This is a genomic window from Micromonospora sp. 4G55, from assembly GCF_016803375.1.
This window is the reverse complement of sequence record NZ_JAEVHN010000007.1, coordinates 1-44,353: the sequence shown is the minus strand read 5'-3', so window position 1 is coordinate 44,353 and position 44,353 is coordinate 1. Positions and strand designations below refer to the sequence as shown.

Sequence of the window (44,353 nt, the reverse complement as noted above, 5' to 3'; positions counted from 1 at the left end):
GCGGGGGCGCTCCTCGTCGTACGACGGGTACCACTGCGTCTCGGACGGCCGGGCGCGCCCGGCGGCCCGGTCGGGACCGGGAACCGCGGCGCGTCCGGTGCTCCGGTGCAGGTACGGAAGCGGGACGCCGGCTGACGATGTGGCGGACATGCGATTCAGCGTACGTATGCCGGTCGAGCGTTGCCCGAAGGCGAACGCCGCGCCGCGCCCCGCGTGCCGGGCGGGAAGCTACCCTAGCCGCGCCCGGAAGTGGTCGATCGTGCGTCGCAGTCCGTCTTCGGGCGCCACGGTGGGTTCGTATCCCAGCAGCTCCCGGGCGAGGGTGAGATCAGGTCGCCGCATCTCCGGATCGTCGGCGCTGCGGGTGATGTACGTCACCTCGGAACTGCTTCCGCAGAGTGACACGATCGTCTCGGCGAGTTGCCGCATGCTCATCTCGTGCTCGGTGCCGCAGTTGATCGGCCCGGTCTCGGTCGAGTCGAGCAGCAGCAGGATGCCGCGCACCAGATCGTCGACGTAGCAGATCGAGCGGGTCTGGTTGCCGGTGCCGTGCACGGTGATCGGCTCGCCGCGCAGCGCCTGGGAGATGAAGGTGGGGATGGCCCGGCCGTCGTCGGGGCGCATCCGCGGACCGTACGTGTTGAAGATCCGGACGATCGCCGCGTCCAGCCCCTTGCTCCGGTGGTACGCCATGGTGGCCGCCTCGGAGAAGCGCTTCGCCTCGTCGTAGACGGCGCGCACCCCGATCGGGTTGACGTTGCCCCAGTACGTCTCGCGCTGCGGGTGCTCCTTCGGGTCCCCGTACGCCTCCGAGGTGGAGGCCATCAGGAACCGGGCGCCGTCGGCGAGCGCGCGCTCCAGCAGGTGCAGGGTGCCCGCCGAGCCGACCCGGAGGATCTCCACCGGCAGCTTCTCGAAGTCGGTCGGGCTGGCCGGGGAGGCCATGTGCAGGACGGCGTCGAACCGCTCGGCCAGCGCCGGGTGGGCCGGCAGCCCGTCGGAGATGTCCGCCTCGACCAGGGCGAAGGACGGGTTGTCCAGCAGGTGCGCGACGTTGTCCTTCGAGCCGGTGACGAAGTTGTCCAGCGCGACGACCTGGCACCCGCGCCCGACGAGGGAGTCGACCAGGTGGGACGGCACGAAACCGGCGCCGCCGGTGACCAGGACGCGATGACCGCTGCCGAAACGCTGGGCTACCTTCATGCCGGCCAGCCTACTAAGGGTGCCCCCCGGATGCGGCGCGGCATGCGGCAAGGGGCCCCGGCGCGGCACGCGCCGGGGCCCCTTGCGGTGGTGGACGACGTCAGTGCGCTCCCGCGCCGGTCAGCGCCCGCACCTCCAGTTCCGCGTACTTCTCCTCGTCGTGCTCCTTCGAGATCACCGTGCCGATCCAGCCGCAGAGGAAACCGAAGGGAATGGAGATGATGCCCGGGTTGGACAGCGGGAACCACTGCCAGTCCTGCTCGGGGAACATCGAGGTCGGCGCTCCGGAGACCACCGGCGAGAAGAACACCAGGAACACGGCGGAGATCAGGCCACCGTAGATGGCCCAGACCGCGCCCGAGGTGTTGAACCGCCTCCAGAACAGGCTGTAGAGAATCGCCGGCAGGTTGCCGGAGGCCGCGACCGCGAAGGCGAGCGCCACCAGGAAGGCCACGTTCAGGCTCTGCGCGAAGATCGACAGGACGATCGAGATCGCGCCGATGACGAGCGCGGAGATCCGGGCGACGTTCACCTCCTGCCGTTCCGAGGCCTGCCCGTTCTTGACCACGTTGGCGTAGAAGTCGTGCGCCAGGCTCGACGACGACGCCAGGGTCAGTCCCGCGACCACCGCCAGGATGGTGGCGAAGGCGACCGCCGCGATGATCGCCAGCAGGGTCGCCCCGCCCAGCTCGCCGCCGAGGAACTTGATGCCCAGCGCCTCGGCCAGTTGCGGCGCCGCGGTGTTCCCCGCCTTGTCCTGCGCCGTGATCGCCTTGCCGCCCACCATCGCCGCAGCGCCGAAGCCGAGCGCCAGGGTGAGCAGGTAGAACGTGCCGATGATGCCGATCGCCCAGAGCACGCTCTTGCGGGCCGTCTTCGCCGTCGGAACGGTGTAGAAGCGGATCAGAATGTGCGGCAGGCCGGCCGTGCCGAGCACCAGGGCGATGCCGAGCGAGAGCAGGTCCATCTTGTTGTAGAACGTCTGGGTCGCATTGCCGGCCACCTCCACGCCGTACCGCTGGCCCGGCCTGAGGAAGTTCTCTCCCTTGCCCGATGCCGCCGCCGCGTCGCCGAGCAGCGTGGAGAGGTTGAACTTGTAATGCGCCAGCACCAGCAGGGTCATCACGATCGCGCCGGTCATCAGCAGGAACGCCTTGACGATCTGGACGTACGTGGTGCCCTTCATGCCGCCCACGGTGACGTAGATGATCATCAGGGCGCCGACCATGATGATGGTGGCGATCTTCGCGGTGTCGGCGTCCATGCCGAGGAAGGTGGTGCCCGGCTTGATGCCGAGCAGCAGCGCGACCAGCGCGCCCGCGCCGACCATCTGGGCCAGCAGGTAGAAGATCGACACCGTGATGGTGGAGACCGCCGCGGCGGTCCGCACCGGGCGCTGGCGCATCCGGAAGGCCAGCACGTCGGCCATCGTGTACCGGCCCGAGTTGCGCAGCAGTTCGGCGACGAGCAGCAGCGCCACCAGCCAGGCGACCAGGAAGCCGATGGAGTACAGGAAGCCGTCGTAGCCGTAGAGGGCGATGATGCCGGCGATGCCGAGGAAGGACGCGGCCGACATGTAGTCGCCGCCGATCGCCATGCCGTTCTGGAAGCCGGAGAAGGAGCGGCCGCCGGCGTAGAAGTCGGTGGCGGTCTTGGTCTGCCGGCTGGCCCAGACGGTGATGGCCAGCGTGATCGCGACGAAGACCAGGAAGAGCGTGATGGTGAGGTTCCGGGCGGTGCTGCCGCCCGCCTCAGCCGCGAGGACCGTGTTCATGGGTCACCTCCCCGATCTCGGCGCGGATCCGGTCGGCGACCGGGTCGAGCTTGCGGTCGGCGTACCGGGAGTACAGCCAGGCGATCAGGAACGTGGAGACGAACTGGAGCAGGCCGAAGACGAGCGCGACGTTGATGTGGCTGCCGAAGAGCTTCGTGCCCATGAAGCCCCGCGCGTAGGCGGAGAGGATGACGTAGAGCGCGTACCACAGGAAGAATGCGACGGTCATCGGGAAGACGAAGCCGCGCAACGCGCGACGCAACCCGGCGAACTCGTCCGACCGTTGTACGGCGAGATACCGCTCCGCCGCCGACTCGGCGGGCGCGGACGCGGGTGTGTCCGTGGACATCTGTGGATCACCACCTTCACAGGCCTGGGGAGTTTCGCGCACCGTAGAGAGCGCGCTCCCATCCAGGGAAGGCTGAGATCGGGGCCGGTCGGCGGCTGCGCCGAACGGTCTGCGGGCTGCGCCGAGTGACCTAGGTCACTCCGACGAGCGGTAGGTCGGGTGGGCGCTCACCGGTCGCCACGAGCTGTTGCCGGGCCGCCACGAAATGTCGCCGGGCCGTCAGGTCAGCTCGTGGTACCGGCCCCGGTAGTGCAGCAGCGGCATGGTCTCCTCGGTCAGGTCGACCGCCTCGATGGTGGCCTCCACCAGCAGGCCCCAGCCGTACTCCCGGGCGTTGTCGAGCCGGCAGCCGGCCCACCCGCCGGCGTCGCTGGGGACCGGGCCGTAGGGGGTGTCGAGCCACGATCCGGTGGCGAAGAGCCCGCCCGGGGAGGGAAAGAGCCCGGCGAACCGGTCGGCGAGCTGCCGGTGCGGCGGCCCCAACGGCGCCACCGCGAACCGCCCGGCCTCCTCCACCGCCGCCCACAGGTCCGACTCCGCGTCGATCAGCCCGAGCAGCCGGTCCGGCTCACCCTCGGCGACCAGGGTGGACGAGACGGTCAGCCCGGCCGGGCCGGGCGCCGTCCAGAGGGTCACCGGCGCCGCCAGCCGACCCCGCAACCGGCGTACGGGCGAGCGCTGCCCGGCGGGCACCGCGAACGGATCGGTGTGGTGGATCTCGGCACCCGGCTCATGATTCACGTGAAACATTGTGCCGCCTCGGGCCCGCGCCCAGCCGAGGAAGCGCTCGTGCAGGTCGGTCGGGCGGGCCTGCGGGTGGAGTCGGGCGAGCTGATCGGCGGCCTCGGCCATCAGCCCGCCCAGGTACACCAGCAGTGCCGTCCGGTCGTGCCGGTACTCGACCAGCAGGCCGAGTCGGGCCGGCTGACACGGCCAGTGCGCGCCGCAGGCCCGGCACCGCCAGAGAGGCCGCATCGGCAGATGCGGCACCCGCCTGCTCACCGCCGGCCCCTGACGACCGTCCGCGGGTTGCGTTCCGGCGTGTCGGCGGCGGGAGACGAATGCCGCAACGAGCGATACGACTCTGAGGCATATTTATGACTCAGAGGCATCACGCTCAGGGTCGTGTCCGCCTTCCCGGCGCGACACGCCCGGGCGGTGGTCACCACCGACCGCCGTTCGCCCGCCAGGTCTGCGCCGGGGTCAGCCAGCCTGCGCGGCCCGGTCGCGGCAGGGCCACCGTCGGCGCGGTCGCCCACGCCGGCGGCTGGTTCGGCCGGCCCACCGACCCCTGCGGCGGGGTGGCGCCCGGCACGCCGGTCGCCGGTGCCACCTTCTTCCTCCGGTACGGCCACAGCGCGGCGTTCTGCCGCGGATGAACCCGAACATCGCTGACTTCCTCCCGGTCTCGGGGGTCGCCCCGGTCGGGGGATTGACCGGGGCGACCCGACGCAGGACCGGCCGCCGGGTCGACGCCTCCACCGGCCGGGCCGCGTGTCCTCCACCCTGGACGGCGGGCCGGTCGCAGGGGAGGTTGCCAGGGCTTACTACGCAGCGGGGTCACGTACTTACCGGAGAGGTAAGGATGAACGTCGAGATGTGGGTGAGGGCGTTGAAGGCCGCCCGAGCGGGTGCCGAGATGTCCCAGGAAGGGCTGGCGGCCCTGATCAAGTGGAGCCCGTCCACCGTGGCCGCGATAGAGACCGGCCGCCGTCGACCCACCATGGAATTCGCGGTCGCCGCCGACCAGGCCCTAGGCACCGGCGGCCTCCTCGCCGAACTACTCAAGGCGGCCGACCAGGAGCGGGGGCCGTCCTGGTTCGCGCCCTGGCGAGGCTACGAACAGCAGGCCACTCGACTGCGTGCTTTCGAAGCCTGCCTGGTGCCCGGCCTGCTCCAAACCGAGAAGTATGCGCACGCGGTCATCTCGGCCGGTGGGCTGCACGCGCCGGCGATGGTGGACGAGTTGGTGGCGGTGCGAATGGAGCGGCAGCAGCTGCTGCACCGCGACGAGCCACCGCACTGCGTCTTTTTGCTCGACGAGGCGGCGCTACGCCGCCCCGTTGGTGGGCCTGCCGTGCTCGACGAGCAACTGGTGCGGCTCTTGGAAGTGGCGGATCTGCCGTTCCTCCGGCTGCACGTCATTCCGCTGACTGTCGGCGAGCACGTCGGGCTGGGCGGTGGGTTCGTGCTCGCCGAGCTGCCAGACGGCGACAGGGCCCTCTACCTGGAGAATGCTGCTCGGGGACACGTCATGGACGACCCTGAAATGATCGGCTTGATCGATCGCAAGTGGGATAGCCTACTCGGCGAAGCACTGTCCACAGGCGCCTCGCTGGATCTGATCCGGAAGCTGAAGGTGACGCCATGACGATGATCAAGCCGCACTGGCGCACCTCCAGCCGATCGACGGACTCCGGCGGCAACTGCGTCGAGGTGGCGGACAACCTGCCCGTGGTGCTGGTGAGGGACAGCAAGGACCGCTCCGGCCCGACCCTCACCTTCGCCCCCGACGCTTGGCGCGCGTTCGTCGCGCACGCCCGCTCCGGTCGCGCCGACTGAAGCTGACCCGTCCGGTCCGGCGCTGACCGCATGATCCGTACCGCCTTGCGGCGTGTCGGGGTATCCACGGCGCGGGACACCGCGACACGCCGCAAACGGGAGTGGCGCACCCGAGGCGGGTGGCTCAGGGCGTACCCCCGTCGGCCGGATCGTCGACGGCCAGCGAGCGGCGGGCGGCGGCCAGCACCTCGGGGTCCGCGCAGCCGGCGGCGTAGCCGGCGATCCGGCGGCGGATGTCCCGGGTGAGCAGCCAGACGCCGACGCGGTCGGCGACCGGCCGCAGGAACGCCGGCCGGCAGCGGAAGCTGTACCGCCAGGTGGCGACGGTGTGGCCGGGCTCCGCGGCGGGTGCGAACCGCCAGCCGCCGGCGAACATCTCGAAGAACCACGGCCCGCGCACCATCTTCATGCCGACGTTCGTCGGCGGCGCGAACGAGACGTACTCGCTGACCATGACCAGGCCGTGCCGCGAGCGGGTGAAGGTACGCACCCCCTTGCCGGGGCGGGTCGCCCCGTCGGTGAAGTGCTGCTCCCGGACGAACGGGTCCCATCGGTAGCGCACCGGCGCGGTGGTCTGCGACACCGCGAAGGCCAGCTCGGGCGGGACCGGGACGGTCGCCACCGCCTCGACGACCGGCATCAGCGGCGCGGGGTGACGGTGGCCAGCAGCTCCGGCATCCGCCGGTCCAGCACATCCCCGGCCAGGTACGAGCCGAGCAGCGCCGCCCCCAGCCCGTACGCCGCGCCGAGTGGCAGGGCCAGCCAGAGCCAGGCGTCCCCGAGCAGCGCCGCGGCCACCACCATCGGTACCGCGGCGGCCGCCGAGGCGACCATGGACAGCAGGGTGAGGAAGCTCTTTGCCACCCCCGCCCCGGTGTTCATCGCGAACGGGTTGCTCGTCTCCGGCAGCGAGTACGCCCCGAGCACCGACACGAACCCGTTGATCGCCAACCCGGCCCCGTACGCGGCGAGCAGCGCGCCGCCGGCCACCCCGATCCAGCCGGGCTCGCCCACCACCAGCGCGATCACCACCGACACGACGCCCAGCATCGGCACCACGTACACCGAGAAGGCCGTCATCCGGGCGCGCAGCTCCAGCCGACCGGGCACCCCGGCCACCACGTTCGCCGCGTACGCGCTGCCGTCGAAGCCGAACTGGTTGGCCAGGGTGACCGAGGCGAGCACCCCGACGAAGAGCATCGACAGGCTGAGCAGGACCGGCGACGAGTTGCCGGCGGTGAGGTCCGGGCCGTCCTCGGCGGCGAACTGCGGGCCGCCGAGGTTCACCATCACCGGCACGAAGACCCCGACCACCGCGATGGTGATCAGGTTGGCCCGGCGCCGGGCGTCCCGCCACCAGTAGCGCGCCTCCCGGGCGACCAGCGCGCCGAACCGGTCCCGACGCGTCCAGGCCAGCGCCCGGGGGAAGAGTTGCGCGACGGCCCCGCCCGCCGGCCCGCGCCGGCCCTTGGCCGGAGCGGCGCTGGCCGCGCCGACCATCGCCGACTCCAGCGACCGCGACCACCACAGCAGCAGCAGGCCGATGGTCACCGCCGTGATCAGCAACTTCACCGGTACGGCCCAGGCCCGCCCCTCGGCCACGTCCACGCCGACCGTCCAGGGCGCGCCGAACGGGGTCCAGCCCACCGCCTCGGCCACCCCGGTTAGCCGGTCCCAGTCGGCCTCCCGCACCGCCGCCAGCACCGCGATCTGCAACGGCCCGAGCAGGGCGGCGACCACCGCGAGCAGCACGGCGGCCAGGTCGCGTACCCGGCGGGACCGCAGCATGGTGGCGAACGCGCTGGTCACCGCCCGGCTGGCGGCGACGCAGAGCAGCAGCCCCGCGACCACCCCGACGGCCGCGACCAGCCCGGCCGCCCACCCGCCCAGCGCGGCGGCGGTGACCACCAGCCCGGAGACGGCGAGCAGCACCGCGAGCACCGGGACGCTGACCAGGGCCGCGGCGAACAGCCCGGCGACCAGGGTGCGGCGGGGGCAGCGGCAGCAGCGCGAACCGGGCCGGGTCCAGGGTCTCGTCCACGCCGAAGAAGACCAGTGGCAGCAGCAGCCAGCCGAGCACCAGCAGGGCGCCGCCGAACGCGGCCGTCAGCAGCGCGTACCGCGGCTCGTCGGCGAAGCCCGGCGCGGCCAGCGCCAGGAAGGCGCCGACGGCGAACCAGAGGCCGACCAGGATGCCGACCACGAACATCGCGATCCGCCAACCCTGGCCCCGGAAGTTGTTGCCCATCACCCGCAGCTTGAGCCGGACGAAGTGCCGGGCGGAGACCCGTCGGACCGGTTCGGCCGGGACGGTCACCGCGACAGCCACGACAGTTCCTCACCGGTCGCGGTGCGGCCACCGACCACCTCGACGAAGACCTCCTCCAGGGACCGGTCCCGGCGCACCTCGTCCAGGGTGCCGACCCGCTTGATGGTGCCCTCGGCGAGGATCGCCACGTGCGAGCAGAGCCGCTCGACGACCTCCATGACGTGGCTGGAGAAGACCACCGTGCCGCCGCCGGAGACGTACCGCTGGAGGATGTCGCGGATCAGCGCGGCGGAGACCGGGTCGACCGCCTCGAACGGCTCGTCCAGCACCAGCAGCCGGGGGCCGTGCAGCAGCGCGCAGGCCAGGCCGATCTTCTTCTTCATGCCGGCCGAGTAGTCGACCACCAGGGTCCGGCCGGCGTCGGTGAGCGCCAGCACGTCCAGCAGTTCGGCGGCCCGCTGGTCGACCACCGCCGGGTCCATCCCACGCAACAGACCGTGGTACGCCAGCAGCTCCGCCCCGGTGAGCCGGTCGAAGAGCCGTACGCCGTCCGGCATCACGCCGAGCAGCCGCTTCGCGCCCACCGGGTCGGCCCACACGTCGTGCCCGAGCACCCAGGCCTGACCGTGGTCGGGGCGCAGCAGGCCGACCGCCATCGACAGCGTGGTGGTCTTGCCGGCGCCGTTCGGGCCGAGCAGCCCGTAGAAGGAGCCGGCCGGGACGGCCAGGTCGACGCCCGCCACCGCGACCTTGCCGTCGAACTGCTTCGCCAGGCCGCGCAGCGCGAGCGCGGGGTGCCCACCAGTCATGCGTCCGACCGTATCCGGGCCGGACCAGCCGACGCTCCGGCCGCAGGATGATCCCGCGTCCTCCCCGGGACGTACCCGCCCCTACCCCACCGACCGCCACGACGGGTCACAGCCGTAGCGCCTCGGGGGCGTGCAGCCGGAGCATGGTGGCTCCGACGTCGGCCGGGGCCCGCCGGCGGGTCGCCATCGAGACGGCGACCATCACGGTGAAGGCGAGCGGCACCGTCCACGCGGCCGGCTGCGCGATGAGGGTGGCCGGCCAGCCGGACAGCGGTGGCCCGAGCACGGTGACCAGCACCGCCGCCACGGCGCCCCGCCGCCGACCAGCACCCCGGCCGCCGCGCCCAGATCGGTCAGCCCACGCCACCAGATGCCGAGCACCAGCAGCGGGCAGAAGCTGGACGCGGCGACCGCGAAGGCCAGCCCGACCACCTGGGAGACGTCCAGCCCGGAGACGTTGAGCGCGAGCACCGCCGGCACCCCGCCGGCGATCACCGTGGCCAGCCGGAAGCCGCGTACCGACCCCCGCCCGAGCACGTCGGTGGAGATCACCCCGGCGACGCTGGTGACCAGCCCCGACGAGGTGGAGAGGAAGGCCGCGAACGCGCCCGCCGCGACCAGCGCGGCGAGCAGCCGGCCGGTGGTCCCGTCGCCGAGCGCGGCCCCGGGCAGCAGCACCACCACCGCGTCGGTCTGCCCGGTGACCAGCAGTTGCGGGGTGTAGATCCGGCCGAGCACGCCGTAGATGGTGGGCAGCAGGTAGAAGACGCCGACCAGGGCGAGCACCACCAGCGTGGTGCGCCGGGCGGCCGCGCCGTCGGGGTTGGTGTAGAAGCGGACCAGCACGTGCGGCAACCCCATGGTGCCGAGGAACGTGGCCAGGATCAGCGAGTACGTGGCGAAGAGGCCCCGGTCGTCGTCCCCGGCGGTGTCCGGCAGCAGCCAGTCGGCCGCGTCGGTGGCCACTCCGGACACCTCGGGCACCGGGTCGCCGGCGGCGAAGTCGAGGCGGTCGCCGGGGCGTACCTCCCGGATCGTGCCGTCGGCGAAGGTGAGCGCCGCGCGGTGCTCGACCACGACGGTGGTCGCGGTCCGGAACGCCGGCCCGTCGGGCGGGGTCACCGCGGGCCGGGCGTCGGCCTGCCACTGCAACGCCAGGAAGATCGCGGGTACGGCCAGCGCAGTCAGCTTCAACCAGTACTGGAAGGCCTGGACGAAGGTGATCGCCCGCATCCCGCCGAACGCCACGTTCGCGGTAACCACGACGGCGACCAGCAGCGCCCCCACCGGGTACGGCGAGCCGGCGACGGTGGCCAGGGTCAGCCCGGCGCCCTGCAACTGCGGCACCAGGTAGAGCCAGCCGATGAAGATCACGAACACGGTGGCCAGGGTGCGCAACCGGCGCGAGCCGAGCCGCAGCTCGCAGAAATCGGGCAGGGTGAACGCGCCGGAGCGGCGCAGCGGCGCGGCTACGAAGAGCAGCAGGGCGAGGTAGCCGGCGGCGAAGCCGACCGGGTACCAGAGCACGTCCACGCCGTACTTGAGGATCAGCCCGGCCACGCCGAGGAAGCTGGCGGCGGAGAGGTATTCCCCGCCGATCGCGGCGGCGTTCCAGGTCGGACTCACCGCGCGGGAGGCGACCAGGAAGTCGGAAGTGGTACGGGCCAGCCGCAGCCCGTAGAAGCCGATGCCGAGGGTGACCAGGGTGACCGCCACGATGGCCGGGACGACGTAGCCGTTGCCCATCTCAGCGCTCCGGCCGCTGGACCAGGTCGGTGAAGTCCTGCTCGTTGCGTTCGGCCAGCCGCACGTACGCCCAGCCCACCGCGATCAGGAACGGGAAGGAGGCGAGCCCGAGCAGCAGCCAGGGCAGGTTGACGCCGAAGACGGTGACCCGCCCGACGGCCGGCGCGATCGCGAACAGCCAGGGCAGGCCGCCGAGCCCGATCAGCACGACCAGGCTCATCCGCAGCGCGAGCGCCAGCTGCGCCCGGACCAGGCCCCGGACCAGCGCCTCGCCGACCCGGGTCTGCTGGGCGAGTTCGACGCGGGTGCGTTCGGCCCGGCTGTCCCGGCGGGACACCTCTGCCAGCACGATGCGCGCCCGCCCGGGTGGCTGTGGCGCCCGAGGGGCCGGTACCGGATCGTCGGCAGCGGTCACCTGGGCAGTCTCGCCTGCTCAGCGCGGATGTCAAGGGTGTCCACCGGAGTTGTGGACAACCTGTGGACAACGCTTCACCCCTGTGGACAACTCACGAGTTGAACATTAAGACAGCATTAAGTCCCCGCGCGTTCACCCCTTGTGTTGTGGCGGGGTATGTCCTTGCCGGTATCGACCCCGCCCCCTACGCTGGGGCAGCAATTCCCTGTTTCCTCTTCTTCCACGGGGTTTCTATGCGCAAATTCCGCACTCTGCTCGGCGCGACTCTCGCCGGGGCATGTGCACTGGCCGTGGTGCCGGGTACGGCACTCGCGGCTCCCGCCGCCGCGCCGCAGCAGGCGACGGCGGACCTCACCGACACCACCGGGGCCTACTACGAGGTCTCCCCGGCCCGTCTGATGGACACCCGCGAGGGCCTCGGCGCGCCGAAGGCGAAGATCGGCCCGCTGGCCAAGGTCGACCTCCAGGTCGCCGGCCGCGGTGGCGTACCGGCCGTCGGCGCCGGCGCCGTCGTGCTGAACGTGACCATCACCGGCCCGACGATGGACAGCTTCGTCACCGCCTACCCGGCGGGCGAGACCCGGCCCGACGCCTCGTCGGTCAACTTCGCCAAGGGCTGGCTGGGCTCCAACAACGTCACCGTGAAGCTCGGTGCGGGCGGCAAGGTCTCCGTCTACAACCGCAACGGCTACACCGACGTGGTGGTCGACGTGGTCGGCTACTACGCCAAGGACAACTCGATGACCAACCGCAACGGTGGTCAGTACGAGTGGTACGCGCCCGAGCGGGCGTTCGACACCCGCGAGGACCCGGAGGGCAAGCCGCCGGCGGGCACCACCCTGGAGTACGCGCTGGACTTCGGTCCGGACCGCAACCCGCACATGCGGACTTTGGTCACCAACCTCACCGCGGTGGCGCCGGCGAGCGCCGGCTTCCTCACCGCGTGGTCGGGTGCCACCGCCAAGCCGACCGCGTCCACGGTGAACTACGGCGCCGGCCGCAACGTGCCGAACACCGCGTTCATCCAGACCACCCCGTGCACCGGTGCCGAGCCGTTCCAGTGGTGCACCGTGGGCTCGCGGAAGTTCAAGATCTTCACCTCGGCCTCCGCGCACGTCCTGGTCGACGTGGTCGGCGCGGTCGACGACGGCTTCTCGGAGTGGGGCATGCGCTTCGCGCCGATGAGCCCGACCCGGATCGTGGACACCCGCACCAACCTGGGCATCGCCGGTGCCATCCCCGCCAACGCGACCCGTCGTGCCGTGGTTCCGGGCTACACCCCGGAGACCGGCGTGGCGGTCATGAACGTGACCGCGGTGAAGCCGACCAACAACACGGTCATCACCGTGTGGCCGGCCGACATCCCGGAGATCCCGAAGCCGGACACCAGCAACCTGAACCCGTACGCCAACCAGGTCGTCTCCAACGCCGTGCTGAGCATCGTGGAGCCGAACGGGGCGTACAAGGTGCACAACCTGAGCGGCAGCACGCACCTGGTGGCCGACATGGTGGGCACGTTCTACTACCTGCCCGCTCCGGCGGCCACGCTCTCCGGTGACGCCGGCAAGAGCCAGCCTCAGTTCGTGGGCGCCTCCCACCGCTGAGCACCCGCACCACGAAAGGGCGCCCCGGCCGACGGCCGGGGCGCCCTTTCCGCTCACGGCGGGCGGCAGGCCGTGCGCCGATACGCGTGCAATGCCCATCCTCGGATTCGCGCCGACATGTTGCCGTCGATTGATCGCCACTCCGCTGTGGGCCGACAATCCCTTTCCTTCTCTTTCACGGGGTGTCCATGCGCAAGCTCCGCATGCTCCTCGGCGCGGGTGTCGCCGGGGTATGTGCGTTGGCCGTACTGCCGGGGATGGCGCTCGCCGCGCCCACCGCGCCGTACACCGCACTCACCGTCGATCTCGGGGAGCACCGCGCCTTCCCGGTCACGAAATCCGCCGCGTACGACAAGAGCAACGCCTCGGTGAGCGTGGTGAACCAGGCCGACGGGCTCTTCCTCGTCAAGGCGGTCAGTCCCGCCGATCCCACCGAGGTCTACGCCGCCCTCGCCGCCGAGCCGCCCCCCGGGCAGGACTGGGCGCAGGGCCAGACGTATCCCGCCTCCCGCGTGGCCGACGCCGGCCACGCCAGACTGGACCTCACCTCGACCAACGGCAGCTGCCCGGAGAGCTCCGGCTCGATCATCGTGCAGGACGTACGGCGGGATCCGGCCACGCAGCTGCTGACCGCCTTCGCGGCCGCCTACCGGTTCACCTGTGCCGGCGAGACGAGCCCGATCACCGGCGAGGTCCGTTTCAACTCCTCCCTTGACTATGTGGCGGCCCTGTCGGACCCGTCCAGCGTCGACTTCGGCTCGGTGCACCTCGGGGAGCTGGCCTCCAAGCCGGTGTACGTGCGCTCCCTGGGCAGCGCCAGTGTCATCGTCGGGGCCGCGAGCCTCGGCGGCACCAATCCCGAGGCGTTCGTCATCAGCGCGGACTACTGCTCCGGGCGGACCATCCAGTCCGGCTCGAAGTGCCTGATCATGGTCAAGCCCAGGCTGACCCGGGCCGGTCAGCAGAGCGCGGTGCTCTACCTGCCCGACAACAGTCCGGCCGGCCGGCGGGCCGTGCCGCTGAAGGTCAACGCGGTCGACGGCGTGAAGGGCAGCTACTACCCGCTCGCCCCCGCCCGCCTGATGGACACCCGCACCGGGCTGGGCGGGCGTACCGTCAAGCTCGAACCCGACACGTCCGTCTCGCTCCAGGTGGCCGGGCGTGGCGGCGTCCCCGCCACCGGCGTCGGCGCCGTGGTGCTGAACGTGACCGTCACCGGGCCGACCGCCGACAGCTTCCTGACGGTGTACCCGGGGGGCTCCCGGCCGACGGGCTCGTCCATCAACTTCGCCAAGGGCTGGCTGGGATCCAACAACGTCACGGCGATGCTCGGTGCGGGTGGAAACGTCTACATCTACAACCGCAGCGGGTACACGCACGTGGTGGTCGACGTGGTCGGCTTCTACGCGAGCACCAGCAGTGAGCCTGTCGGGCTGGGCCGGGGCGGTCAGTACCAGTGGTACGAGCCGTACCGGCTCTTCGACAGCCGCCAGTACGAGTGGGGTCCCCTCCCCGCCGGTGCCGCCCTCAACGACTGGGTGGACTTCGGGGACTACAACAAGCACGTCCGGGCGCTCGTCCTGAACATCACCGCGGTGAACCCGCAGAAGGACGGCTTCCTTACCGCCTGGGACGGCGCGGACATCGAACCGGGTGTCTCCACGGTCAACTACCGGGCCGGCAAGGTCGTGCCGAACTTGGCGTACGTCGAGACCCAGCCCTGCCCAGCAGGCGGTTGCGGGGTGACCGGCGCGCCGCGCTACAAGATCTTCTCCTCCGCCACCACGCACGTGGTCGTCGACCTGGTCGGCGTGATCGACGACGGCACGGTCGCCGACGGGTTGCGCTTCCGCCCGAACGAACCCATCCGGATCACGGACAGCCGGATCGGGCAGGGCCTCGTCAAGGCGCTCGGCCCGGGGGAAACCGGCCGGGTCGATGTGGCCGACACCGCGCCGGGGATGCTCGACGACACCACCCAGGTGCTGGCGATGAACGTGACCGCCGTGGCGCCGGACAAGAACACCGTGTTCACCGTCTGGCCGGCCGACGCCGGCATGGCCAAGCCGACCGCCAGCAACCTCAACCCGGCCGCCGGTCAGATCGTCTCCAACGGCGTGCTGGGCGTGCTCGGTCCGCAGGACGCCTTCAACGTGCACAACCTGACGGGCTACGCGAACGTGGTCGCCGACGTGGTGGGCAGGTTCTACCTCTACCCGGCCACGGCCAGCACGACGACGTTGTCTGGCGGCGCGTCCCGTCGACCGGTCGTCGGCACCGGTGTCTCCGGGTACGAGCGCGGCTGACTTCACCGTCGAAGGGGCGTCCCGGTCGGACCGGGGCGCCCCTTCTCGTACGCGGGCCGGGTGACGGTGTCACGGGGTTGCCGCCGTCCATCGACCCTCATAGTCTGGGCCGACCAATCCTCTCCTTTCTCCACGGGGTCTTCATGCGCAAAATCCGCGCTCTGCTCGGCGTGACCATCGCCGGGGCATGCGCGTTGGCCGGCCTGCCGGGAGTGGCGCTCGCCGCCCCGGCCGCGCCGTACACCGTTCTCGTCATCGACCTGAACGACCACCAGCGGCTCAGCACCGACCTGTTCACCGGGGCCTGGGACGGCGACAACAGCTCCGCGATGGAGGCTCAGCTCGGCGACGGGGACGCGTTGACCCTGGGCGCCCACTGGCGGGACGAGACCGATCACGTCTGGAACGCCGTCAGCACCGCACCGCCGGCTGGCGAGACCTGGCAGGCGGGGCGCACGTACGCCGCCACCAGTGCCGGCGGCGCCGGCGCCACGCTGAGCCTGGACGGCAGCGGGCAGACCTGCGCCGGCTCCGGTGAGGTCACCGTCAAGCGGGTGGAACGGGACGCCGCAACCGAGCGGATGACCGCCTTCGCCGCCGCGTACACGTTCCACTGCGACGGCGACCCGGGCGTCATCGACGGCGAGATCCGCTGGAACTCCGACCTCGGTTACTCGGCCCTGGACCACACGTCCCGCCTCGACTTCTCCGAGGTGGTGCTCGGGAGTACGGCGAGGACGAGCGCCTCTTTCGCCCCGCAGGGCACCGTTCCGGTCACCTTCGGGGCCGCCTCCCTCAGCGGGACCGGCGCGGCCGCCTTCGAGATCGTCGAGAACACCTGCTCGGGCCGCACCCTCGTCGTCGGTGACATCTGTGACGTCCGGATCAGGGCGGTGCCGACCCGGGCCGGCACCCACGAGGCGGTTCTCCTCCTCGCCGACGGCAGCAGTTACGGTCAGCGCCGCGTGCCGGTGACCGCGCAGGCCGAGCACAGCGCCGTCGGCACCTACTACCCGGTGAGCCCGGGCCGGATCATGGACACCCGGTACGGCGTCCCGAACCTGCCGCAGGCCCCGATCGGTCCCGGCGGCGAGGTGGACCTCCAGGTCGCGGGCCGGGCCGATCTGCCCGCCGAGGGCGTCAGCGCGGTCGTCCTGAACGTGACCGTCACCGGGCCGACCGCCGACGGCTTCGTGACCGTCTACCCCTCGGGCGAGGCCCGCCCCACAGCCTCCTCCGTCAACTTCGCCAAGGGCTGGTTGGGCTCGAACAACGTCACGGTGAAGCTGGGCGCGAACGGCAAGGTCAAGGTCTACAACCGGGCCGGCTCCACCCACGTGGTGGTGGACGTGGTCGGCTTCTACGCCGGCAGCAACAGCGTCCGGCAGACCAAGGGGCTCGGTGGGCAGTTCCACCCGGTCAAGCCGACCCGGCTCGTCGACACCCGCACTACCGGCACGGCCATCCCCGCGGGCGCGGTGCGCCGGTTCTTCGTGGACTTCGGGCCCGAGCTGAGCGGGCGGGCCGGCGCCCTGGTCCTGAACATCACCGCGGTGGCCCCGGAGAAGAGCGGTTTCCTCACCGCCTGGTCCGGGTCGGGCGACGTCCCGTCGGCGTCGACGGTCAACTACGGCGCGGGCAGGGTGGTGCCGAACCTCGCGGTGGTGCAGTCGAACTTCCACTGCGACTGCGGCACCACCTACGGCGTGAACACGTTCTCCCTGTACAGCTCCCAGAAGGCGCACGTGGTGGTGGACCTGGTCGGGGTAATGGACCAGGCGCTCACCCCCAACGGCCTGCGCTTCACCCCGACGAGCCCGACCCGGATCGTGGACAGCCGCAGCGGGCTGGGCACCGCCGGCGCCCTCGGCCCGAACGTGACCCGCACGGTCACCGCGCCGCCCGCCCTGGTCACCGACGCCACGCAGGCGCTGGCGATGAACGTCACCGCCGTGGCCCCGACGAACGCCACCGTGCTCACGGTGTGGCCGGCCGGCGCCGGCCTGAGCAAGCCGACCGCCAGCAACCTCAACCCGGCCGCGGGGCAGACCGTGTCCAATGCGGCGATCAGTGGGATCGGCCCGGCCGACGCGTTCCACGCGCACAACCTCGCCGGTACCACCCACCTGGTGGCCGACGTGGTGGGCCGATTCGACCTCTACCCCTACACGGTGGGCACCGGCGGGACCTTCACCGTGGTCCGCTCGGGCCCGGCGGTGTAGCCGGATCCCGGCCCTGGCCAGGGCGTCCCGGTCCGTCCGGGGCGCCCTTTCCGGTTGCCAGGTTCGAGTGTGGGTGACAGCGCAGGTTACGGGGTTGCCGCTGACCATCGACGCTCCTAGGCTTTCTCCGCCAATCCCTCACTTTCTTCACGGGGTATCCATGCGGAAAATCCGCACCCTCCTCGGCGCGCTCGTCGCCGGGGCCTGTGCGCTGACCGTGCTGCCGGGGGTGGCGCTCGCCGCGCCCACCGCGCCGTACACCGTCCTCACCGTCGACGTGGGCGACGCGTACGGCAAGCCGGTCAAGCAGTCCGGCGTCCACGACGGCACCAACTCCACCGTCACCGGCCGCGCGTACGGCACCGGCGGCCTGAGCATGGGGGTGAGCGGCCTGCCGGGCGGCTCCACCATCGCCATGTGGATCACGCCTCCGGTCGGCCAGTCGTTGACCGCCGGTCAGACCTACCAGACCTCCGGTTCCAGCGACGCCACGCACGCCGGCCTGGACATGTCCTCGGACTCAACCGGCTGCAACGGCGCCTACTCCTACGGCAGCCTGACCGTCCGCGAGATCGCGTACGACGCGGGGACGGCGCGGCGACCGCCTTCGCCGGGGCGTACGAGTTCCACTGCTCGCCGAACGCCGGGGCGGTCACCGGCGAGCTGCGGTGGAACTCCAGCCTCGACTACGTCGGCGTGGTCTCCTCGCCCGCGCCGGTCGACTTCGGTCGGGTGGCGATCGACGGCACGATGCCGGCCAGGACGGCCACCTTCGCCGTCAAGGGCACCCTGCCCAGCACCTTCGACGTGGCCCGCATCTCCGGGGCCAACCCGTCGTCCTTCTCCATCGTCAGCAACGGCTGCTCCGGCAGGACGCTCGCCCCGGGCGCCTACTGCTACGTCACCGTGGCACCGAAGGCGCTGCGCTGGGGCGACTACACCGCCAACCTCGAACTGGCGGACAACAGCGCGTACGGCAAGCGGGTGGTGCCGCTGAAGTTCACCGCGTACGACACGGTGATCGGCATGTACTACCCGCTGGCTCCGCAGCGGCTGATGGACACCCGCAGCGGCCTGGGGAGGCCCGAGCCGGGCCCGCTGGTTGGCGGATCGTCCGTGGAGCTCCAGGTGGCGGGGCGCGGCGGCGTGCCGGCCAGCGGCGTCGGATCCGTCGTGCTGAACGTGACGGTGACCGGCCCGACGGCCAGCAGCTTCCTGACGCTCTACCCGTATCCGGAAGCCACTCCGACCGCCTCGTCGATCAACTTCCCGGCGGGGTGGCTCGGCTCCAACAACGTCACCGTGAAGGTCGGCGTCGAGGGCAAGGTGTCGATCTACAACCGCAGCGGCACCACCCACGTGATCGTGGACGTGGTCGGCTTCTACGCCGCCAGCGACACGGTGAAGAGCAGCCTCGGTTGGGGCGGCCAGTACCAGCCCGTGGAGCCCAGGCGGCTCATCGACACCCGTCCCACGGCTCTGGCGGCGGGACAGAGCATCAGCAGTTACGTCGACCTCGGCCCGTCCAGCCCGCGGGTCAAGGCGCTGGTCCTCAACATCACCGCGGTCCAGCCGGCCAAGTCGGGCTTCCTGAGCGCCTGGTCCGGTGACGGCCCGGTGCCGACCTCCTCGACGGTCAACTACGGGGCCGGCAAGGTGGTGCCCAACCTGGCCTTCGTGCGGACCGGCAAGTGCACCGACTGCAACGGGCTCCCGTACGCGGTGCCGACCTTCTCCATCTACACGTCTCAGGTGACCAACATGGTGGTGGACCTGGTCGGGGTCGTCGACGACGGCTCGCTGCCGGACGGGCTGCGGTTCACCCCGCTCAGTCCGACCCGGATCGCGGACAGCCGCAGCGGTCTCGGCACCAGCGGCGCGCTCGGCGCCGGCGAGCTCCGGAAGATCGTCGCGCCGTCGACGGTGGTCACCCCGACCACCGAGGTGCTGGCGATGAACGTGACCGCGGTGGCGCCGACGAGGGACACCGTGATCACCGTCTGGCCGGCGGACGCCGACCTGGCCAGGCCGGGCGTGAGCAACCTGAACCCGGCCGCCGGGCAGGTGGTCTCCAACGCGGTGCTGGGCGGGATCGGCCCGCTGGACGCGTTCAACGTCCACAACCTCACCGGCAGCGTCGACCTGGTCGCCGACGTGGTCGGGCGGTTCTACCTGTACTCGGGCACCGCGAGCACGACCGGGCTGGCCGGTCGGCAGCCGCTGGCCGTACGCGGCACCGGCGTACCCGGCTGACGTTCCGCGCCGAAGGGCGCCCCGGCGCTGGCCGGGGCGCCCTTTGGCGTATCGCCGAGCAGCCGGTGATCAGCTTCATGTGGCGCACCACCTTGCCGGCAATCGATCATCGCCCCTACGCTGGGCCGGCTCAGTCTCCCCTTCTCTTTGCACACGGGGTCTTCATGCGCACAATCCGCACTCTCCTCAGCGTGCTCGCCGCCGGGGCCTGTGCGACGGCACTGGTGCCGGCGGTGGCCCAGGCCGCGCCCACCGCGCCGTACACCGCTCTGGTCATCGACGACACCCAGGTCGGCGGCTACGACGCCGGTGCCTGGGACGCGAGCAACGCCACCATGGTGCCGATGCTCAACGACGGGGACCAGTTCGCGCTCGAAGCGCGCTGGTCGGAGGCGTCCGATCCCAGGTCGACCAGGGTCGACGTCTGGCCGCCGTACGGTGAGACCTGGCAGGAGGGGCGGACCTACCCGGCTTCCACCTCGCCCGGCCTCGACAAGGCGCGGCTCCGCGTGGACGCGGTGCAGTGCGTGTCGGACGGCGGCGGCAGTGTCTGGGTGCGCCAGGTCAGCCGGGATCCGGCCACCGGAGCACTGACCGCCTTCGCGGCCGCCTACGACTTTCACTGCGATAACCGCACCGAGGTGGCCGACGGGGAAATCCGCTGGAACTCCGACGAGGGGTACTCCGCGGTGCTGCCGAGCGGTCCGCTCGACTTCGGCCGGGTCGAGGTGGGACGTGCGCCGGTCACCCGTACCGAAACCTTCGCCTCGAAAGGGAGCGGCGACGCCGCGTTCGGCACGGCGCGCATCGAGGGTGCCGACCCGGCGGCGTTCACGATCACCGGCGACACCTGCTCGGGCCGGGTCCTCCCGGCCGGCGAGGTCTGCACCGTGACCATCGCCGGCGCCCCCACCAAGGGGCGGGTGCAGACGGCCAGCCTGGTCATGCCGGACAACACCGGGTACGGGCAGCGGACCGAGTCGCTCACGGTCGAGGGCTGGGAAGGGGTGATCGGCACCTACTACCCGCTCACCACGCCGTCCCGATTGATGGACACCCGGAACGGCACCGGGGTGTCCGGCCGTCCCATCGCCCCCGGCGAGACGGTCGAGCTCCAGGTAGCCGGGCGGGGTGGGCTGCCGACCGGCGGCCTCAGCGCGGTGGTGCTGAACGTGACGGTGACCGGGCCGACCGCGAGCAGCTTCCTGACCGTGTACCCGGCGGACGAGGAACGCCCCAACGCGTCCTCGATCAACTTTCCGGCCGGCTGGCTCGGCTCGAACAACGTGACGGTCAAGCTCAGCGCGGACGGCAGGATCAAGGTCTACAACCGCACCGGCTACACCCACGCCGTCGTCGACGTCTCCGGCTTCTACGCCGGCAGCAACTGGTTCCAGCCCATGCCGCCGGTGGGCGCCCAGCACCACCCGCTGACGCCCCGCCGGCTCTTCGACACCCGCACCGACGGCGGCGCGATCCCGGCTCGTGGCAGCCAGGAGGGATTCGTCGACTTCGGCCCGGAGCTGAGCCCGAAGGTGCGGTCGCTGGTCCTGAACGTCACCGCGGTGGCGCCGGCGAAGGCCGGGTTCCTGACCGTCTGGTCCGGCGAGGGCGGTCTGCCGATCTCGTCGACGGTCAACTACGCGGCCGGCAAGGTGGTGCCGAACCTGGTCGTGGTGAAGACCCGGGCCTGTACCGACTGTGGACGGGGATACGCGCTGCCCGCGTTCTCCGTCTACACCTCTCAGACCGCGAACGTGGTGGTGGACCTGGTGGGCGTGTTCGACGACGGCACTGTCGCCGACGGGCTGCGGTTCACGCCGGTCAGCCCCACCCGCATCGTCGACAGCCGTACCGGCCTCGGCACGTCGGGTGCGCTCGGCGCCAACGTGACCCGCAAGGTCACCACGCCGTCGGCCCTGGTCACCGACGCCACCCGGGCGCTGGCGATGAACGTGACCGCCGTGTCGCCGACCACCAGCACGGTGATCACGGTCTGGCCGGCCGACACCGGCGCGGCCAAGCCGACCGCGAGCAATCTCAATCCGGCGGCGGGCCAGATCGTGTCGAACGCGGTCTTCACCGGCATCGGCCCGAAGGACGCGTTCAACGTCCACAATCTCTCCGGCAGCACCCACCTGGTCGCCGACGTGGTCGGCTCGTACTGGCTCTATCCGGCCACGGCGAGCGGGTCGGCGCCGTCCGCCACGTCGCCCTTCGTCGTGCTGTCGGCCGGACACCGGGCCCGGTAACCGGTCGCCGCAGTGCGGCGGCGCGGCTCGGAGGCCGCGCCGCCGCGGTCGTCACAGCCCGACGCGTACCGGCCGGGCGGTGGCGGAGCCGAGCCAGGTGTGCGGATTGCCGTACCAGCACCAGCCGAGCTTCGGCGCCCCCTGGCTGATCCAGAGCGCCGGCACCCGCTTGTCCCCGCAGCGGGACCCGACCAGCGAGAAGCACCGGTTGCTGGCCAGCGCGGCGGGGTAGTGGGTGATGAAGGCGATCCCCTCGTCGATGGTGAGCGGCAACCGGTCCTGGGCGGTCATGCCCTCCATCGCGGCGGCCGGGGCCAGGTTGCGGAACTCCTCGCCCCGGTCGACGTCGAAGAGCAGGTACGCCGATCCGGCGGGCGCCTCCAGCTCCTTGATCGGATCGAACCGGGGCAGGTCGTCGAGGGGGAAGTTCCGGTCGAGGAAGCCGGGCTTGCGCTTGCCGGCCAGCGTGGTGAGCGCCAGCCGGTCGGGCACCGGGACCAGGTCGCGGGTGGTCACCAGCAGGAACGGCACCCGAGCCTCGGTCGGGGCGGGCAGCCCGGCCGCGCCGGCGACCGCGGCGGCCCGCAGCGGGGTGACCAGGTCGCGGAAGGCGGTCTCGGTGAGCCCGGCGAGCTCCGGGTAGCCCAGGCGGATCAGCCCGTCGAGCTGGCGGTCGAACTCGGTGGCGGGGTCGAACACGGTCACGGTTGGCCTCCCGTTGTCGTATGGCCTACCGTACAGTGTACGGACATCCTGGTTTATTCCCCGCTCAGCGATTCCAATCCTGCTTGGCCGCGCGGACCAGCTTGTCCTTCAGCTCCCGGGTGTGCCGGCGGCTCACCGGCAGCTCGGTCCCGTCGATCACCACCACGTAGCCCGAGTTGACCAGGCGCAGCTCGGCGATCAGCTTCAGCTGCACCAGGTGCGACCGGTGGATCCGGACGAACCCGGCGTCCGCCCAGCGCTCGGCGAGGGTCGCCAGCGACACCCGGACCAGGTGCGAGCCGTCGGCGGTGTGCAGCCGGGCGTAGTCGCCCTGGGCCTCCACCCAGCGCACCGCCGACCGGGGCAGCATCCGCGTCGTCCCGGCCAGCTCGATCGGGATGGTCGGATCCTCCTCGGCCCGGGCCAGGGCCGCCGGGTGCGACGGCACCACCCGGGAGCCGATCACCCGGCGCAGCGACTCGGCCAGCCGGTCGGCGCGTACCGGCTTGCGGACGTAGTCGGTGGCGCCGAGGTCGAAGGCGTCCACCGCGCCGTCGTCGTAGGCGGTGACGAAGACGATCGCCGGCGGCCGGGCGAACCGGCGCAGCACGCGGGCCAGTTCCATCCCGTCCAGGCCGGGCATCCGGATGTCCAGGAAGACCACGTCCACGTCGGCGTCGCGGAGCACCCGCAGCGCCTCGGTCGCGTCGCCCGCCGTGTGCAGCCGGGCCACCCGGGGATCGGCCCGCAGGTGGTACGCCAGCTCGTCCAGCGCCGGCGGCTCGTCGTCCACCGCCAGCACCCGTAGGAACCCCGCCGTCGCGTTCCCGGTCACGATCCCGCCCGTACGCCGGGATGGAACTTCGGCACCCGCAGGCTCACCTTCGTACCCGAGCCGGGGCCGGTCTCGACGACCAGGCCGAACCGGTCCCCGAAGACCGACCGGAGCCGCTCGTCGACGTTGGAGAGGCCGACGTGCTGGCCGGTGTCGTCGGTCGGATCGCTGCCGGCGCGGGCCAGCTCCGCGATCCCCGCGGTCAGCGTGGCCGGATCCATGCCCACTCCGTCGTCCTCCACCGTGATGTGACACTCGGCGCCCGCGTCCCGGGCCTCGATGCTCACCATGCCGGTGCCGGGCTTGCGGGACAACCCGTGCCGCACGGCGTTCTCCACCAGCGGCTGGAGGCAGAGGAACGGCAGCGTCACCGGCAGCACCTCCGGGGCGATCTGCAACCGCACCTGCAACCGGTCGCCGAACCGGGCCCGCTCGATGGTCAGGTAGCGGTCGATCGAGCGCAGCTCCTCGGCCAGCGTGGTGAACTCGCCGTGCGCCCGGAACGAGTACCGGGTGAACTCGGCGAACTCCAGGATCAGCTCCCGGGCCCGCTCCGGGTCGGTGCGGACGAACGAGCCGATCGCGGTCAGCGCGTTGTAGATGAAGTGCGGGCTGATCTGGGCGCGCAGCGCCCGGATCTCCGCCCGGGCCAGCCGCTCCCGGGACGAGTCCAGCTCGGCCAGGGCGAGCTGGTTGCCGGCCCAGTGCGCGGTCTCCAGGGTGGCCTGCACCAGCCCGGGCGCGGGTGGGGGCGTCGGCGACCGCCACCAGCGCCCCGACCACCCGGCCCTGGGCGCTCAGCGGCGCGAGCACCGCCCCGCGTACCGGGCAGTCGACCCGGTCGCAGTGCAGCTCCGACTCGCCGAGCACCGTCGACCGGCCCGCCTCCACCGTCCGCCGGGCCGCCGCGAGCAGCTGGTCGCCGTGGTGGCCGCCGCGCCCGTCGAGGGCGAGCAGCGCGTCGGAGTCGGTGAGTGCCAGCCCGGCCGCCCCGACCAGGGTCCGCAGGTGACGTACGGCCTTCGCCGCGCCCGCCGGGGTCAGGCCGGTACGCAGCGGTTCGGCGGCCAGGCCGGCGGTGTGCAGCACCTCGTAGGTGGCCCGCTGGGTGGCGGTGGCGATGCCCCGCCGACCGCGCAGCCGCAGCATCGCCCAGAGCGCGGCGGCCAGCGCCGTGACCAGCGAGACGACGCCGACGACGGCGGAGAGGTTGCCATCCACGCAGCGATCCTTGCCGCTGCGGGCCGCCACGCCAAGCCCTGGCCGGGCCTGCTTCGGACGCCGAGCCGCTAGTACGCGCCCTTGCGGGCCAGCACCACGCCCACCGTCCGCCACAAAATGCTCAGGTCGTACGCCAGCGACCAGTTGTCGACGTAGTAGAGGTCCAGCCGGACCGCCTCGTCCCAGGAGAGGTCGGAGCGGCCGGAGACCTGCCACAGCCCGGTCATGCCGGGCCGGACCAGCAGCCGGCGCCGCACGTCGCCCAGGAAGTCGCCGTCGTCGGCGGGCAGCGGACGCGGCCCGACCAGCGACATCTCCCCCCACAGCACGTTGATCAACTGGGGCAGCTCGTCCAGCGAGGAGGCGCGCAGGAAGCGGCCCACCGGGAAGACCCGGGGGTCCTGCTTCATCTTGAACAGCATGCCGTCGGTCTCGTTCTGGTCGACCAGGCCGGCCAGCCGATCCTCGGCGTCGACGTACATCGTCCGGAACTTCCAGACCCGGAAGGTGCGGCCCTCGTGGCCCACCCGGGGCTGCCGGAAGAAGATCGGCCCGGGGTCGGAGATCCGGATGGCGAGGGCGATGGCCGCGAACAGCGGTGCCAGCACCAGCAGGCCCAGCCCGGCGGCGACCCGGTCCATCAGGCTCTTCATCAGCAGCGCCGGGCCCGACAGGGTCGGCTCCTCGACGTGCAGCAGCGGCAGGCCCTCGATCGGGCGGATGTGTACCCGGGGGCCGGCGATGTCGGTCAGCTGCGGGGCGACCACCAGGTCGACGCCGGAGCCCTCCAGCTGCCAGGCCAGCCGGCGCAGCTCACCCGGCTCGGCGCTGGCCGAGCCGCAGACCGCGATGGTGTCGCCACCGACCTCGCGGACCAGGGCGAGGACGTCCCGGCCGGCGTACACCGGCACCGGGGTCTCGATGCCCCGAGCGGCGGCGTACCCGTCGGTGATGTGGATGGCGACCGGCACCAGGCCGGCGCTCGGGTTGCGGGTGACCGCGGTGTAGACCTCCAGCGCCTCCGGCAGGGTGCCAACCAGCACCATCCGGTGCCCGGCGTGGCCGGCGCGGCTGCGGACGGTGTGCAGCACGAACCGGGCGGTCAGCCGGCCCACCAGGACCAGCGTCATCGCCCCGAGCAGGGCGAAACCGACCGTGTAACGGGAAAGGTCGGTCTTGGTGGCGAACGCGATGAAGGAGACCGTGGCGGCGACCGCCACCCCGCCCCGGATGACCCGCTTGAACTCGTCCGGACCCAGCCCGAGATAGCGCCGGTCGTAGGCGCGGTTGCCCCAGAGGATGACCACCCAGCCGAGCGGCAGCAGCAGGAACGCCACCGTGTAGAACCAGGTCGGGTCCTCCTGGGCGTTGTAGAAACCCGCCCGCGCCTGGCCGAACGTCTCCTGGGCCAGCCAGTCGGCCAGCATCACGGCGGTGAAGTCGAGCAGCAGCAGGGCGACGGTGTACGGGCGGTGCCAACGCGACACCCGGCGACGGGCCCTCGCCCACGCCGACCGGGGGACGCCGTTGTGCGACGGCGGCGTCGGCGGCTGGATCTCGAAGCTGTCGACGTGCCGCACGAGTTTGCTCCGGCCTGTGTTGGTTACCGGGCGCTGGAGGCTTGTCGTCACCTCACCCATGTCCTCCCGCATGACACGCGCCGCTCACTCGCCGTGAGGGGCCCGGGTCGCCCACCGTTCCAGTCTCCCACGCTGTCAGTGGGCCGGACGCTGACCCGAAGGACAATGCGCCTGGTGCTGCCAGCGGGGATCCGGCCGGCTCCACGTCAGTTTTCGAAGCCGGGGACCGAGCCACTATACCGATGGATGGCGGCCCCGGTAGAGGCGCGGACGGGCAGCTTCCACGCGCCCGGGACGATTCCTCTCCGTAATCACCGAGTGTCATCACTCACCGTACGAGCCGAGACAACCGACGGTCAGCCAGGGGCTTTCCGCCGGTCTGACAGGTCGGGCAGTACTGCAGGCTCGAATCGGCGAAGGACACCTCCCGCACCGTGTCGCCACAGACCGGACAGGGCAGGCCGGTCCGGGCATGCACCTTCAGACCCGAGCGCTTCTCGCCCTTCAGCTCCGCCGCCCGCTGACCCAGCGAGCGGCGGACCGCGTCGCCGAGCACCGCCCGGGTCGCCGCGTGCAGCGCCGCCAGCTGGTCGTCGGTGAGCCGGTCGGTGATCGCGAACGGCGAGAGCTTCGCCGCGTGCAGGATCTCGTCGGAGTACGCGTTGCCGACCCCGGAGAGCACCGCCTGGTCGGTCAGCACCCCCTTGACCTGGCCCCGTCGGCTGCGCAGCGCTCGGCGAAGGTGGGCAGGTCGGCGCCGAGCGCGTCCGGCCCCAGCTTCGCCACCCCGGGCACCTGCGCCGGATCGGTCACCAGGTACACGGCCAGCTTCTTCTGGGTGCCCGCCTCGGTCAGGTCGAAGCCGGAGCCGTCGTCGAGGCGGACCCGCAGGGCGACCGGGCCCTTGCCGGGGCGCAGCGGGGTGGTGGACGGAAACGCCTCCCGGTAGTGCAGCCAGCCCGCCCGGGCCAGGTGCACCACCAGGTGCAGGCCGCCGTCGATCACCACGTCGAGGAACTTGCCGTGCCGGCGGGCGTCCACCACCGCCTGGCCCGACAGCGCCGAGGGCGCCGGGTCGTACGTCTTCAGGGCGCTGATCGCGGCGACCTCGACCCGGTCGACCCGCCGCCCCACCGCGCGCTCACGCAGGTAACCCGCGAGCGCCTCCACCTCCGGTAGTTCAGGCACGTTGCAACGGTAGCCTTCTTTCCCGTGAGAATCGTGGTGGCACACAACCGGTACCGGGAAGCCCAGCCCTCCGGCGAGAACACGATCGTCGACTCGGAGATCGCCCAGCTCACCGACGCCGGCGTCGAGGTGCTGCCATTCATCCGCAGCTCGGACGAGATCCCGTCGATGTCGAAGGCGGCCAAGGCGCTGCTGCCGATCTCCCCGATCTGGGCCCCGCGGGCCCAGGAGGACCTGTCCCGGCTGCTCACCGCGCACCGCCCCGACGTGCTGCACCTGCACAACCCGTACCCGCTGATCTCGCCCTGGGTGGTGCGGACCGCGCACCGGCACGGCGTGCCGGTGGTGCAGACGGTGCACAACTACCGGCAGGTCTGCTCCTCCGGGATCTACTTCCGGGACGGGATGATCTGCCAGGACTGCAAGGGTCGGGCGCTCGGCGTGCCGGCGGTCGTGCACCGCTGCTACCGCAACTCCCGCGCGCAGAGCGCCCTGATGGCGACCACCCTGGCCGTGCACCGGGGCACCTGGCGCTCGGTCGACCGGTTCATCGCGCTGACCTCGGCGATCGCCGACCACCTGCGGGACTACGGCATCCCGGACGAGCGGATCGTGGTCAAGCCGAACTCCGTGCCCGACCCGGGCCGGCCGGCCCCGCTCGGCGACGGGTTCCTCTACATGGCCCGGCTCACCCCGGAAAAGGGCGTCGACCTGCTGCTGGAGGCATGGCGCCGGCACCCGGTGGGCACGCTGGGCACGCTGCGCGTCGCCGGCGACGGCGAGCTGCGACCGCTGGTCGAGGCGGCCGCCGCGGACCGCGCCGACGTGGTCTACCTGGGCCAGCTCGACCGGGCCGGGGTACGCGCCGCGGTCGAGGCGAGCGCGGTGGTGATCGCCGCGTCGATGTGGCACGACGTCCTGCCCACCGTGATCATCGAGGCGCTGGCCAGCGGGCGGCCGGTGCTCGGCACCGCGCTCGGCGGCATCCCGTACCTGGTCGGGGCGGACGGTCCCCGCGAGCCGGCCGGCACCGGGTCGGCCGAGACCGCCTCCGCGGTCCCCGGCGGGGGGCGTCGCCCCGCTGCCCGCCGGCGTGGTGACCGGCACCGCCGGCTGGGTGGTCCCGCCGGAGCCGGCCGCGATGGCCGCCGCCTTCCCGGTCGCCCGGGCCGGTGCCGCCGCGCTGTCGCAGCCGGCCCGGCTCCGCTACGAGCAGACCTTCCACCCCGACGTGGTCACCAAGCGCCTCCTCGACATCTACGCCTCCGTCACCCGCCCCTGACCCCGCCGGCCTCCCGCGCCCGTCTCCACGCGCTCGGCCTTTCGCCTGCACTTTCAGAGAATGAGTGGCTTTCGGAGCCGAAATAGGCACTCTTTCTCTGAAAGTGCGCCGGGGGCAGGGGTCAGCGGAGGGAGGCGCGGGCGGAGAAGGCGATGCTGGCCAGGAGGAAGCCGCCGTTGACGATCGTGAAGGCGACGATCACCCAGAAGGTGAGGGCCGGGGCGAGCATCAGGACCAGCGCGGCCACGAAGATCACCGCGCCGTAGTCGCGGACCAGCTTCACCAGGCGTACCGGCAGCGAGGTCGAGGTGACCATGCTGGCGGCGTTCGGGCCGGCCTGCATCACCGAGGTCACCAGGTTGACCATCCAGGTGCCGGCGAAGACCGCGACCAGCCAGGTCGGCGTCTCCGGCCGCTGCGCCACGGCGGTCGCCGCCAGGGCGGCCACCAGCGCGATCTGGGCGGCCACGTCGCAGAGCACGTCCACCCGGGCGCCCGCCGCGCTGCCCCTGCCCGGTCACCCGGGCCAACTGACCGTCGGCGCAGTCCAGCGAGTACGCGACCTGCCAGCCGACCAGCGCGGCCCCCCCGACCACCCAGGCCGGTACGTCGCCGGCGGCGACCCGGTCGGCGAGCGCCACCACGGCCACCGAGGTGGCCAGCCCGAGCACCAGGTTGGCGATGGTCAGCGCCGTCGGGCGAAGCCCGAGGCGCTGAGCGACCAGCGCGAAGACCGCGCCGAGCCATTGGCTGAGCGACTCGCTGAACAGGCCGCCACCCCGGTTGACCCGGTGGAAGTCGGCAACGGTGGGACGGGGCTCAGCCACAGTGGTCGCGGATTGCACCGGCGTAGTCTGCCAGCCGCTCCCGCGTCTCGGTAGGCGACATCGCCAGGTGTTCGAGGATGGTGTACCGGTCCGGCCGGGTGGAGGGCGCGAACTGCACCGCCTCGACGAACTGGTCGTCGGTCAGCCCCACGTCGGCGGGGAGGCGGGGCAGCCGGTGCCGGGCCAGGCAGGCCGACAGCTCCGCGAAGCGCCGCCGGTCGCCGCGCAGCCAGGTGCAGAACAGCGCCCCGAGCCCGGCCAGCTCGCCGTGCGAGGCGGTGTCGGGGAAGAGCGCGTCGACGGCGTGCATGATCTCGTGGCAGCCACCGCTGGCCGGCCGGCTGGTGCCGCAGACCGCCATCGCCAGGCCGCTGGAGATCAGCGCCTCGGCGAGCACGGTGACGAAGGCGTCGTCGGCCACGTCGCCCGGGTGGTTGAGGACCGCCTCGGCGCCCATCCGGGCCAGCGAGGCGGCCAGGCCGTCGACCGGCTCGCCCCGGACCTGCCGGGCCAGCTCCCAGTCGGCCAGCGCGCTGATGTTGCTCACCGCATCGCCGATGCCCGCCCGGTTGTGCCGTTCCGGGCCGCTCTCCACGAAGTCCAGGTCGACGATGACCGCGATCGGGATGTGCACCCCGTAGGAGCCCTTGATCCCCTCGCTGACCAGGCTCGCGACCGGGGAGGCGATCCCGTCGTTGGCCAGGCTGGTGGCCACGGTGACCATGGGAAGTCCGCGCCGGGTGGCGGCGTACTTGGCCACGTCTATCGTCTTGCCGCCACCGATGCCGACCACCGCGTCGTACGAGCGGGCGCGGAGCTTGCCGCCCAGGTCGTCGGCGGCCTCCAGGGTGCCACCGGCGACGGTGAACACGTCGGCCGACCGCAGCGACGGCCGGATCAGCTCGGCGATCTGCTCGCCCTGCCCCGGCCCCACCACCACGGCCACGTCGCCGCCGGCGGAGATCCGCCCGTCGGCGAGGATCGCGGCCAGGTCGGCCACCGCCCCGCGCCGCACGTCGATGTGCAGCGGGGTCAGCACCGTACGAGCTAGTAGCGGCACGCGATCTCCCGCGCCCGGGCCAGGTCGGCGTGGTTGTCGACCTCGACCCACGAGACGTCGCCGATCGGCGCCGCGCGCACCTCGCCGCCCCGGTCGGCGAACTCCTGGTAGCCGTCCTCGTAGTAGAGGTTGGGGTCACGCCGCCAGGTCGCCTCCAGCGCGTCGGCGAGGGCGTCGGCCACCTGCGGCTCGATCAGCGTCGCGCCGATGTACTCCCCGTACGCCTCGCCCGGGTCCATGATCTTGGTGATCCGGGTGAGCTGGCCGGCGGCGTCGAAGGTGGTCTTCATCTCCTCCTCCGCCAGCGCCTTGATGTTGTCGATCGCCAGCAGGATGCCCGGCCCACGCTCGGCCAGCAGGGTCTTCTCCACGCTCACCGGGTGCACGGTGTCGCCGTTGACCAGCAGGACGCCCCGGGCGAAGTGCTCCCGCGCCAGCCAGAGCGAGTACGCGTTGTTCCACTCCTCGGCCTTGTCGTTGTGCACGAGGGTGAGCCGGACGCCGTAGCGCTCCTCCAGCGCCGCCTGGCGCTGGACGACCGCGTCGGCGGCGTACCCGACCACGATCACGATCTCGGTGAGCCCGACCTCGGCGAGGTTGCCCAGCGCGATGTCCAGGATGGTGGTCTCACCGTCCACCGGCACCAGCGCCTTGGGCAGGGTGTCGGTGTACGGGCGCAGTCGGCGCCCCGCACCGGCCGCGAGCACCATCCCGATCATGCGGGGTCCTCCCTCGTACGACTCCAGGTCACCGTGGAGGATAGCCCCGCGTGACGGTGGGGCTGCCGCCAACCGGGGCCAGAGAGGCTGTCGACAGCCTCTCAGCCGGGCAGGGCGGCCAGGTCGCCAGCACCGTGAGCCGCTCCTCGGCGGTGAGCGCCGCGTACGGGCCGCCGCGCGGCGGTCGGTCTCCAGCTCGATCGCCCGGCGTTCCGGCCCCTCCGGCAGCTCGCTGATGCTCGACGCGGTGTGCCCGGCGGCGGTCCATGCGGCGGCGTGCGCGTCGGCCCGGTGGTAACGCAGCGTGCCGAGCCGGTTCAGCAGGAGCACCCCGGGCGGCGTGCCGTCCGGCTCGTACGGCGGGGCCATGGTGGCGAACGCGGGCGTCGGTTCGGCGTCGGGCTCCCCGGCGAGCAGCAGCGCGTACGCCAGCAGCCGGCCGAACGCCTCGACCAGGCGCAGCACCCGGTCGTCGTGCCCGGCCCACAGCTCCTCGGTGACCTCGCCGTGCACCTGGTAGATCTCGGTGAGGAAGTCGGCACCGCGCTCGGTGGCGGCGAAGCCGCCGTCCGGCTGGCGGACGATCATCCCGTGCGCCACCTGTTTGTCCAGGGCGCGCTGGCAGGCGGCCGGATCCCGGTAGCGGGTGACCGCGGTGAAGCCCGCCCCGTCGACCGTGCCGCCCGGCGCGGCGAGCCGGGTGCGGAACTCGACCAGGAAGCCGGTGGCGGCCGGCCCGCCGTACCGCTGGCTCAGCTCGGCGCCGCCGCCGTCGCGCCGGCGAGCATGCCGGCGACGAAGGTCCGGTCGACCGCCGGGGCGACCAGTCCGGCGAACCGGTGCGGCGCCAGCTCGACGTCGGAGTTCACCGACCGATCGACCGCGGCGCGGCGACGGCGGTCTCGCCCGGTTCCAGCTGGCCGCCGCCGATGTCCCAGGCATTGGGAAAAAGGCTCCGCTCGGGAGATCGGCGCTGAGGGAAGCGGCGGCCGTCGTCGTCGTCCACGATCAGCGCGCCGGCGCAGCGGAGAGGCTCGGTGGGCACGTGCCGACAGTAGCGAGCGGGCGCCGGTCGCGCCGATGCCCGGTCTTGTACCGATCTGCCACGTGGGCCCACCATGTGGGTACCGGGTGCCGCCGTCCCAAAGGGGTGATGCGTGATGCAGGTTCGGGAAGCTATGTCCAACCAGGTACTCATGGTGGGTCCGGAGCACACGCTCCGGCAGGCCGCCCAGATGATGTCGGCCCGCCGGGTCGGCTCGGCAGTGGTGATTGACCCGGACTCCGAAGGGGTCGGGATCATGACCGAACGGGACGTGCTCAACGCGATCGGGGCCGGGCTGGACTGCGACGTGGAACGCACCAGGGCGCACGTGAGCTGGGACGTCGTCTACGCCGGTCCGGATTGGACGGTGGAGGAGGCGGCCGCGGCGATGGCCCGGGGCGGCTTCCGTCACCTGGTGGTGCTCGACGGCCGGGAGGTGGCCGGGGTGATCTCCGTACGCGACCTCATGCGGGTCTGGTCGCAGCAGCGGCTCACCGTGGGCTGAGTCCCGGCCGGGGGTCGTCCGCACCTGTCGCGGCGGCCCCTGACCGGCCCGAACGACCCGCCGACGAGAGTCCCGCTCACGTCCGCCGGTCGATCATCTGCCCGCATGTTGAACTTGGCGTGTATGCCGGTCGGACCGGCCGGGACAGGCCCTAGGCTCGTCCGCATGACCGCCGAGCAGCTGATCTCGTTCGCCCGTGGAGCTCCCTCGCTGGACATCGTCGATGTCGAGGGTCTCAAGGCAGCCGCCGTCCGTGCCTTCGACGCCGACCCCGCCGGAATCACGGCGTACGGCACCTCCGTCGGGTACCCACCCCTGCGGAAGTGGATCGCCGAGAAGCACGGCGTCGAGGCGGATCAGGTGCTGATCACCAACGGCTCGCTCCAGGCGGACGCGTTCCTCTTCGACCACCTGGTCCGCCGCGGTGACGCGGTGGTGGTGGAGCGTCCCACGTACGACCGGACCCTGCTCAACCTCCAGCGGATGGGCGGCGAGATCCACGGCGTCTCGATCCAGCCGGACGGCCTCGACACCGCCGAGCTGCGCAAGCTGCTGGAGTCCGGGGTGCGGCCCCGGCTGGCGCACGTCATCCCGAACTACCAGAACCCGGCCGGCGTGACGCTCTCGGAGGAGAAGCGCCGTGAGCTGCTCGACCTCGCCGTCGAGTACGAGTTCACGATCTTCGAGGACGACCCGTACGCCGACATCCGGTTCCGGGGCGAGGCGCTGCCGTCGATGCTCTCGCTGGACACCCGCAACGTGGTGGTGCACGCCTCCAGCTTCACCAAGACGGTCTGCCCGGGCGTCCGGGTCGGCTACCTGGTCGGGCCGGCGGACCTGATCGCCGACATCGCCAAGAAGGCGACCAGCCTCTACATCTCGCCCGGCATGGTCTCCGAGGCGATCGTGCACCAGTTCTGCGTCTCGGGCGAGATCGAGCGGTCGATCGAGACCGTGTCGGCCGCCCTCGGCGAGCGGGCCCGGGTGCTTGCCGAGTCGCTGCGCCGGCACCTCCCCGAGGCCAGCTTCGTCGAGCCGGACGGTGGCTACTTCCTCTGGGTGGAGTTCCCGGCGGACGTGGACGTGGCCCGGCTCGCCCCGGCCGCCGCCGAGCGCGGCGTCGCCGTGGTCAAGGGCAGCGACTTCATGGTCGACGGCGGGCAGCACGCGCTCCGGCTGGCCTTCTCCGCCGTCACCGCGGACCGGATCGACGAGGGCGTCCGCCGGCTGGCGGAGGCCGTGGCCGCCGTCCGGGGCTGAATATCTGTCGGGTTTCCGACAATCTGGCGATGCCGGTCGGCCCGGGGCACCCCTCGGGCGGCCGGCGGCTCACAATGCTGCGAGCGTCGCTCACCTGCCCACGCGCGGCCGGGTCACCGGTCGCGCGCCCGTACGCGCGACGCCGCCCAGCATCACCCCCCGCCCCCCACCGGCGCTGGGTGGGCCACGTCGCCCCCTCACCCCCCTGAACGCGGCGCGGCCCACCCGGCGCCACCCCTTCGTGATCTTGCGCCGGTGGCGGCGGATTCCGTCCGATCGGGCGTATTCGCAGCACACCCGCGTGATCACCCAAGCCGCCGGCGAGGGGCAGCGCGGCCGGCGGGGGCGTAGCCTGCAAGCCGCAGCAGCGTGGGGAGGGGGACGCCATGACGGACCGGGGCCAGCGGGAGCGGTCGACGAACCAGCACACCGGGCGGGTGCTCAGCCCTCGCGCCTGGACGGCGCCGGTCCGGGCGATGTCCCGCATCCTCAACGCCGACGGTTCCCCCCGCATCCCGGCCCCGGCCGGACCCGGGCGCAGCGGCGTGGTCGACTGCGGCCTCTACGTCGACGGGGAACGCCAGCCCGGCCAGTGGCACTACGCCGACGCGTTGGAGGCGGCCCGCGGGGAGCGCAACGCCTTCGTCTGGCTCGGCCTGCACGAGCCGGAGCTGGCCGAGATGACCGCCATCGCGGAGACGTACGGCCTGCACGAGCTGGCGGTCGAGGACGCGGTCAAGGCCCAGCAGCGCCCCAAGCTGGAGCGCTTCGGCGACGTCACCTTCCTGGTGCTGCGCACGGCCCGCTACTGCGAGCACGCGGAGCTGACCGAGAACTCCGAGGTGGTCGAGACCGGCCAGGTGATGCTCTTCATCGGGCCGAACTTCCTGATCAGCGTCCGGCACGGCGACGCCTGCCGGCTCGCCCCGGTCCGCGCCGACCTGGAGGCCAAGCGGGACCTGCTGCTGCACGGCCCGTGGGCGGTGGCGTACGCGGTCACCGACCGGGTGGTGGACCTCTACCTGGAGGTGGCCGACCAGCTGGAGGACGACCTGGACGTGCTGGAAGCCGACGTCTTCGACCGGCAGAGCAGCGGCCGGATCCAGCGGATCTACCAGATGAAACGGGAGCTGGTGGAGTTCAAGCGGGCGGTGATCCCGTTGCAGCGGCCGCTGCTGACCCTCACCGCCCAGGTCAACCGGGAGGTGCCGCAGGAGGTGCGGCGCTACTTCCGGGACGTGCAGGACCACCTCAGCCGTACCGTCGAACAGGTCAACTCCTACGACGACCTGCTCAACTCCATCCTCCAGGCGCGGCTGGCGCAGGTCACCGTCGACCAGAACAACGACATGCGCAAGATCGCCGCCTGGGCCGCCATCGCCGCGGTGTGGACCGCGTTCGCCGGGGTCTACGGGATGAACTTCGAGAACATGCCCGAGCTGAAGTGGACGTACGGCTACCCGGGCGTGCTGGCCCTGATGCTCGCCATCTCGCTGGCGCTGTACCGCTGGTTCCGCCGCAACGGCTGGCTCTGACCCGCACGCGGCGGCGGTTCACGCCGATCGCGGCCGGCCGTCAAGCGCGCGACCGACCCCGGACACGCCGGCGGCGCGGGAGTCGCCTCCCGCGCCGCCGGCGATCCGCCTGGTCAGCGACGGCTGCTGGACTTGGCGCCGTTCTTGCCGAGCGCCTTGCTCAGGTCGTCCGCCGCCGGCCGGAGACGTCCGTGGCGCCCTCGGCGACCGAGGGGACCTTGTCGTTGGCGTGGATCATCGACTGGGTACCGGGGGTGGTGGTCGAGGCGCTGTCGCCACCGGCCACCGCCGAGCTGCCCGCGCCGGTGGGGCCACCGGCCGTGCCGGCACCGCTGGACATCGTGGACGAATCGGTCACCTTGTCTCCGTTCGCCGACGGGGTCTCGATGACCAGGGTGTCCACCTCGTCGCGGACGGTCTCGACGCCCTGCGTCGGGTCGTACTCGGCCCACTCCTGCTGCTCGCGGCGGCGGCGCATGGCCATCGCGCCGGCCACCCCGGCGACCGCGCCGGCGGCCAGCAGGCCGGTCATCATCGACCCGCTCTTCTTCTTCGCGGCCTTTAGGTTCCTGGCCTTGGCCTTCTTGCTCATCGCCGTCTGCTTGGCGGCGGCGGCCTTCCGGCCGGTGAGGGCCTTGCCCGCCGTCTGCGCCTGGGCGTTGCGGACCGCCAGGGCCAGCGGCGCGAGCGCCGCGACCGTCGACGCGAAACCGCTGGACGTCCGGTCCCGCACGATGACGGCCGTCGGCGTGACGACGCCACGGGCTGCCTGGACCCGCGGCCCCACCATGGCGCCGGCACCCTTCGCCGCGTACGTGGCGGCCTGCCTCAGGTGACCGATGCCCTGGTTGAGCTCAGCCTTCGCGAGCTGCCCCTGGGTCTTGCGCCGCCCGATTCCAAACACGGTCCCACCTCCTGGGAGTTGTTCCTTCGTCATCCTCCACCTTCGGATGCCTCCGCACTGCCAGATCGGGCACATGGGAGGATCCGCATGGAACTGACCAACGAGTGAGGAGTACCCGTGGCCGAGGCTGTCTACGCCACCTTGCACACCAACGCTGGCCCGATCCGGCTGGAGCTCTTCCCCAACCACGCTCCGAAGACGGTCCGCAACTTCGTCGACCTGGCCGAGGGCAACAAGGAATACACCGACCCGCGCACGGGTCAGCCGGGCAGCGGGCCGTACTACGACGGCACGATCTCGCACCGGGTGATCAGCGGCTTCATGGTCCAGATGGGCGACCCGACCGGCACCGGCCGTGGTGGTCCGGGTTATAAGTTCGGCGACGAGTTCCACCCGGAGCTGCGCTTCGACCGGCCGTACCTGCTGGCGATGGCGAACGCCGGGCCGGGCACCAACGGCTCGCAGTTCTTCATCACGGTGTCGCCGACCCCGCACCTCAACAACCGGCACACCATCTTCGGCCAGGTCGCCGACGAGCAGTCGGCGAAGGTCGTGGACGCGATCGCGAACACCCCGACCGGTCCGAGCGACCGGCCGCTGCAGGACGTCGTGATCGAGCGGGTCGAGATCGAGCGCACCTCGGCCTGATCGCCCTGCCGAGGTACCTTTGCACGCATGACTGAACGCCCCGGGCCGGCCGGCGACGCCACCGGCGGGCCGGTGCCGACCACTCCGGTCTGCTACCGCCACCCCAACCGGGAGACGTACGTCCGCTGCACCCGCTGCGACCGGCCGATCTGTCCGGAGTGCATGCGGGAGGCCTCCGTCGGCCACCAGTGCCCGGAGTGCGTGAACGAGGGACGCCGCAGCGTGCGGCCGGCGCGCACCGCCTTCGGTGGCGGTGCCGCCGGCCGACGGGGCCTGGTGACCCGCACCCTGATCGCGCTGAACGTGCTGATGATGGTGCTCTCCATCGTCTCGGCGCGCAGCGGCACCGCGGTGGCCGGCGGTGGCCTCGGCGGCCTGATGGGCGACTCGACGCCGTTGACCGACTGGGGCTCCGTGCTCGGCCTGGCGCGTTTCACCGACGGCAGCATCGGCGGCGTGGCCGACGGCCAGTGGTACCGGCTGGTCACCGCGATGTTCCTGCACTACGGCGTGCTGCACCTGCTGCTCAACATGTGGGCGCTCTGGGTGCTCGGGCGCGACCTTGAGGCACTGCTCGGCCGGGTGCGCTTTCTGGCGCTCTACCTGGTCGCCGGGCTCGGCGGCAACGTGGCGGCCTACCTCTTCACCGAACCGAACCGGTCCACCGCCGGCGCGTCGACCGCCATCTTCGGGCTCTTCGCCGCGGTCTTCGTGATCATGCGCCGGCTGGGCCGGGACACCTCGGCGATCGTGCCGATCCTGGTGATCAACCTGGTCTTCACCTTCACCGTGCCGAGCATCTCCGTCCCGGGGCACCTCGGCGGCCTGGTCGTCGGCGCGCTGATGGGCCTGGTGCTCGCGTACGCCCCGCGGGTGCGCCGGTCGGTCTTCCAGGCCGCCGGCACGGCGGTCATCCTGGTGGCGCTGCTCGGCCTGGTGATCGTCCGCACCGCGATGCTGACCGGCTGAGCCGCTGCCCGATGCTGACCGGCTGAGCCGCGGCTCAGTGGCGAGCGGCGGCCCGGACCGACCGGAGCGTTCCGGCGACCTCGTCGGGCGGGGCGCCCAGGTCGTACCGGCCGAAGAGGTGCAGCGACTCCCCGGCGTCGATCTCCAGGGTCTCGGTGGACAGCCCGAGCCGGGACCGCCGGTCCACCGTGATCGCCTCGACGGCCGGCCAGGGCAGGTGCCGCCGGCCGGCGTACCCGTGGATGACGGTGACCCCCGCCGGGTCGGCGGCCAGGCGGACCGGGGCGAGCAGGTCGCGCAGCGCCCAGCCGACCAGGCCGGCGGCGACCGCGACGGTCAGCACCGCCTGGACCCGGTCACCGTCGGAGAGCAGCAGGCCGAGCGCGACCAGCAGCACCGCGCCGACCAGCTTCACCACCGGCAGGGCCCGCGGCACCCGCCACTGGTGGGACGGGGACGATGGAGGCTGCACGGGTCCAGCATGCCAGCCGGGCGCGGCCATTGTCGGGGGCGGACGACACCCGCCTCCGGAGGACGTAGTATCGACGGCAGCCAGGTTACCGGGGAGTAGATATGAGTGACGCAGTCATCGTCGGCGCCGTACGCACCCCGGTGGGGCGGCGTAAGGGCAGCCTGTCCGCCGTCCACCCGGTCGACCTCTCGGCGCACGTGCTGCGCGCGCTCGCCGAGCGCACCGGCATCGAGCCCGGCCAGGTCGACGACGTGGTCTGGGGCTGCGTGTCCCAGGTCGGCGAGCAGTCCTGGAACATCGCCCGCAACGGCGTGCTCGCCGCCGGCTGGCCCGAGTCGTCCCCGGCACCACCGTGGACCGGCAGTGCGGGTCCAGCCAGCAGTCGCTGCACTTCGCCGCCGCGGCGGTCGCCTCCGGCCAGGCCGACCTGGTGGTCGCCGGCGGCGTCGAGTCGATGACCCGGGTGCCGATGGGCTCCAGCGTGGCCGGCGGGATGCCGTTCAGCGACCAGCTCCGTGACCGCTACCGGGGCGTCGAGGGCTTCGCCGGGGACCAGCCGCTGCCGTTCAACCAGGGCGTGGGCGCCGAGCTGATCGCCGCGCGCTGGCGCTTCTCCCGTACCCAGCTCGACGAGTTCGCGCTGGCCAGCCACGAGAAGGCGGCCGCCGCGCAGGACGCCGGCGCGTTCGACCCCGAGCTGGCCCCGGTGGCGCTCGCCGACGGCGGCAAGTTCGCCGCCGACGAGGGCATCCGCCGGGACACCTCGCTGGAGAAGCTCGGCGAGCTGAAGACCCCGTTCCGCGCCGACGGCGTGGTCACCGCCGGGTCCGCGTCGCAGATCTCCGACGGCGCGGCCGCGCTCGCCGTCACCACCAGCGAGTGGGCCAGCCGGCACGGCCTGCGACCGCTGGCCCGCATCCACACCGCCGTGGTCGCCGCCGACGACCCGGTCACCATGCTGACCGCCCCGATCCCGGCCACCGCGAAGGCGCTGCGCCGCGCGGGGCTGGGCATCGAGGAGATCGGGGTGTACGAGGTGAACGAGGCGTTCGCCCCGGTGCCGCTGGCCTGGCTGGCCGAGACCGAGGCGGACCCGGACCGGCTCAACCCGCGCGGTGGCGCGATCGCCCTCGGTCACCCGCTCGGCGCCAGCGGCGCCCGGATCATGACCACCATGCTCCAGCACATGCGCGACAACGGCATCCGGTACGGCCTGCAGACCATGTGCGAGGGCGGCGGCATGGCCAACGCCACCATCGTCGAGCTGCTCTGACGGCCACGACCACGACGGGCCTCGCCGGGGCGGGCGGAATACGCGTGACTCCGCCACCGGCGACGGCCTAGATTTCGCGGCGTGACCGAGACCTCCACGCCGCGGACCGACTGGGCCGACCCGCACTGGCAGGCGACCGCCCTGGAGTGGGTGGCCGACCGGCTCGACCGGAGCGGCCGCCGGGTGACCGGCCCGGTCGAACCCCGGGTGCGGCCCTGGTCACTGGTCTGGCGGGTGCCCACCGACAGCGGGGACGTCTGGTTCAAGGCCAACAACCCGGGCACCCGGCACGAGGCGGGGCTCCTGGCCGAGCTGGCCCGGCTCACCCCGGACCGGGTGCTGCACCCGATCGCCGTGGACACCGGTCGCGGCTGGTCCCTGCTGCCCGACGGCGGCCCGAGCCTGCGGGACACGCTCGCCACCGAGCCGGACCTGTCCCGCTGGGAGCGGCTGCTGCCCGGGTACGCGGCCCTCCAGCTCACCGTCGCGCCGCACGCGCAGCGGCTGCTCGCCCTCGGGGTGCCCGACCACCGGCCGGCGGGGCTGCCGGAACTCCTCGAGGTGCTGCTGGACGACGAGGAGGCGCTGCTGCTCGGCGCGGAGAACGGGATGGACCCGGAACTGCACCAGCGGCTGCGGGCGTACCGGGGCGAGTTCGAGGCGCTCTGCCGGCGGCTGGCGGACTTCGGGGTGCCGGCGAGCATCCAGCACGACGACCTGCACGACGGCAACGTCTTCGTCGCCGCCGACGGGTACCGCTTCTTCGACTGGGGGGACGCCTCCGTCGCCCATCCCTTCGGCACGCTGCTGGTGACGCTGCGCTCCGTGGCGTACGCCGGCGAGCTGTCCCCCGACGACCCGGCGCTGCTGCGGCTGCGCGACGCGTACCTGGAGGCGTGGACCGACCGGTACGACCGGGCGGCGCTGCGGGAGGCCGCCGAGCTGGCGATGCGGGTGACCACGGTCAGCCGGGCGCTGTCCTGGCAGCGCGCCCTGGTCACCCCCGACCCGGCCCGCGCCGAGTACGCCGAGGCGGTGCCCGGCTGGCTCGGGGAGCTGTTCGCCCCGCTGCCGGTCTGACCGCCCGCTGCCCGGCGCGCGGAGCTGATGTCCCCAGGCTCCGAAAGGGACGCCGACGGGGTGGACAGCGCGCCCGTGGGCCAGGCAGGATTCACCCCGGTCGGTGTTGAGCGCGTGTCCACGCCCGCTCCGCCGTCCGACGACCCTCACCAGAACGGGGAATCCGTGACGACCACCTCCACTCCGTCGGGTCTGCGTCGGGCCGCCCGCCGGATGCTCACCGCCGCCGTGGCCGGGATGCTTCTCGCGACCGCGGCGGTCGCCGCACCGAGCCAGCCGGCGCAGGCCGCCGGCTACACCGGACCGCACCCGGGCACCTTCACCGGGCTGGGCTTCGACGCCTGCACCGCGCCGTCGGACGCCGAGATGACCGCCTGGCTGCAGTCGCCGTACCGGGCGGTCGGCGTCTACATCGGCGGGGTCAACCGGGGCTGCGCCCAGCCCAACCTGACCCGGGAGTGGGTGGCGAGCCAGCAGGCGAAGGGCTGGCGGCTCTTTCCGCTCTACGTCGGCCTCCAGGCGCCCTGCACGACCTACCTGCGGCGGATCGACCCGGCGCAGGCGGCGGCCCAGGGACAGGCGGCGGCCGACGACGCGGCGACGAACGCCCTCAACCTCGGCATCGTTCTGCAGAGCACCCTCATCCTGGACATCGAGTACTACAACGCGGGCGACGCCGCCTGCTCGGCCGCGGTGCTCTCGTTCAGCAGCGCGTGGAGCGCCCGCCTGCACGACCACGGCTACCTCTCCGGCCTCTACACCAGCACCGCCGGGGGCGGTCTCCAGGACCACGTGGCCGCCTACGGGAGGCCGGGACACGTGTCTCCCGACATGCTGGACTTCGCCAACTGGGACGGCGTGCAGACGGTGTCCGACCCCACCGTTCCGGCGACGTACTGGGTGAAGCGGCGGATGAAGCAGTACCAAGGCGACCACGACGAGACGTGGGGCGGCGTCACGATCAACATCGACAGCAACTACCTCGACCTGGAGCTGGCACCGACGCGGTACCGGTCCGGTGTGGTGACGCCGACCCGCTGACCCGAGCCCTGCCGACGTCCGTCCACCCGCCGACGGAGTGGACGCCGACGGGGTGGACAGCCTGCGGCCGGGCAGGATTCCCCCCCGTCGGTGTGGAGCGTGTGTCCACGCCCGCTCCGCCGTCCGACGACCCTCACCAGAACGAGGAAATCGTGACCATCACCTCCACTCCGTCGGGTCTGCGTCGGGCCGCCCGCCGGATGCTCACCGCCGCCGTGGCCGGGATGCTCCTCGCCACCGCCGGGTCGCCGGCGCCGACGCCGGCCCGGGCCGCCGGCTACACCGGACCGCACCCGGGCACCTTCACCGGGCTGGGCTTCGACACCTGCGCCGCGCCCTCCGGCGCCCAGATGACGGCCTGGCTCCAGTCGCCGTACCGGGCGATCGGGATCTACATCGGCGGGGTCAACCGGGGCTGCGCGCAGGCGAACCTCACCAAGGAGTGGGTGGCCAACCAGCAGGCCAAGGGCTGGCGGTTCTTCCCGCTCTACGTCGGTCTCCAGGCGCCGTGCACCACGTACCAACGGAAGATCGACCCGACGCAGGCGGCGACCCAGGGGCGGGCGGCGGCCGACGACGCCGTGACCAAGGCCCGGGGCCTCGGCCTCGCGGTGCAGAGCACGATCATCCTGGACATGGAGCGCTACCCCGCGGGCAACGCCGCCTGCTCGACCGCGGTCCTGCAGTTCACCAGCGCGTGGACCGCCCGGCTGCACGACCACGGCTACCTGTCCGGCCTCTACACCAACACCCGCTCCGCCGGTCTCCCGGATCACGTCGGCGCCTACTCGCAGCCCGGTCACATCCGACCGGACGTGCTGGACTTCGCCAACTGGGACGGCGTGCAGACGACGTCGGACCCGACCATCCCGGCGAACTACTGGGTGCCGAGGCGGCGGATGAAGCAGTACCAGGGCGACCACTACGAGACCTGGGGCGGCGTCCGGCTCAACATCGACAGCAACTACCTCGACCTCGAGGTGCCGATGACCCGGTACCGGTCGGCGACGGTGACGCCGACCCGGCCCAGTTCCCGCGCCGCCGGGTTCGGTCCGTTCCGGCCGGCCGGCTCGACCCGCTGACCTGAGCCGTCCTCGCGTCCGTCGATCCGATGACGGACAGGCGGTGCGACAGGGGGTCGTGGAACTTCCAAAAGTCGGTAGTGACCCACATCACCGCAGGTCACGGCTCGTTGGGCAGGTCATGGACGTCTTCTCCCGAACGTTCCTCCCGGCCGCCGCCGAGACCGGCCTGGCGGTCCAGACCGTGAGCCGGCACATGCCGATCTTCCGGCAGTGCGTGGGCTCCGGCGACGCCACCATCCTGGTCGCCCGGTGCGGTCGCCCCGACCGGCCGGTGGCCGGCGAATACCTCCTCCTGCTCACCCACCGCCGGATGGTGGTCACCCAGCAGACCCGGGTGCTGCACCGGCTCCGCCTGCACCTCAACACCGAGCTGCGCGAGCTGAGCAACGTCACCTGGAGCCCGGACCCGCGCTCGCAGTCGGTCGACCTGGCCGCCACCGCGATCGACGGCGTCCGCGAGCGGTTCGTCATCCACACCCAGCACCCGAAGCAGGTGTGGCAGCTCGACACGCTGCTCAACCACGCGTTCCGTACCCGGCTGCGCACCCCCAAGGAGCGGGTCGTCGCCACCATCGGCGAGACGCCCGCCACCGCCGGTGGCCCGGTGCTGCGGCCCGTACCGGCCCGCTGACCGCATCCTTACCTGACCCGAACACGGCCGTACGTCGCCGGTGACCGCCGGTCGGTCATCATGGGCCGGTGACCGTCGACGCCCCGCAGCGCGGACTCGTCCTCGTGGTGGAGGACGAGCCGGTCATCGCCGACCTGGTCCGGCTCTACCTGAGCCGGGACGGGTTCGGCGTACACCTGGAACGGGACGGCACGGCCGGCCTGGCCGCCGCCCGCCGGCTGCGCCCGGTGGCCTGCGTACTCGACATCACGCTGCCCGGCCTCGCCGGCACGGAGATCTGCCGCCGGCTGCGCGAGGCCGGCGACTGGACGCCGGTCATCTTCCTCACCGCCCGCGACGACGAGGTCGACCGGATCGTCGGCCTGGAACTCGGCGCGGACGACTACGTCACCAAGCCGTTCAGTCCCCGCGAACTCGTCGCCCGGGTCCGCGCGGTGCTGCGCCGCACGGCCGGCGCGCCCGAGGGGGTGGAGCGCGCCCGGACGGTCGGCGCGGTCACCCTCGACCCGGCCCGCCGCACGGTCACCGCCGGCGGCGCCCCGGTCCAGCTCACCTCCACCGAGTTCGACCTGCTCGCGCACCTGATGGCCCGACCGGGCCGGGTCTTCACCCGGGAGGAGCTGCTGACCCCCTCCACACCGAGCGCGGCGAGCACGATCCCCGCGATGATCGGGAAGTGGGCGTACGAGTACGCCTCCACCGCCAGCGTCGTCCGGGCCTGTCC

33 protein-coding genes and 8 pseudogenes are annotated in these 44,353 nt (G+C 72.3%); 19 read left to right on the top strand and 22 right to left on the bottom strand.

The features are described 5' to 3' along the window. Nucleotides 1–228: 228 nt before the first annotated feature. The 5 genes from JNW89_RS01620 to JNW89_RS01600 all read right to left on the bottom strand — a co-directional run bounded on the left by JNW89_RS01620 (nucleotide 229) and on the right by JNW89_RS01600 (nucleotide 4,659). Entirely contained in the window at nucleotides 229–1,203 is a 975-nt protein-coding gene (locus JNW89_RS01620) for an NAD-dependent epimerase/dehydratase family protein (RefSeq protein ID WP_238447338.1), read from the bottom strand. Between the two features lie 100 nt (nucleotides 1,204–1,303). Continuing rightward, nucleotides 1,304–2,977 (bottom strand): cation acetate symporter, encoded by a 1,674-nt coding sequence (locus JNW89_RS01615; protein ID WP_238447337.1) that lies wholly within the window; start codon nucleotides 2,975–2,977, stop codon nucleotides 1,304–1,306. Then, on the bottom strand, nucleotides 2,955–3,326 hold the full coding sequence (locus JNW89_RS01610) for a DUF485 domain-containing protein (RefSeq protein WP_238447336.1): 372 nt from the start codon (nucleotides 3,324–3,326) through the stop codon (nucleotides 2,955–2,957). The genes JNW89_RS01615 and JNW89_RS01610 overlap by 23 nt, the downstream gene beginning before the upstream one ends. Nucleotides 3,327–3,545: 219 nt before the next feature. Continuing rightward, nucleotides 3,546–4,301 (bottom strand): flavin reductase family protein, encoded by a 756-nt coding sequence (locus JNW89_RS01605; protein ID WP_238447335.1) that lies wholly within the window; start codon nucleotides 4,299–4,301, stop codon nucleotides 3,546–3,548. A 187-nt stretch (nucleotides 4,302–4,488) separates the two neighbouring features. Continuing rightward, nucleotides 4,489–4,659 carry a hypothetical protein gene (locus tag JNW89_RS01600; protein ID WP_238447334.1) on the bottom strand — a complete coding sequence of 57 codons (171 nt, stop codon included), beginning with the start codon at nucleotides 4,657–4,659 and terminating at the stop codon, nucleotides 4,489–4,491. A 252-nt stretch (nucleotides 4,660–4,911) separates the two neighbouring features. On the opposite strand from JNW89_RS01600, the gene JNW89_RS01595 reads away from it, so the two are divergent. Then, complete coding sequence (locus tag JNW89_RS01595; protein WP_238447333.1) at nucleotides 4,912–5,697, top strand: helix-turn-helix transcriptional regulator; 786 nt, start codon at nucleotides 4,912–4,914, stop codon at nucleotides 5,695–5,697. Beyond that, nucleotides 5,694–5,888, top strand: coding sequence for a DUF397 domain-containing protein (locus JNW89_RS01590; protein WP_238447332.1), 195 nt, complete (start codon nucleotides 5,694–5,696; stop codon nucleotides 5,886–5,888). The genes JNW89_RS01595 and JNW89_RS01590 overlap by 4 nt, the downstream gene beginning before the upstream one ends. 124 nt (nucleotides 5,889–6,012) lie before the next feature. On the opposite strand, the gene JNW89_RS01585 is transcribed toward JNW89_RS01590, so the two are convergent. The 5 genes and pseudogenes from JNW89_RS01585 to JNW89_RS01565 form a co-directional block, all read right to left on the bottom strand. Next, on the bottom strand, nucleotides 6,013–6,528 hold the full coding sequence (locus JNW89_RS01585) for an SRPBCC family protein (RefSeq protein WP_238447331.1): 516 nt from the start codon (nucleotides 6,526–6,528) through the stop codon (nucleotides 6,013–6,015). Then, nucleotides 6,528–8,217 (bottom strand): annotated as a pseudogene (locus JNW89_RS01580) (ABC transporter permease). Before JNW89_RS01580 ends, JNW89_RS01585 begins: the two are co-directional and overlap by 1 nt. Further along, complete coding sequence (locus tag JNW89_RS01575) at nucleotides 8,202–8,966, bottom strand: ABC transporter ATP-binding protein (RefSeq protein WP_238447330.1); 765 nt, start codon at nucleotides 8,964–8,966, stop codon at nucleotides 8,202–8,204. The pseudogene JNW89_RS01580 and the gene JNW89_RS01575 overlap by 16 nt, the downstream one beginning before the upstream one ends. A gap of 106 nt (nucleotides 8,967–9,072) precedes the next feature. Then, nucleotides 9,073–10,712, bottom strand: a pseudogene (locus JNW89_RS01570) (cation acetate symporter). Nucleotide 10,713: 1 nt separating this feature from the next. Then, the gene (locus JNW89_RS01565) at nucleotides 10,714–11,127 is read right to left on the bottom strand and encodes a hypothetical protein (RefSeq protein ID WP_088959760.1); all 414 of its coding nucleotides are present in this window, start codon (nucleotides 11,125–11,127) and stop codon (nucleotides 10,714–10,716) included. A gap of 233 nt (nucleotides 11,128–11,360) precedes the next feature. Here JNW89_RS01565 and JNW89_RS01560 point away from each other — a divergent pair, with 233 nt between their 5' ends. From JNW89_RS01560 to JNW89_RS01550, 3 genes are all read left to right on the top strand, one after another. Next, the gene (locus tag JNW89_RS01560; RefSeq protein WP_238447329.1) at nucleotides 11,361–12,731 is read left to right on the top strand and encodes a hypothetical protein; all 1,371 of its coding nucleotides are present in this window, start codon (nucleotides 11,361–11,363) and stop codon (nucleotides 12,729–12,731) included. 188 nt (nucleotides 12,732–12,919) lie between these two features. Continuing rightward, entirely contained in the window at nucleotides 12,920–15,037 is a 2,118-nt protein-coding gene (locus JNW89_RS01555) for a hypothetical protein (protein ID WP_238447328.1), read from the top strand. 143 nt (nucleotides 15,038–15,180) lie between these two features. After that, nucleotides 15,181–17,259: a hypothetical protein gene (locus JNW89_RS01550; RefSeq protein WP_238447327.1), complete on the top strand. Its 2,079-nt coding sequence runs from the start codon at nucleotides 15,181–15,183 to the stop codon at nucleotides 17,257–17,259. Nucleotides 17,260–17,406: 147 nt separating this feature from the next. Here the strand turns inward: JNW89_RS01550 and JNW89_RS01545 are convergent, their stop codons facing one another. Further along, complete coding sequence (locus JNW89_RS01545) at nucleotides 17,407–17,676, bottom strand: hypothetical protein (protein WP_238447326.1); 270 nt, start codon at nucleotides 17,674–17,676, stop codon at nucleotides 17,407–17,409. Between JNW89_RS01545 and JNW89_RS01540 the strand changes: the two genes are divergently transcribed. Together JNW89_RS01540 and JNW89_RS01535 are read left to right on the top strand one after the other, a co-directional pair. After that, nucleotides 17,677–19,512, top strand: a complete 1,836-nt coding sequence (locus JNW89_RS01540) for a hypothetical protein (protein WP_238447325.1) — start codon at nucleotides 17,677–17,679, stop codon at nucleotides 19,510–19,512. Between the two features lie 164 nt (nucleotides 19,513–19,676). Next, entirely contained in the window at nucleotides 19,677–21,764 is a 2,088-nt protein-coding gene (locus tag JNW89_RS01535) for a hypothetical protein (RefSeq protein ID WP_238447324.1), read from the top strand. A gap of 51 nt (nucleotides 21,765–21,815) precedes the next feature. Here the strand turns inward: JNW89_RS01535 and JNW89_RS01530 are convergent, their stop codons facing one another. The 5 genes and pseudogenes from JNW89_RS01530 to JNW89_RS01510 all read right to left on the bottom strand — a co-directional run bounded on the left by JNW89_RS01530 (nucleotide 21,816) and on the right by JNW89_RS01510 (nucleotide 27,293). Beyond that, nucleotides 21,816–22,469: a DUF5701 family protein gene (locus JNW89_RS01530; RefSeq protein ID WP_238447323.1), complete on the bottom strand. Its 654-nt coding sequence runs from the start codon at nucleotides 22,467–22,469 to the stop codon at nucleotides 21,816–21,818. Nucleotides 22,470–22,533: 64 nt separating this feature from the next. Further along, entirely contained in the window at nucleotides 22,534–23,304 is a 771-nt protein-coding gene (locus tag JNW89_RS01525) for a LytTR family DNA-binding domain-containing protein (RefSeq protein WP_210773840.1), read from the bottom strand. Continuing rightward, nucleotides 23,301–24,525: pseudogene (locus tag JNW89_RS01520) on the bottom strand (sensor histidine kinase). The gene JNW89_RS01525 and the pseudogene JNW89_RS01520 overlap by 4 nt, the downstream one beginning before the upstream one ends. A 68-nt stretch (nucleotides 24,526–24,593) precedes the next feature. Continuing rightward, nucleotides 24,594–26,165: a sugar transferase gene (locus JNW89_RS01515; RefSeq protein ID WP_238447340.1), complete on the bottom strand. Its 1,572-nt coding sequence runs from the start codon at nucleotides 26,163–26,165 to the stop codon at nucleotides 24,594–24,596. A 268-nt stretch (nucleotides 26,166–26,433) separates the two neighbouring features. Continuing rightward, nucleotides 26,434–27,293 (bottom strand): annotated as a pseudogene (locus JNW89_RS01510) (Fpg/Nei family DNA glycosylase). Nucleotides 27,294–27,317: 24 nt separating this feature from the next. On the opposite strand from JNW89_RS01510, the pseudogene JNW89_RS01505 reads away from it, so the two are divergent. Then, a pseudogene (locus JNW89_RS01505) lies at nucleotides 27,318–28,575 on the top strand (glycosyltransferase family 4 protein). Between the two features lie 121 nt (nucleotides 28,576–28,696). On the opposite strand, the pseudogene JNW89_RS01500 reads toward JNW89_RS01505, so the two are convergent. The 4 genes and pseudogenes from JNW89_RS01500 to JNW89_RS01485 all read right to left on the bottom strand — a co-directional run bounded on the left by JNW89_RS01500 (nucleotide 28,697) and on the right by JNW89_RS01485 (nucleotide 32,226). Then, nucleotides 28,697–29,420: pseudogene (locus JNW89_RS01500) on the bottom strand (CDP-alcohol phosphatidyltransferase family protein). Further along, nucleotides 29,395–30,462, bottom strand: coding sequence for an iron-containing alcohol dehydrogenase family protein (locus JNW89_RS01495; protein WP_238447322.1), 1,068 nt, complete (start codon nucleotides 30,460–30,462; stop codon nucleotides 29,395–29,397). Before JNW89_RS01495 ends, JNW89_RS01500 begins: the two are co-directional and overlap by 26 nt. After that, nucleotides 30,450–31,181 (bottom strand): sugar phosphate nucleotidyltransferase, encoded by a 732-nt coding sequence (locus JNW89_RS01490; RefSeq protein WP_238447339.1) that lies wholly within the window; start codon nucleotides 31,179–31,181, stop codon nucleotides 30,450–30,452. The genes JNW89_RS01495 and JNW89_RS01490 overlap by 13 nt, the downstream gene beginning before the upstream one ends. 865 nt (nucleotides 31,182–32,046) lie before the next feature. Next, a complete protein-coding gene (locus tag JNW89_RS01485) occupies nucleotides 32,047–32,226 on the bottom strand; it encodes an NUDIX domain-containing protein (RefSeq protein WP_238447321.1) in 180 nt (59 codons plus the stop codon). A gap of 115 nt (nucleotides 32,227–32,341) precedes the next feature. On the opposite strand from JNW89_RS01485, the gene JNW89_RS01480 reads away from it, so the two are divergent. From JNW89_RS01480 to corA, 3 genes are all read left to right on the top strand, one after another. After that, nucleotides 32,342–32,731 carry a cyclic nucleotide-binding/CBS domain-containing protein gene (locus tag JNW89_RS01480; RefSeq protein WP_088959774.1) on the top strand — a complete coding sequence of 130 codons (390 nt, stop codon included), beginning with the start codon at nucleotides 32,342–32,344 and terminating at the stop codon, nucleotides 32,729–32,731. Between the two features lie 165 nt (nucleotides 32,732–32,896). Next, the gene (locus tag JNW89_RS01475; protein ID WP_238447320.1) at nucleotides 32,897–33,991 is read left to right on the top strand and encodes a PLP-dependent aminotransferase family protein; all 1,095 of its coding nucleotides are present in this window, start codon (nucleotides 32,897–32,899) and stop codon (nucleotides 33,989–33,991) included. Between the two features lie 386 nt (nucleotides 33,992–34,377). Further along, nucleotides 34,378–35,526 (top strand): magnesium/cobalt transporter CorA, encoded by a 1,149-nt coding sequence (gene corA, locus JNW89_RS01470; protein ID WP_238447319.1) that lies wholly within the window; start codon nucleotides 34,378–34,380, stop codon nucleotides 35,524–35,526. A gap of 113 nt (nucleotides 35,527–35,639) precedes the next feature. Here the strand turns inward: corA and JNW89_RS01465 are convergent. Then, nucleotides 35,640–36,463, bottom strand: a pseudogene (locus JNW89_RS01465) (hypothetical protein). A gap of 84 nt (nucleotides 36,464–36,547) precedes the next feature. Between JNW89_RS01465 and JNW89_RS01460 the strand changes: the two are divergent. Together JNW89_RS01460 and JNW89_RS01455 are read left to right on the top strand one after the other, a co-directional pair. After that, nucleotides 36,548–37,078 carry a peptidylprolyl isomerase gene (locus JNW89_RS01460; RefSeq protein WP_154941204.1) on the top strand — a complete coding sequence of 177 codons (531 nt, stop codon included), beginning with the start codon at nucleotides 36,548–36,550 and terminating at the stop codon, nucleotides 37,076–37,078. 27 nt (nucleotides 37,079–37,105) lie between these two features. Beyond that, complete coding sequence (locus tag JNW89_RS01455) at nucleotides 37,106–38,047, top strand: rhomboid family intramembrane serine protease (RefSeq protein WP_238447318.1); 942 nt, start codon at nucleotides 37,106–37,108, stop codon at nucleotides 38,045–38,047. A 34-nt stretch (nucleotides 38,048–38,081) separates the two neighbouring features. On the opposite strand, the gene JNW89_RS01450 is transcribed toward JNW89_RS01455, so the two are convergent. Next, on the bottom strand, nucleotides 38,082–38,549 hold the full coding sequence (locus JNW89_RS01450; RefSeq protein ID WP_375155029.1) for a PH domain-containing protein: 468 nt from the start codon (nucleotides 38,547–38,549) through the stop codon (nucleotides 38,082–38,084). 71 nt (nucleotides 38,550–38,620) lie between these two features. On the opposite strand from JNW89_RS01450, the pseudogene JNW89_RS01445 reads away from it, so the two are divergent. The 6 genes and pseudogenes from JNW89_RS01445 to JNW89_RS01420 all read left to right on the top strand — a co-directional run. Beyond that, nucleotides 38,621–39,792: pseudogene (locus tag JNW89_RS01445) on the top strand (thiolase family protein). An 81-nt stretch (nucleotides 39,793–39,873) separates the two neighbouring features. Beyond that, a complete protein-coding gene (locus tag JNW89_RS01440) occupies nucleotides 39,874–40,872 on the top strand; it encodes a phosphotransferase (protein ID WP_309139939.1) in 999 nt (332 codons plus the stop codon). 165 nt (nucleotides 40,873–41,037) lie between these two features. Beyond that, nucleotides 41,038–41,913 (top strand): DUF1906 domain-containing protein, encoded by an 876-nt coding sequence (locus JNW89_RS01435; RefSeq protein WP_238447316.1) that lies wholly within the window; start codon nucleotides 41,038–41,040, stop codon nucleotides 41,911–41,913. A 152-nt stretch (nucleotides 41,914–42,065) separates the two neighbouring features. Next, on the top strand, nucleotides 42,066–42,995 hold the full coding sequence (locus JNW89_RS01430) for a DUF1906 domain-containing protein (protein WP_238447315.1): 930 nt from the start codon (nucleotides 42,066–42,068) through the stop codon (nucleotides 42,993–42,995). A 121-nt stretch (nucleotides 42,996–43,116) separates the two neighbouring features. Continuing rightward, complete coding sequence (locus JNW89_RS01425; RefSeq protein ID WP_238447314.1) at nucleotides 43,117–43,629, top strand: hypothetical protein; 513 nt, start codon at nucleotides 43,117–43,119, stop codon at nucleotides 43,627–43,629. Between the two features lie 68 nt (nucleotides 43,630–43,697). Next, nucleotides 43,698–44,353 (top strand): response regulator transcription factor (locus JNW89_RS01420; protein ID WP_238447313.1); only part of this gene is annotated, 656 nt, incomplete at its 3' end.

Excerpts from the sequence above, each read along its gene's own strand:
- JNW89_RS01620 (WP_238447338.1), bottom strand. The coding sequence starts at position 1,203 with ATGAAGGTAGCCCAGCGTTTCGGCAGCGGTCATCGCGTCCTGGTCACC.
- JNW89_RS01615 (WP_238447337.1), bottom strand. The coding sequence starts at position 2,977 with ATGAACACGGTCCTCGCGGCTGAGGCGGGCGGCAGCACCGCCCGGAAC.
- JNW89_RS01610 (WP_238447336.1), bottom strand. The coding sequence starts at position 3,326 with ATGTCCACGGACACACCCGCGTCCGCGCCCGCCGAGTCGGCGGCGGAG.
- JNW89_RS01605 (WP_238447335.1), bottom strand. The coding sequence starts at position 4,301 with ATGCGGCCTCTCTGGCGGTGCCGGGCCTGCGGCGCGCACTGGCCGTGT.
- JNW89_RS01595 (WP_238447333.1), top strand. The coding sequence starts at position 4,912 with ATGAACGTCGAGATGTGGGTGAGGGCGTTGAAGGCCGCCCGAGCGGGT.
- JNW89_RS01590 (WP_238447332.1), top strand. The coding sequence starts at position 5,694 with ATGACGATGATCAAGCCGCACTGGCGCACCTCCAGCCGATCGACGGAC.
- JNW89_RS01585 (WP_238447331.1), bottom strand. The coding sequence starts at position 6,528 with ATGCCGGTCGTCGAGGCGGTGGCGACCGTCCCGGTCCCGCCCGAGCTG.
- JNW89_RS01575 (WP_238447330.1), bottom strand. The coding sequence starts at position 8,966 with ATGACTGGTGGGCACCCCGCGCTCGCGCTGCGCGGCCTGGCGAAGCAG.
- JNW89_RS01560 (WP_238447329.1), top strand. The coding sequence starts at position 11,361 with ATGCGCAAATTCCGCACTCTGCTCGGCGCGACTCTCGCCGGGGCATGT.
- JNW89_RS01555 (WP_238447328.1), top strand. The coding sequence starts at position 12,920 with ATGCGCAAGCTCCGCATGCTCCTCGGCGCGGGTGTCGCCGGGGTATGT.
- JNW89_RS01550 (WP_238447327.1), top strand. The coding sequence starts at position 15,181 with ATGCGCAAAATCCGCGCTCTGCTCGGCGTGACCATCGCCGGGGCATGC.
- JNW89_RS01545 (WP_238447326.1), bottom strand. The coding sequence starts at position 17,676 with ATGGCGATGGTGGAGCCGCCCGGCAGGCCGCTCACCCCCATGCTCAGG.
- JNW89_RS01535 (WP_238447324.1), top strand. The coding sequence starts at position 19,677 with ATGCGCACAATCCGCACTCTCCTCAGCGTGCTCGCCGCCGGGGCCTGT.
- JNW89_RS01515 (WP_238447340.1), bottom strand. The coding sequence starts at position 26,165 with ATGGGTGAGGTGACGACAAGCCTCCAGCGCCCGGTAACCAACACAGGC.
- JNW89_RS01490 (WP_238447339.1), bottom strand. The coding sequence starts at position 31,181 with ATGATCGGGATGGTGCTCGCGGCCGGTGCGGGGCGCCGACTGCGCCCG.
- JNW89_RS01480 (WP_088959774.1), top strand. The coding sequence starts at position 32,342 with ATGCAGGTTCGGGAAGCTATGTCCAACCAGGTACTCATGGTGGGTCCG.
- JNW89_RS01475 (WP_238447320.1), top strand. The coding sequence starts at position 32,897 with ATGACCGCCGAGCAGCTGATCTCGTTCGCCCGTGGAGCTCCCTCGCTG.
- corA (WP_238447319.1), top strand. The coding sequence starts at position 34,378 with ATGACGGACCGGGGCCAGCGGGAGCGGTCGACGAACCAGCACACCGGG.
- JNW89_RS01455 (WP_238447318.1), top strand. The coding sequence starts at position 37,106 with ATGACTGAACGCCCCGGGCCGGCCGGCGACGCCACCGGCGGGCCGGTG.
- JNW89_RS01450 (WP_375155029.1), bottom strand. The coding sequence starts at position 38,549 with ATGGCCGCGCCCGGCTGGCATGCTGGACCCGTGCAGCCTCCATCGTCC.
- JNW89_RS01425 (WP_238447314.1), top strand. The coding sequence starts at position 43,117 with ATGGACGTCTTCTCCCGAACGTTCCTCCCGGCCGCCGCCGAGACCGGC.